Annotated in this window: 54 protein-coding genes (2 of these 54 only partly in view); 27 read left to right on the top strand and 27 right to left on the bottom strand. The window is 68.2% G+C overall.

Annotation, left to right across the window (positions count from 1 at the left end):
* A protein-coding gene (locus NMD1_RS07345; RefSeq protein WP_125954244.1) for a heparinase II/III family protein crosses the window boundary here: on the bottom strand, positions 1-1133 show its 5' portion. 727 nt of this gene lie to the left of the window's left edge; 1133 of the gene's 1860 nt are visible here — the first part of the coding sequence; its start codon is at positions 1131-1133; its stop codon lies off the left edge, out of view.
* A 205-nt stretch (positions 1134-1338) separates the two neighbouring features.
* A complete protein-coding gene (gene rpe, locus NMD1_RS07340) occupies positions 1339-2001 on the bottom strand; it encodes a ribulose-phosphate 3-epimerase (RefSeq protein ID WP_124810358.1) in 663 nt (220 codons plus the stop codon).
* A 374-nt stretch (positions 2002-2375) separates the two neighbouring features.
* On the opposite strand from rpe, the gene NMD1_RS07335 reads away from it, so the two are divergent.
* On the top strand, positions 2376-2864 hold the full coding sequence (locus tag NMD1_RS07335; RefSeq protein WP_124810357.1) for a DUF2141 domain-containing protein: 489 nt from the start codon (positions 2376-2378) through the stop codon (positions 2862-2864).
* An 18-nt stretch (positions 2865-2882) separates the two neighbouring features.
* On the opposite strand, the gene NMD1_RS07330 is transcribed toward NMD1_RS07335, so the two are convergent.
* From NMD1_RS07330 to NMD1_RS07320, 3 genes are all read right to left on the bottom strand, one after another.
* Complete coding sequence (locus tag NMD1_RS07330) at positions 2883-3629, bottom strand: NTP transferase domain-containing protein (RefSeq protein ID WP_125954243.1); 747 nt, start codon at positions 3627-3629, stop codon at positions 2883-2885.
* A gap of 94 nt (positions 3630-3723) precedes the next feature.
* Complete coding sequence (locus tag NMD1_RS07325) at positions 3724-4824, bottom strand: inositol-3-phosphate synthase (RefSeq protein WP_124810355.1); 1101 nt, start codon at positions 4822-4824, stop codon at positions 3724-3726.
* A gap of 96 nt (positions 4825-4920) precedes the next feature.
* Positions 4921-6048 (bottom strand): CDP-alcohol phosphatidyltransferase family protein, encoded by a 1128-nt coding sequence (locus NMD1_RS07320; RefSeq protein WP_125954242.1) that lies wholly within the window; start codon positions 6046-6048, stop codon positions 4921-4923.
* Between the two features lie 165 nt (positions 6049-6213).
* On the opposite strand from NMD1_RS07320, the gene NMD1_RS07315 reads away from it, so the two are divergent.
* Positions 6214-7083 (top strand): CDP-alcohol phosphatidyltransferase family protein, encoded by an 870-nt coding sequence (locus tag NMD1_RS07315; RefSeq protein WP_233497410.1) that lies wholly within the window; start codon positions 6214-6216, stop codon positions 7081-7083.
* A 14-nt stretch (positions 7084-7097) separates the two neighbouring features.
* On the opposite strand, the gene NMD1_RS07310 is transcribed toward NMD1_RS07315, so the two are convergent.
* Both NMD1_RS07310 and NMD1_RS07305 read right to left on the bottom strand, forming a co-directional pair.
* Positions 7098-8600, bottom strand: a complete 1503-nt coding sequence (locus NMD1_RS07310) for a lipopolysaccharide biosynthesis protein (protein WP_125954240.1) — start codon at positions 8598-8600, stop codon at positions 7098-7100.
* Between the two features lie 60 nt (positions 8601-8660).
* Positions 8661-9998 (bottom strand): MFS transporter, encoded by a 1338-nt coding sequence (locus NMD1_RS07305; protein ID WP_233497408.1) that lies wholly within the window; start codon positions 9996-9998, stop codon positions 8661-8663.
* Between the two features lie 213 nt (positions 9999-10211).
* On the opposite strand from NMD1_RS07305, the gene NMD1_RS07300 reads away from it, so the two are divergent.
* Positions 10212-10838: a class I SAM-dependent methyltransferase gene (locus NMD1_RS07300; protein ID WP_124810351.1), complete on the top strand. Its 627-nt coding sequence runs from the start codon at positions 10212-10214 to the stop codon at positions 10836-10838.
* Here NMD1_RS07300 and NMD1_RS07295 read toward each other — a convergent pair whose 3' ends face one another.
* The gene (locus NMD1_RS07295; RefSeq protein ID WP_124810350.1) at positions 10839-11657 is read right to left on the bottom strand and encodes a hypothetical protein; all 819 of its coding nucleotides are present in this window, start codon (positions 11655-11657) and stop codon (positions 10839-10841) included.
* 149 nt (positions 11658-11806) lie between these two features.
* Here NMD1_RS07295 and lipB point away from each other — a divergent pair, with 149 nt between their 5' ends.
* Together lipB and NMD1_RS07285 are read left to right on the top strand one after the other, a co-directional pair.
* Positions 11807-12493 carry a lipoyl(octanoyl) transferase LipB gene (gene lipB, locus NMD1_RS07290; protein ID WP_124810349.1) on the top strand — a complete coding sequence of 229 codons (687 nt, stop codon included), beginning with the start codon at positions 11807-11809 and terminating at the stop codon, positions 12491-12493.
* A complete protein-coding gene (locus tag NMD1_RS07285) occupies positions 12490-12927 on the top strand; it encodes a hypothetical protein (protein ID WP_125954239.1) in 438 nt (145 codons plus the stop codon). The genes lipB and NMD1_RS07285 overlap by 4 nt, the downstream gene beginning before the upstream one ends.
* A gap of 15 nt (positions 12928-12942) precedes the next feature.
* On the opposite strand, the gene NMD1_RS07280 is transcribed toward NMD1_RS07285, so the two are convergent.
* A complete protein-coding gene (locus tag NMD1_RS07280) occupies positions 12943-13830 on the bottom strand; it encodes a CoA ester lyase (protein ID WP_125954238.1) in 888 nt (295 codons plus the stop codon).
* 12 nt (positions 13831-13842) lie between these two features.
* Complete coding sequence (locus NMD1_RS07275) at positions 13843-14952, bottom strand: alkene reductase (RefSeq protein WP_125954237.1); 1110 nt, start codon at positions 14950-14952, stop codon at positions 13843-13845.
* Between the two features lie 85 nt (positions 14953-15037).
* Here NMD1_RS07275 and NMD1_RS07270 point away from each other — a divergent pair, with 85 nt between their 5' ends.
* The gene (locus NMD1_RS07270; protein ID WP_124810345.1) at positions 15038-15940 is read left to right on the top strand and encodes a DMT family transporter; all 903 of its coding nucleotides are present in this window, start codon (positions 15038-15040) and stop codon (positions 15938-15940) included.
* Between the two features lie 18 nt (positions 15941-15958).
* Here NMD1_RS07270 and nadA read toward each other — a convergent pair whose 3' ends face one another.
* From nadA to NMD1_RS07240, 6 genes are all read right to left on the bottom strand, one after another.
* On the bottom strand, positions 15959-16945 hold the full coding sequence (gene nadA, locus NMD1_RS07265; protein ID WP_125954236.1) for a quinolinate synthase NadA: 987 nt from the start codon (positions 16943-16945) through the stop codon (positions 15959-15961).
* 55 nt (positions 16946-17000) lie between these two features.
* The gene (locus NMD1_RS07260) at positions 17001-17750 is read right to left on the bottom strand and encodes an adenylate cyclase (RefSeq protein ID WP_125954235.1); all 750 of its coding nucleotides are present in this window, start codon (positions 17748-17750) and stop codon (positions 17001-17003) included.
* Between the two features lie 68 nt (positions 17751-17818).
* Positions 17819-18523 (bottom strand): DUF4230 domain-containing protein, encoded by a 705-nt coding sequence (locus NMD1_RS07255; protein ID WP_125954234.1) that lies wholly within the window; start codon positions 18521-18523, stop codon positions 17819-17821.
* Positions 18505-19455 carry an MBL fold metallo-hydrolase gene (locus tag NMD1_RS07250; RefSeq protein WP_125954233.1) on the bottom strand — a complete coding sequence of 317 codons (951 nt, stop codon included), beginning with the start codon at positions 19453-19455 and terminating at the stop codon, positions 18505-18507. The genes NMD1_RS07255 and NMD1_RS07250 overlap by 19 nt, the downstream gene beginning before the upstream one ends.
* A 50-nt stretch (positions 19456-19505) precedes the next feature.
* Positions 19506-20054, bottom strand: coding sequence for a DUF1465 family protein (locus NMD1_RS07245; protein ID WP_233497406.1), 549 nt, complete (start codon positions 20052-20054; stop codon positions 19506-19508).
* Between the two features lie 75 nt (positions 20055-20129).
* Complete coding sequence (locus NMD1_RS07240) at positions 20130-20327, bottom strand: YdcH family protein (protein ID WP_124810340.1); 198 nt, start codon at positions 20325-20327, stop codon at positions 20130-20132.
* Between the two features lie 245 nt (positions 20328-20572).
* On the opposite strand from NMD1_RS07240, the gene NMD1_RS07235 reads away from it, so the two are divergent.
* The 8 genes from NMD1_RS07235 to NMD1_RS07200 all read left to right on the top strand — a co-directional run bounded on the left by NMD1_RS07235 (position 20573) and on the right by NMD1_RS07200 (position 30698).
* Positions 20573-20731, top strand: a complete 159-nt coding sequence (locus NMD1_RS07235; RefSeq protein ID WP_124810339.1) for a YdcH family protein — start codon at positions 20573-20575, stop codon at positions 20729-20731.
* A gap of 141 nt (positions 20732-20872) precedes the next feature.
* The gene (ptsP, locus tag NMD1_RS07230) at positions 20873-23152 is read left to right on the top strand and encodes a phosphoenolpyruvate--protein phosphotransferase (RefSeq protein ID WP_124810338.1); all 2280 of its coding nucleotides are present in this window, start codon (positions 20873-20875) and stop codon (positions 23150-23152) included.
* Positions 23153-23275: 123 nt separating this feature from the next.
* Positions 23276-24292 (top strand): helix-turn-helix domain-containing protein, encoded by a 1017-nt coding sequence (locus tag NMD1_RS07225; RefSeq protein ID WP_233497404.1) that lies wholly within the window; start codon positions 23276-23278, stop codon positions 24290-24292.
* Between the two features lie 153 nt (positions 24293-24445).
* Positions 24446-25411, top strand: a complete 966-nt coding sequence (locus tag NMD1_RS07220) for a tol-pal system YbgF family protein (RefSeq protein WP_125954232.1) — start codon at positions 24446-24448, stop codon at positions 25409-25411.
* Complete coding sequence (gene tilS, locus NMD1_RS07215) at positions 25407-26357, top strand: tRNA lysidine(34) synthetase TilS (protein WP_125954231.1); 951 nt, start codon at positions 25407-25409, stop codon at positions 26355-26357. The genes NMD1_RS07220 and tilS overlap by 5 nt, the downstream gene beginning before the upstream one ends.
* Before the next feature lie 119 nt (positions 26358-26476).
* Positions 26477-27436 (top strand): SH3 domain-containing protein, encoded by a 960-nt coding sequence (locus tag NMD1_RS07210; protein WP_125954230.1) that lies wholly within the window; start codon positions 26477-26479, stop codon positions 27434-27436.
* Between the two features lie 129 nt (positions 27437-27565).
* Positions 27566-29509, top strand: a complete 1944-nt coding sequence (ftsH, locus tag NMD1_RS07205; protein ID WP_124809835.1) for an ATP-dependent zinc metalloprotease FtsH — start codon at positions 27566-27568, stop codon at positions 29507-29509.
* A gap of 208 nt (positions 29510-29717) precedes the next feature.
* Positions 29718-30698 carry a quinone oxidoreductase gene (locus NMD1_RS07200; RefSeq protein ID WP_125954229.1) on the top strand — a complete coding sequence of 327 codons (981 nt, stop codon included), beginning with the start codon at positions 29718-29720 and terminating at the stop codon, positions 30696-30698.
* 19 nt (positions 30699-30717) lie between these two features.
* Here NMD1_RS07200 and NMD1_RS07195 read toward each other — a convergent pair whose 3' ends face one another.
* Positions 30718-31560, bottom strand: a complete 843-nt coding sequence (locus NMD1_RS07195; RefSeq protein WP_125954228.1) for a DUF3667 domain-containing protein — start codon at positions 31558-31560, stop codon at positions 30718-30720.
* A gap of 116 nt (positions 31561-31676) precedes the next feature.
* Here NMD1_RS07195 and NMD1_RS07190 point away from each other — a divergent pair, with 116 nt between their 5' ends.
* The 7 genes from NMD1_RS07190 to NMD1_RS07160 all read left to right on the top strand — a co-directional run bounded on the left by NMD1_RS07190 (position 31677) and on the right by NMD1_RS07160 (position 38520).
* Positions 31677-32063, top strand: coding sequence for a hypothetical protein (locus NMD1_RS07190; RefSeq protein ID WP_125954227.1), 387 nt, complete (start codon positions 31677-31679; stop codon positions 32061-32063).
* Between the two features lie 120 nt (positions 32064-32183).
* Entirely contained in the window at positions 32184-33782 is a 1599-nt protein-coding gene (locus tag NMD1_RS07185) for a M23 family metallopeptidase (RefSeq protein ID WP_233497398.1), read from the top strand.
* An 84-nt stretch (positions 33783-33866) separates the two neighbouring features.
* Entirely contained in the window at positions 33867-34859 is a 993-nt protein-coding gene (gene hemB, locus NMD1_RS07180; protein WP_124809839.1) for a porphobilinogen synthase, read from the top strand.
* Complete coding sequence (locus tag NMD1_RS07175; RefSeq protein WP_125954226.1) at positions 34852-35409, top strand: GNAT family N-acetyltransferase; 558 nt, start codon at positions 34852-34854, stop codon at positions 35407-35409. Before hemB ends, NMD1_RS07175 begins: the two co-directional genes overlap by 8 nt.
* Positions 35410-35472: 63 nt before the next feature.
* Positions 35473-37668, top strand: a complete 2196-nt coding sequence (locus tag NMD1_RS07170) for a spermidine synthase (protein WP_125954225.1) — start codon at positions 35473-35475, stop codon at positions 37666-37668.
* Positions 37669-37673: 5 nt separating this feature from the next.
* A complete protein-coding gene (locus tag NMD1_RS07165) occupies positions 37674-38258 on the top strand; it encodes a gamma carbonic anhydrase family protein (RefSeq protein ID WP_125954224.1) in 585 nt (194 codons plus the stop codon).
* On the top strand, positions 38239-38520 hold the full coding sequence (locus NMD1_RS07160) for a DUF167 domain-containing protein (protein ID WP_125954223.1): 282 nt from the start codon (positions 38239-38241) through the stop codon (positions 38518-38520). Before NMD1_RS07165 ends, NMD1_RS07160 begins: the two co-directional genes overlap by 20 nt.
* Before the next feature lie 15 nt (positions 38521-38535).
* On the opposite strand, the gene NMD1_RS07155 is transcribed toward NMD1_RS07160, so the two are convergent.
* From NMD1_RS07155 to NMD1_RS07145, 3 genes are all read right to left on the bottom strand, one after another.
* Complete coding sequence (locus NMD1_RS07155) at positions 38536-39435, bottom strand: YdiY family protein (protein ID WP_125954222.1); 900 nt, start codon at positions 39433-39435, stop codon at positions 38536-38538.
* Positions 39436-39541: 106 nt separating this feature from the next.
* The gene (locus tag NMD1_RS07150; RefSeq protein ID WP_124809846.1) at positions 39542-40000 is read right to left on the bottom strand and encodes an Lrp/AsnC family transcriptional regulator; all 459 of its coding nucleotides are present in this window, start codon (positions 39998-40000) and stop codon (positions 39542-39544) included.
* 32 nt (positions 40001-40032) lie between these two features.
* Complete coding sequence (locus tag NMD1_RS07145) at positions 40033-41061, bottom strand: cyanophycinase (RefSeq protein ID WP_233497396.1); 1029 nt, start codon at positions 41059-41061, stop codon at positions 40033-40035.
* Between the two features lie 184 nt (positions 41062-41245).
* Between NMD1_RS07145 and NMD1_RS07140 the strand changes: the two genes are divergently transcribed.
* Complete coding sequence (locus NMD1_RS07140) at positions 41246-44053, top strand: TonB-dependent siderophore receptor (protein WP_125954221.1); 2808 nt, start codon at positions 41246-41248, stop codon at positions 44051-44053.
* A 54-nt stretch (positions 44054-44107) separates the two neighbouring features.
* Here NMD1_RS07140 and NMD1_RS07135 read toward each other — a convergent pair whose 3' ends face one another.
* The 5 genes from NMD1_RS07135 to NMD1_RS07115 all read right to left on the bottom strand — a co-directional run bounded on the left by NMD1_RS07135 (position 44108) and on the right by NMD1_RS07115 (position 48827).
* Complete coding sequence (locus NMD1_RS07135) at positions 44108-44746, bottom strand: YoaK family protein (protein ID WP_125954220.1); 639 nt, start codon at positions 44744-44746, stop codon at positions 44108-44110.
* Positions 44747-44771: 25 nt separating this feature from the next.
* Positions 44772-45542: a hypothetical protein gene (locus tag NMD1_RS07130; RefSeq protein ID WP_125954219.1), complete on the bottom strand. Its 771-nt coding sequence runs from the start codon at positions 45540-45542 to the stop codon at positions 44772-44774.
* An 89-nt stretch (positions 45543-45631) separates the two neighbouring features.
* Positions 45632-46048 (bottom strand): group II truncated hemoglobin, encoded by a 417-nt coding sequence (locus tag NMD1_RS07125; protein ID WP_124809850.1) that lies wholly within the window; start codon positions 46046-46048, stop codon positions 45632-45634.
* 109 nt (positions 46049-46157) lie between these two features.
* Entirely contained in the window at positions 46158-47807 is a 1650-nt protein-coding gene (locus NMD1_RS07120; RefSeq protein WP_125954218.1) for a cisplatin damage response ATP-dependent DNA ligase, read from the bottom strand.
* A 15-nt stretch (positions 47808-47822) separates the two neighbouring features.
* Entirely contained in the window at positions 47823-48827 is a 1005-nt protein-coding gene (locus tag NMD1_RS07115) for a ligase-associated DNA damage response exonuclease (RefSeq protein ID WP_125954217.1), read from the bottom strand.
* Between the two features lie 193 nt (positions 48828-49020).
* Between NMD1_RS07115 and NMD1_RS07110 the strand changes: the two genes are divergently transcribed.
* The gene (locus tag NMD1_RS07110) at positions 49021-49539 is read left to right on the top strand and encodes an EF-hand domain-containing protein (protein ID WP_158453923.1); all 519 of its coding nucleotides are present in this window, start codon (positions 49021-49023) and stop codon (positions 49537-49539) included.
* A gap of 164 nt (positions 49540-49703) precedes the next feature.
* On the opposite strand, the gene clpA is transcribed toward NMD1_RS07110, so the two are convergent.
* Positions 49704-52079: an ATP-dependent Clp protease ATP-binding subunit ClpA gene (gene clpA, locus NMD1_RS07105; protein ID WP_124809854.1), complete on the bottom strand. Its 2376-nt coding sequence runs from the start codon at positions 52077-52079 to the stop codon at positions 49704-49706.
* Positions 52080-52270: 191 nt separating this feature from the next.
* The gene (locus NMD1_RS07100; RefSeq protein WP_124809855.1) at positions 52271-52489 is read right to left on the bottom strand and encodes a DUF1192 domain-containing protein; all 219 of its coding nucleotides are present in this window, start codon (positions 52487-52489) and stop codon (positions 52271-52273) included.
* A gap of 100 nt (positions 52490-52589) precedes the next feature.
* Here NMD1_RS07100 and NMD1_RS07095 point away from each other — a divergent pair, with 100 nt between their 5' ends.
* The 4 genes from NMD1_RS07095 to NMD1_RS07080 all read left to right on the top strand — a co-directional run.
* Entirely contained in the window at positions 52590-53612 is a 1023-nt protein-coding gene (locus NMD1_RS07095; RefSeq protein WP_125954215.1) for an NAD(P)H-quinone oxidoreductase, read from the top strand.
* 173 nt (positions 53613-53785) lie between these two features.
* Complete coding sequence (locus NMD1_RS07090; protein WP_199558084.1) at positions 53786-54466, top strand: DUF1013 domain-containing protein; 681 nt, start codon at positions 53786-53788, stop codon at positions 54464-54466.
* Positions 54467-54645: 179 nt separating this feature from the next.
* Positions 54646-55443, top strand: coding sequence for a crotonase/enoyl-CoA hydratase family protein (locus tag NMD1_RS07085; protein ID WP_125954213.1), 798 nt, complete (start codon positions 54646-54648; stop codon positions 55441-55443).
* A 43-nt stretch (positions 55444-55486) separates the two neighbouring features.
* A protein-coding gene (locus NMD1_RS07080) for an RNB domain-containing ribonuclease (protein ID WP_125954212.1) crosses the window boundary here: on the top strand, positions 55487-56253 show its 5' portion. It continues 619 nt past the right edge of the window; the window shows 767 of its 1386 coding nt (coding positions 1-767); the start codon lies at positions 55487-55489; its stop codon lies beyond the right edge, outside the window.

Here is a 56253-nt window from a genome sequence, read left to right as displayed (position 1 = left end):
CGCTGATAGCCCCACTGGCGGGCATCGCGCAGCGGCCGGGTACGGACGCCGCTGGCCTTGACCAGCGCCTCGATCCGCGCGGCCGGGACGGCGCCGGCCCCCTGCCAGCTCCCCAACCCGCCATCGCCATGCAGCAGCGACAGCAGCGGCGGAACCAGCAGGTTGAGGATGGTATCGATCTGCGGCGGCGCATCACTGCGGACGGCGGCGTAGCAGGCCTTCAGCCGCACCAGCAGCTCGATCACCTCGATCTGGCCGAGCGGGCTGCGGGAAAGCACGCCGCCATCGTCGCCGATCAGATCGCCCACCGCGCGCATCAGGCCGGCTTCGCCGAACAGCCGGCGGGGATGGCCATCGGCCAGCAGCAGCCCGGCGGCGGTGATCGCGGTCCAGCCGGCGGTTTCGGCCAGCTTGTCGCCCGCCTTGCCGACGTTGCGATCCAGCCAGCGCGCGGTTTCCTCGATCACCAGCAACATGCGCCCACGCGCCTTCTTGTCCGGGCCGGACAGCAGCAGCGGCGCGTGGATCAGCCAGGACAGCAGGCGGTGGCCGACGTTGCCCACGTCCCACGCCGGGGTGGCGTTGGGCTTGGGGTTGGCCGCCATCCAGATCTGCAGCACCCGTTCGGCAACCTGGGTGCATTGCTGGCGCGGCGCGCAGGCTTCGAGGTCAGCCAGCCAGCCAAAGCCATGGATCAGCCGCTCGAACGGGGGCGACAGGCGCGGGCCGCTGAACTCGACATCCGCGATCGGCGCCTTCATCCCGTGGAGCAGGAAATGGCCGGCGCGCAACGCGGTGCCGGCGGCCGTGTCACCGGGCAGTGGATTGGCCACTGTTGCCGTCAGGCGCGGCCGCGCCCGCTTGCGGAACGGGTTGAGCGCGCCTGCCGGCAGCCCCATGCGATAGGCGAAGCGCACGAAGCGATCGCCCGCGCCCACTGCGGGAGGGGAGAAATCGGCGAGCGCCAGCGCGCGGCCGGGCTCGATCGTTTCGGGCGTGGGCGTCAGTTCGAGCTCGGCTTCGGCCAATGTCGCGCGCTCCGGCCCTGGCGCTTCCGTCAAAGGCGTTCCGATGGATGGCCCCGGAGAGGGGGTAGCGGCTGGCGTGGGTTCGGCCGGTGTTGTTCCGGGCATGGACAGCAGCGGTTCCTCTCCCGGACCCAGCGGAATGGCCGGGCCTTCGCCGTGGCGAGCACCGGGATGGAAGGAACCACGCTTGATCCGTCCGTTGCCTTCCGTTGCCGGCACAGCCTCACCCCGTCCAACGCGCGAACCGGCCTCATTGTTTCCGGCGGCGCCAAAGGCGCGGGCGAAGGAAAGGCCGTTTTCGTTCACGGCGTCAGCCCGCCCCCTTCAGCGCGGCGATATTGGCCGCATAATGGCTTGGCCCGCCCCGGAAGCTGGCGGTTCCGGCCACCAGCACGTCCGCGCCGGCACCGGTGCACAGCCTGGCGGTTTCGAGATCGACCCCGCCATCCACTTCGAGGTGAATCGGCCGGCCTGTCTTATCGATCATCTTGCGGACCGCCTCGATCTTGCGAAGCTGGCTGGAAATGAAACTTTGCCCGCCAAACCCGGGATTGACGCTCATGATCAGCACCAGATCGATCTCGTCGATCAGGTAATCGAGCATCTTGGCCGGCGTGGCGGGGTTCAGCGAGATGCCGGCCTTCTTGCCCAGCGCCCGGATCGCCTGCACCGTGCGGTGGACGTGCGGGCCGGCTTCGGGATGGACGGTGATGATGTCGGCGCCGGCGTCGGCAAAGGCCTGCAGGTAGCCATCGACGGGCGAGATCATCAGGTGAACGTCGAACGGTTTCGCCGTGTGCGGGCGCAGCGCCTTCACCACGCCGGGGCCGATGGTGATATTGGGCACGAAATGGCCGTCCATCACATCGACATGAATCCAGTCCGCGCCGGCGGCATCGATAGCGCGAACTTCCTCGCCCAGACGGGCGAAGTCCGCGGAAAGGATCGAGGGCGAAATCAGCGGAACAGCCATGGACGGGAACGATCTTCGCTGCCTGCGGTCTTGCGAACCTGTTTCGGGATACCGTGAACTGTGGATGGCGGGTCGGAAAAGCCTGGTCCGGCGGGACCGGGCGATTTCCTCGCGCCGCATTCGGGCTTACCGGTGGCGAATCGCCCGAACAAGCGTGAATCCGCCGTTTTCCACACGGATTAGGCATGGTTGCACACTTTGCCGGCTCCCGCCCGGATTAAGCGCGCGTTCACGGCCCGAATTGGATATGGCGGGGGCGCGAAACCCGCATTACAGGGACATCGCGATAAAGGTCAGGTGGTTTCGGTGGTCGGCCGGCAAGGGCGGGCACGGGAAGCGATGCTGACGGGAACAGCAACTGGGATTGAAGCGATATGACCTTGCCGAGACGTATCCGCGCCGCGGCCGCAGCCGTCCTTGCGCTTGCCGGATCGGGCCTTTTCGCCAGTTCCGCGCAGGCGGCCCCGAATTGTGCCGGCCCGGCGAGCGACACCTGGATCAACATCGTGGTGGATGGCGTGCGCAACGGCAACGGCCTGATCGCGGTGACGCTGTACGAAGACGATTCCCGCAAGTTCCTCGTCAAGCACGGATCGCTCTATGTCGGCCGGGTCGATGCCGCCGCGCCCGAAACGCGCATGTGCCTGTTTGTGCCGCGGCCCGGCGTCTATGCCATCGCGGTCTATCACGACGAGGATGCGTCGGGGAAGATCAACCGCAGCGGCGTGCTGGGCATCCCGACCGAAGGCTTCGGCTTTTCCAACAATCCGCCGACCATCGCCAGCCTGCCCGCGTTCCGTTCGGTGCGGATCAGCATTCCGCGCAGCAACCTGTCCACGCGGATTCACCTGAAATATCCCTGACGGCCGGCCGGGGTGGCTTCAGCCCGGCACGCCGTTGAACATCGGCGCGAGATGCCAGGGCGCCAGTTCTTCGGCCAGCGCGTGCGCACGCGGGTCGTCGACGTCCATCCACCAGGCATCGTCGATGTCCATCGTTGCCGCGCGGCCGCGATCGGCCAGCACCTGCATCCCGTCCGAAAGGCTTCCCGCCTTGCCGGCCGCGATCGCCTCGCGGATCGCCGTGGCCAGCTCCGGCGTGGCCAGGAACGCGCCGCAGTCTACCGCGTCGTAAGGTTCGATGGTCTTGCCGATGGCGGTGATGAAGCCGCGTTCGTCCAGCCGCACCCAGGTGGCGTCGTCGGGATCGACCAGCGGATTGTCGAGCCGGCGGTCGATCGCCAGGGTCACGCCCCGGTCGGGCGCGTCCTGCGCCAGCAGGCTGGCCAGGATATCGGCCTCGAACATGTGGTCGGCCATCATCAGCAGGTAGTTGCCTTCGCAGCGCGTGGCGCCGGCCATCACCGAATGGCCGTTGGGCGTTGACCAGTCCGCCAGGCGCACGGGCACGATTTCCACCGCCAGCCGCTGCGAAAGGTCGGCCAGAAACGCCTCGACCATCTCGGCGCGGTGGCCGGTAACCACCACCACGCGGGTAACCCCCCCGATCATCGCCTGGCGCACGCCGATCTCGATCAACGGCACGCCGGCGACCGGCGTCAGCGGCTTGGAAGGGGAAAGGTCGGCAAGCCGGCTGCCATAGCCGGCGGCGATGATGAGCGCGTCCATGATCTTCGGGATTCCTGCCGGGCTGAAAAAGCAGCGGGCCGGCCGAACGCCCAAACGTCCGGCCGGCCCGCCCTGTCCTGTCGCGTCGGTCCGCTTACTCGGCGGCAAGCGCCTGGTCGGAAACGTATTCCTCGACCATCTGCGCGGCGACGTCGTCGTTGAACTGCTGCGGCGGGTGCTTGCAGAAATAGGCCGACGGGCCGATCAGCGCACCGCCCTCGCCACGCTCCAGCGCGACCTTGCAGCAACGGATCGCGTCCATCACGCAGGCGGCCGAGTTCGGGCTGTCTTCCACCGAAAGGCGGAGTTCCAGGTTCATCGGCACGTTGCCCCACTGCGCGCCTTCCAGGCGCAGGAAGCACAGCTTGTTGTCCTTCTGCCAGGGAACATAGTCCGACGGGCCGACGTGGATGTTCTCGTCCTCAAGGCGCTGGGCCAGCATGGCCTGCACCGCCTCGGTCTTCGATTCCTTCTTGCTGCCCAGCCGCTGGCGGTCGAGCATGTTCATGAAATCGGTGTTGCCGCCGGTGTTGAGCTGGTAGGTGCGCTCCACGGTCACGCCGCGCGCGCCGAACAGGCTGGACAGCACGCGGTGGACGATCGTGGCGCCGACCTGCGCCTTGATGTCGTCACCCACGATCGGGATACGCTTGGCGCGGAACTTGGCTTCCCATTCGGGACGGCTGGCGATGAACACCGGCATGCAGTTGACCACCGCGACGCCGGCTTCGAGCGCGCATTCCATGTAGAATTCGGTGGCTTCCTGCGAACCGACCGGCAGGAAGTTCAGGAGAACCTCGGCGCCCGTTTCCTTGAGCGCGGCCACGATCGATTCCTTGGTGGCTTCGGGCGCGTCGGCCACGATGAAGCCCTTGTCGCCCATTCCGGTCATGTGATCGGCAACGCCATCGAGCTTCTTGCCCATGATGACCTTGGCGCCGGTGGCCGGAACGTCGGGGAAGAACACGGCGGTGCAGTTCGGACCGGCGAAGATGGCTTCGCTGATGTCCTTGCCTACCTTGCGCGCATCGACATCAATGCCGAGCACGAAATCAACGTCACCCGCGCCATAGCCACCGATCCGGTCATGGATGAGGCCCTGCGACGAGTTGTTGTTGCGGTAGTGATAGACCCCCTGGACCAGCGAGCTGGCGCAGTTGCCCACGCCGATCACGGCGACCTTGATTGGCTTCATGAATCTCGATCCCTTCACACAGGCGCCATACGGCGGCTGTAACTAATTTGCCTCATTTCCATTTCGCGCGGCAAATGCAAGCACATTTCCCTGACGTCATGCTTGCGTAGGCCGCAGGGCAAGGATGACAGCGACCAGCCATCCCCCGGCAGCAACCGCAAACAGGGCAAGCACCAGCGGAGCAAGCCCGAACGCAATGAGCAATGCGAAAGCCAGTGCGAAGAAATCCCGGCTAGTAAGGTAAGTGAGCCCCTGCATCAAGCGCGATGGCTCGCCGTTCGCACCTTGCCGACGGTAATGGTCCTTCACCACGTCAAAACTGAACGGCGCCTGACTGCGCGCGGCGGCCCGGCCGATCATCACCAGTCCGCTGGCCAGCAGGACAAGGCCGGCATAGCCGAACGTCGCATAGACCACTTCGCCGCGCATCTGCAGGTTGATGGCCACGCCCAGCAGGAAAGCCAGATTCGTCGCGGCATCGACCAGGCTGTCCATCTTCGCGCCCGCCGGCGAGCTGCGAAACGTGGCGCGCGAGATTTCCCCGTCAACCCCGTCGAAGATCGATGCGGCCTGGAACAGGATAGCCCCTACCACCAGGCCGGTCGCTCCCCAGAACAGCAGGCTGGCGAACATCGCGGCGGCGATCAGCCCGGTGCCGATAGTCGCGTGAACCGGGCGGATTCCCGGAAAATGCAGCAACAGCGCGGAAATCGCCTGCGAGATCGGCCGGTTGAGGTGGCGCGAGACGATTCCGTCGGTCGGCTTGGCCGTGGAGCGCACGACGGCGCGGGCGGCGGCGCCCAGCCGGCGCGGCGATTCCGCACCCTGGGCGGTCATCCGCCCGGCGACCTGGTTGGCTTCCTCCTGCGGCACGACCTGCACCAGATCGGCCTGTGTGATGCCGTCGGGTTCGGCAATCGCGCGCAGGATCGCATCGGCGGTCGGCTGCCGATCGCCGGGAATCATCGCCACCCGGTCAAACCCGCCTTCGACCGCGAGGGCCGATCCGTTACCGAAATGCACGTCCATGCCATCGGCGAGGCGGTCGATCTCGGCGCGCGTTGTCGCCGAAGGTTCCCATCCCGCGCCGGCGGTGACCCAGCATACAGAAAGGCCCGCGCGCCGCGCCTCGCGCACCGAACGCGCGGCGGCGGGAACGCCCGCGACCAGCCGCTCGGCATCGCGTCCCGATGCGAAAACGATGACTCCCAGCGGCAATTTCATCTATTCGATCCCCAGGGCAGGCCCAATGAACGCATCCACCCTGTTCAGTAAGTGGCGCGGCTTATATAGCCGCCATCGGCGGTCGCCAAGGTGGCGAAACGTCGGGAGGTATTTCGGATGATTACGCGCGCAGTGGAACCTCGTCGGCCGCAACGGCCGCGCGAAATGCAGGATCCGCTGAACCTGTACCTCTATCATCCGCTTTCCTGGCAGCTGGCGCGCCGGCTCGCGCATACGCCGGTAACGCCCAACATGGTTTCGGTGGCCGGGGGCCTGTTCGTGGTGGCGGCGGGCTTCTGCTACTGGGGCGTGCCCTGGCCGCTCGGCGCGGCGCTGGGCATGGCGCTGCACATGACCTGGCATATCGTCGATGGCGCGGACGGCGATCTGGCGCGGGTTACCGGCAAGTCCAGCCCGCTCGGCGAAATGGTCGACGGCATCTGCGACTATACCAGCCACATCGTGCTCTACGTGCTGCTGGCCTTCGTGCTCACGCGCACGATGGGGGCGGGCTGGGCCTGGTTCTGGACGCTAGCGGCCGGCGCCAGCCACATTGTGCAGTCGAACCACGTCGAAGTGCAGCGGCGCTTTTACCAGTACTGGATGTACGGCGTGCCCTGGCTGCACAACGCCAAGGGCGATCAGCCGGGCCTGTTCGAGGAGAAGCGCGGGGCCTGGCGCATCTTCCTGCAGACCATCGTGCGGCTTTATCTGCGGCTGGCGGCGGGCATGTCGCCCCATGCGCTGGTGATAGACGGCGCGGTCAAGGCGGCGCGCGATGATCCCGCGCGGCTGGGGGCGATCCGGGCCGAAGTGCGGCGCGAACAGCAGCCGCTGCTGCGCGTGCTCAAGCTGCTTGGCCCGAATCCGCGCGCGATCGTGCTGGGCCTGGCGATGTTTGCCGGCAGCCCCCTTTACTATTTCCTGTACCAGACGGTGGTGCTGAACCTGCTGATGGCGGTTTCCGTCAAGCTGCACAACGCGGCGGCGATGCGGACCGCGCAGCGGCTGGAGGCCGAAGGGCTGACGGCGTAAGGGCCTGACTCCGGTTACAACACCCGGAAGCGCGCCATCGAGAGCACGCCGGGGCGCAGCTTCGTCCACAGGTGGATCGTCAGGCCATAGACGGCGAGCGCCAGCAGCGGCGTGGCGATCGCATCGACCCGCGCCGGCGCCCGGAACACATCGGCCAGCGCTTCATAGAGCAGCAGCCCCGCCGCGCCGCCGGCCAGCGCGCCGATCACGGGGGCGGCGGCGTGGAGCGGCGGTTGCTGTACTCCCAGTTGCTTGAGCCAGTGCCGGCGCAGCAGCGTGGCTACGATCGCCGCCAACAGCATCGCGGCCGACGCGCCGAGGATCCCGAACGCCGGCGCCAGCACGGGCACCAGGATGGCGGCGATCGCGATCAGCACCACGTTGATCAGCAGCGCCAGCGCGGGCCGGCGATAGTAGAGGATCAGTTCCCCCACGCCGAACGCGCCGTTGACGGTTTCGGCCAGCACCATGACGATCAGCGCGTGATAGCCGACGACGTAATGCGGTCCGAACAGGGCCAGCAGCGGTTCGCCGGCCGCGGCCATCAGCAACACGATCGCCAGCTGGATCGTCAGGATCAGGCGCGTCGCGGCGGCGGTGGCTTCGCCGGTCACGATATCGCCGGCGGCGCGCATCGTGCGCGCGATCAGCGGGGTCAGGATGCCGTCGAACGATTGGCGCACTTGGGTGATCGGCGTGCGCAGCTGGCGCAGCACGCCATAGACGCCGGCCGGCGCGTCCCCCAGCAGGAAGCCCACGAGATAGAGGTCGATGCGCTGCGCCAGCGAGGTCAGCAGGTCGCTGCCGCTGGCTGGCAGCAGCGAACGGGCGCGCTGCGTCAGCGCGCCGGCATGGGGGCGCCACCGGGCAAGACGCAACGGACCCAGCGAATGGCGCGCGCTCCACAGCGCGGTGCCCGCCAGCGCCAGGCTGCCGGCCCAGTAGCCGAACAGCAGGCCGGTTTCGGTAAAGCCGGCATACCAGGCGGCGAACGTCACTGCCGTGGCGACATAGGGTTCGATCACGCCGCGCGCCATGACTTCATAGCGCATCATATGGGTCCAGCGCGTGGCGGCCAGGGCGACATCGCCCGCGGCCTGTCCCAGCACCGCCGGCGCCAGCACGGCCAGTGCGAAGCGAAGATGGTCGGACACCATGGCCGCGGGCAGCACTTGCGCGCCGAGTGCCACCACGCCCGCGATGCCAAGGCCGGACAGAACGGTCAGCAGCAGCGCATCGAGCAGGACATGCGTGGCCGGCCGCGCATCGGCGGCGCCGGTATTGGCTTCCTCCTCAAGCCACGGGAAGATCATCCGCTTCAGCCCGAGGCTGGCGACCGGGACCATCAGTTCGACCACCGCCACCGCCAGGCTGAACACGCCATAGGCCGCCGCGCCATAGAGCCGCGCCCCGATATAGAGGAACGAGGCCCGTGCCGCGAAACGGATGATGAAGCTGAAGGCATTGGAGCCCACGCCCCTGGCAATAACCTTCTGGGGCGTCCCTTCTGCCGTCATGACGGCGCGATAGGACGGCCCATCGGCACTGGCAAGCTCCCCCGTGAGTATGGGGTGGGGTCAGGCGTGGTGCGAAGGCGTGCGCAGCGGCGTGCGCATCAGCAGGACGCACAGCACCACGGCCCCGATCGCCAGCGCTTCCACCACGATCCACGCCAGCCAGTGCGAATGGTTGTAGAGCCACACCCCGATCGCCGGCGCGACGATATAGGCCGAACCGTTGACCGCCGCGACGATCCCCGCCGCCTGCCCCTGTTCGGCGCGGCCAACGGCCAGGCTCGCGCCCGAGGTGAAGCCGGGCCGGAACAGGCCGAATCCCAGCGAGCAGATCGCGAAGCCGACGGTGATGGTGTGCAGGTCCAGCCCGGTCGCCAGCGGCACGGTGCCGATGCAGCACAGCCCCATGCCCCACAGCGTGGAGGCGCGCGGCCCCAGGCGCAGCATCGGGATCAGCCCCCATTGCGCCAGCAGCGTGGCGATCGCGCCGCACATGAGCACCAGCCCGATCGATCCGGCGGCGGCGTCCGGCTGGTGGCGCAGGCCCAGCCGGTCGAGCAGGAGAAAGCCGATCACGCCGAGCAGGATCGACTGCGCGTGGCCGCCCAGTACGCCGGCGGCAAGCCAGCCGCGCAGGCGCGGGTCGCTCCAGCGCAGCCGGTCGCCGCCCGCGTGCTGCGGCTCGGCCTCGGGCAGTTCATCGGGCGAACCGTCGGGATGATCTTCCACCAAGCGGGGATTGGACGAGGCGCTGAACGGCGCCGCCATGACTTCACCGCGCCCAGCGAAGCGCGGATCGTCATCGGGCAGGCGCAGGCGCAGCGTGACCAGCACGAGCAGGGCGAACACCGAAAAGGCCGCGAAAGGACCGATCAGGCCCAGGCCGGGAACGATCAGCAGCGGCGCCAGCGCCGGCCCCAGCACCGTGCCCAGGCCGAAGCTCGATGCCACCAGCGACAGCGCCTGCGTGCGCTCTTCCGGGCCGGTGCGGCTGGCGACGTAGGCCTGCACCGCCGGCGGGGAGGCCGATCCGAACATGCCATAGAGCGAACGGGCGGCGGCGAAGATCAGGATGGTGGCGGTGCCGCCGAACACGCCGTGCAGGCCGGCGAACAGCGTCAGCCCGCACAGCGAGAACGACAGCGCGAAGGCCGCCATGCCCAGCGCCATCATCGCCTTGCGGCCGCGCCGGTCCGAGCGGCGCGCCCAGTAGGGCGCCATCAGCATCCACAGCAGCGCGGACCAGGAATAGGCGAGGCTGACCCACACGTCGGCGATGCCCAGGTGCGTGCCGATCGACGGCATCACCGATTGCATCGCGGTGTTGCCCGCCGCGGTGACCAGCATGACCGCGAACAGCAGCGCCATGCGTTCCGGCGGCAAGTGGTCTTTCTCGTGCATCGCGTTTCCGCTCCCTCGCCCTCTCGGCCTCCGACCCGGCCCCAGGCCCGATTCCGGCCATTATTGCGCCCCAGCGACCGGTGTTTTCCCCCGATCTCGCCGTATCTGGTTCGTTCGTTTGCGGTAAGGTGCTTGTCGCGCCCTTGCAATGACAAGACAAATTTGCGACGCGCGGCTTACAGGCCAGTTCAGGAAAAGGGACCCCGCCTCAATATGACTTCCACGCAGGCAGCGCGCGAGCCCCTGTTGCAGAGGGCGAAGCGCAAGGCGGAACGGTTGCTCGGCCCCTTCGGCATCTTCTTCAAGGGCTTTCTCAAGCATCCCGTGATGGTGGGCGCGATCGTGCCGTCGTCGGGGCGCACGATCAGCCGTGTGCTATCGAAGGTCGACTGGGACGAATGCCGCCTGTTCGTGGAATATGGCCCCGGCGTGGGCACGTTCTGCCGCCCGGTGCTGGAGCGGCTGCGCCGTGACGGGCGCCTGATCGTGATCGACACGAATCCCGATTTCATCGAATACCTGTCGAAGACCATCGGCGACAGCCGGTTCATCGCGATCAACGGCTCGGCTGCCGATGTGGAGGATATCGTCCGCGCCCACGGTTTCGAAAATGCCGATTACGTGCTTTCGGGCCTGCCGTTCTCGACGCTGCCCGAAGGCGTCGGACCCGCGATCATGGCCGCGACGCAGCGGGTGCTGCGCCCCGGCGGCGCATTCCTGGTCTATCAGTACACGGCGCGCGCGCGGGATCTGATGGGGCGCTATTTCCGCCGTATCGACAAGGGCTTTGAGCTGTGGAACGTGCCGCCCTGCGTGATTTCGTGGGGCTGGAAGGAATAACTACTCGAACGTCGCGATGATTTCCGGTCCGGTCGGGCCGGATAGCAGATGATGCATCGCGGCCAGCATCGCTGTCAGATAGACCATCGCCCCCGACGTGATCGCGCTGGATACGGCCGCGCCCAGCGCGCGCTGCAGCTCGCCGCCCGTGGTCAGCACCAGCACCACGCCCACCAGCATCATGATCAGGCCATAGATCACGAAGAACACCAGCCCCGCCAGCGTCAGGAACACCCCGATGCGCGCGGTGTTGCCGCGCGTGAGCGCCCAGCTCCGGCGAATCGCGGCCACGGGATTGCGCAGGTTCTCGGTGGCGATGACGGGCGCGATCAGCATCACCCGCAGTCCGCAATAGACCATGACCGCGAAGATCATCAGCACGGCGGCGGCGGCCAGAGCCTGGATGCCGGTAAGCGACATCAGCGAAACGAACAGCACGAACGCCCCGCCCAGAGTCAGCCCGATCAGGAGCTGGGCCAGGAGATAGGGACCGGTCATGACGAAGCCGCGCCGGATCGCCTGCGCCACGGTCGGCCGGTCGTGCGCGGTCATCACCACCAGCACGGTCAGCGTGCCGGTGATCTGCAGCACGGACACCAGCAGCAGGAAGGGCATGGCCCGGCCATAGGCATCGCCCAGCAGCGTCATCATCTCGCGCGGGGGGAGTCCTGCGGGAATCTGCGGTTCGGGCACCAGGATGGCGAAGGCCAGCGTCGGCAGCAGGAAGAACACTCCGGCGATGGCGGCAAGCACGTCGCGGTTGGCGGAGACCAGCCGGGTGGCCAATGCCCACGCGGCGCTGCTGTCCAGTCTGATCACGATGCGTCCCTTTCGATGGACGCTCTCCGTAAGCCGCGCGGACAAATTCCACAATGCCGCGGTTTCCCTGCAAACAGGTCCGGCGCGTATGCCCGCTCGAAGGCGTTTGGCACTTGCCAGAGCGCCCTGCCGGGGCCACCTGACGCACCATGAACGGCTTGCAGGATATCGAAGTGCGCGTGGAGAGCGCGCCCGTGCCCTATCGCGTGGCGCTGGAGGCAATGGCGGCGCGCAACGCCGCGATCGCCGAAGGCACGGCGTCGGAACTGATCTGGCTGCTGGAGCATCCGCCGGTCTATACCGCCGGCACCAGCGCCGATCCTGCGGAACTGCTCGATCCGCGGTTCGAAGTGGTCGAGGCCGGGCGGGGCGGGCGCTATACCTACCACGGGCCGGGGCAGCGCGTAGGCTATATTCTGCTCGACCTGCGCAAGCGCGCGCGCGACGTGCGCGGGTTCGTCCATGCCGTCGAAGGCTGGGTGATCGATACGCTGGCCGATTTCGGCGTGGCCGGCCGCCGCGCCGAAGGGCGCATCGGCATATGGGTGGACGGGCCGGAGCGGAATGGCCTGCCCGGCGGCGAAGCCAAGATCGGCGCGATTGGCGTGCGCATCCGCCGCTGGGTGACGATGCATGGCTTTTCCGTCAATCTATCCCCCGATCTCGCGCATTTCGGCGGCATCGTGCCTTGCGGGATCGAGGAATTCGGCGTCACCAGCATGAAGGATCTGGGGCTGGAGGTTGCGCCGGAGGCATGGGATCGGGCATTGCTCGCCCGCGCCGGAGATTTCCTTGCCCGGCTTGACGTGCCATGCCCGCCGGAGACCGCCCGATGAAGCGCAGAGTACCGACCATTTCCGTAGCCCTGGCACTGGTTGCCTGCGCCACGCTGGCGGGGTGCGGCAAGAAGGCGGGGAACGACAACGGCAAGGCCCAGGCCGCGGGGGGCGAAGTGCTGCCCGGCACGGTCAGCGACGCGATGATCGATCTCGACCGGTCGCAGGCCGAAGCGCCGCTTCAGGCCCCGAAGCCCGGCGAGGCGGCCAAGGCCGGCGCTGCCGCGCCGGTGGCGGATGCGAGCGCGGCTGCGGATCAGTCTGCCCCCGATGCGACACCGGGCGTGCCGGCTCCTGCGGCCGGGGCCGCGGCACCCGAGCCAAAGCCTGCCACCTCCGCCACGCCCAAGCCGGCCAGTACGGCGAAACCGGCGGTCAAGCCGACCCCGAAGCCTTTGCCCAAGCCGTCACCCACCCGCTCCGGCGGAAACTGACCGGAAACGCAACGGTCAGGCAATGCCCAGCAGCTGCCGCGCCTGTTTGAGGTGCGGCTGGTCGATCATCCGCCCGTCGATCTGCAGCGTTCCCGCACCGGGATTGGCGGCGAAGGCGTCGACGATGGCGCGGGCGTGGGCCAGTTCCGCGTCGGTGGGCGCGAAGGCGGCGTTGATCACCGGCACCTGCGCCGGATGAATCGCCAGCATTCCCGCAAAGCCGTCTGCCCGCGCGGTTTCGGCGGCGGTGCGCAGGCCGGCTTCGTCGCGGAAATCGGCATGCAGCGTATCGACCGGCCAGACCTCCAGCGCATGCGCGGCAAGTAGCGTCTGCGCCCGCACGAAGCGGAAGGTATCGGTCCAGCGGCCGGCGGCATCGCGCTTGCGCGTGGCGCCGAGCACCGCGGAAAGGTCTTCCGCGCCCCAGGTCAACCCGGCGAGGCGCGGCAGCGATTGCCCGACATAGGCGGGGATGGTCAGCGCGGCGCCGGCGGTTTCGCTCACCAGCGGCAGCAGGCGCGTGGAACCGGGGGCAAGGCCGTGGCGCTGCTCCAGCGCATCGAGTTCGGCGGAAACCAGCCGGACCTGGTCCGGTCCTTCGGTCTTGGGCAGCACGATGCCATCGGGCGCGCCGGCCATGATCGCGGCCAGGTCTTCGCGCCACAGGCCGGTATCGATGGCGTTGATCCGCAGCCACCGCGCCTGGCGGGTGCCGGCATGCCCGGGGTCGGCGGCGCGGCGCGCTTCCAGCCAGCCGCGCGCTACCTCGCGCGCGGCGGCCTTGGCGGCGGGCGCGACCGCGTCCTCCAGATCGACGATGATCGCGTGCGCCCCCGTTTCAGGCGCCTTGGACAGCTTTTTCTCGCTGTCGCCGGGCACGAACAGCCAGGAACGGGGGGGCATCGCTTTCTCCTGTCAGACGGTTTCCCGCGCCGTCTGCTGCGCCAGCGTGGGGTAGTCAATATAACCTTCGGGACCGGGGAAGTACCAGCTACGCGGCGCGTTGACGTTGGGCGCCAGTTCCGCGCCGATGCGGAAGCGTTCGACCAGATCGGGGTTGGAGATGAACGGCCGGCCAAAGCTGACCGCGTCACACCGGCCCGAAGCGATGTCGGCGGCGGCCTGCTCGGCGGTATAGTCGCTGTTCAGCACCAGCGGGCCGGTGAACAGGCCGCGGATCAGCGCGTCCTGCTGGGGCACGTCGGTGGAGCCGAACGTGCCGTTCGGGCCGGGCTGGCGCAGTTCGAGGAAGCCAAGGCCCAGCGCCTCGATCGTGCGCGCCGCCTCGCTGAAGATCGCGGCCGGATTGCTGTCGTCCACGCCCTGCGTATCGCCGTTGGGCGAAAGCCGGATCGACACGCGGCCCTTGCCCCAGACCGCGATCAGCCGTTCCAGCACTTCGCGCATCAGCCGCACGCGGTTTTCGGGCGAACCGCCGTAATCGTCGTCGCGCAGGTTGGCCTTGTCGCGCAGGAACTGGTCGATCAGGTAGCCGTTGGCGCCGTGAAGCTGCACGCCGTCAAAGCCGGCGCGCTTCGCGTTTTCCGCGGCGTGGCCGTAATCGTCGACGATGCGCGGCAGTTCGTCCAGCCGCAGCGGGCGGGCGACCACGAAATCCTTGGTGCCGGAGGGCGTGTGGGCGTGGCCCGGTGCGCGCGTGGCGGAGGAGGACACCGGCAGTTCGCCGTCGAGGAAATCGGGATGGACGATGCGGCCCATGTGCCAGAGCTGGCAGACGATGCGGCCGCCGACGGCGTGGACCGCTTCGGTCACCGGCTTCCAGCCTTCGACCTGCGCGTCGGTCCAGATGCCCGGTGCGCTGGGCCAGCCCAGTCCCTCGCGGCTGATCCCGGTCGCCTCGCTGATGATCAGCCCGGCGCCTGCGCGCTGGCGGTAGTATTCGGCCATCATCGCGTTGGGCACAAAGCCCGGATCGGCGCGGCCGCGTGTCAGCGGGGCCATCAGGATGCGGTTCGGCGCCTCGATGGCACCGAGGTTGATCGGCTGGAACAGGGAATCAGGCATGGACAGGACATCTCCGGAATGGGAAGGAAACCAATAAAGGGGCCTCCGTTTCCTTTTGCAACTTAATTGGGCTTTAACGACCCCCATGAAAACTTCCCGGCCCCGCAATCACCGGCCCGAAGCCGGGGAGCAGACCAGCCCCAAGCCGCTGCACTATGCCGCGCTCCTGCTGGGCAACGTCGCCCTGGCGCTGGGGCCGCTGTTCGTGCGCGTGGCGGATTCGGGGGCGGTTTCGGCCGGCTTCTGGCGCCTGTTCCTGGCGTTGCCGCTGCTGGCCCTGTTCGCGCGGTGGAATCGCCAGCCGCTGTTCGGCTACAGCCGCCGCGAACTGGGACTGGTGACGATCGCGGGCGTCTTCTTCGCGCTCGATCTGGCCAGCTGGCACATCGGGATCGAGCGCACGCGATTGGGCAATGCCACGCTGTTCGGCAATTCGGGCAGCGTGATTCTGATGATCTGGGGCCTTGTGGCGATCCGCCGGCGCCCCCGCGTGATCGAGGTGCTGGCCGTGGTCATGGCCACGGTGGGCGCGGTGGTGCTGCTGGGCCGGTCGCTGGAGATTGGCGCGCGCACGCTGGCGGGCGACCTGTTCTGCATCGTCGCCGGCCTGCTCTATGTGGTCTATATCCTGGTGATCCAGCAAGCGCGGGGCCGGTTCGGCAGCTGGTCGCTGCTGTTCCTGTCGAGCCTTGCCGGAAGCCCGGTGGTGGCGGGCATCGCCCTGGCGATGGGCGAACCGTTCTGGCCGCACGACTGGGGACCGCTGATCGGCCTGATGCTGGCCAGCCAGATCGTGGGGCAGGGCCTGCTCGTCTATGCGCTGCGCCATTTCCCGCCGCTGGTGGTGGGGCTGGCGCTGCTGACGCAGCCGATCGTTTCGGTGCTGGTCGGCTGGCTGGCGTTCCACGAAGTGCTGTCTGGACCGGACGCGCTGGGCATGGCGCTGGTCGGCGCCGCGCTGGTGCTGGCCCGGCTGGCGGATCGCTAGGCCCGCCGCCTCAGGCGCTCAGGCCCGGCCCAGATCGCCCTTGCCCACCGTCCCCGCCGCCATGTCGAGCATCGCGTCGAGGCTCTTCTTGGCGGCAAGGCGCAGGTCTTCCTCGATCTCGATGCGCGGCGTCAGGTCGCGCAGCGCGAGGTAGAGCTTCTCCAGCGTGTTGAGCGCCATGTAGGGGCAGATGTTGCAGTTGCAGTTGCCGTCCGCCCCGGGCGCGCCGATGAAGGTCTTGCCCGGCATCGCCAGTTCCATCTGGTGGATGATGTGCGGCTCGGTCGCCACGATCAGCGTGTCGCCGGTCATCGCCTTGGCGTAATTCAGGATGCCGCTGGTCGATCCGACATAGTCGGCATGGTCCACGATGTGCGGCGGGCATTCCGGATGCGCGGCGATCGGCGCGCCGGGGTGCTGCGCCTTCAGCTTGAGCAGCTCGGTCTCGCTGAACGCCTCGTGGACGATGCACACCCCCGGCCACAGCAGCATGTCGCGCCCGAACTTGCGGTTGAGATAGCCGCCCAGGTGCCGGTCCGGGCCGAAGATGATCTTCTGTTCGGGCGGGATCTTCGACAGGATCGTTTCCGCGCTGGACGAGGTGACGATCACGTCCGACAGCGCCTTCACCTCGGTCGAACAGTTGATGTAGGTCAGCGCGATGTGATCGGGATGCGCCTCGCGGAACGCCTTGAACTTGTCGGGCGGGCACGAATCCTCAAGGCTGCACCCGGCGTCGAGATCGGGCAGGACCACGATCTTTTGGGGCGAGAGAATCTTCGCCGTATCGGCCATGAACTTTACGCCGCAGAACGCGATCACGTCCGCGTCGGTTGCCGCCGCCTTGCGCGAAAGCTCCAGCGAATCGCCGACGAAATCGGCCAGATCCTGGATTTCCGGCCGCTGGTAATAGTGCGCGAGGATGACGGCGTTGCGCTCCTTGCGCAGGCGGTCGATCTCGGCGCGCAGGTCGAGGCCGGACAGGTTGGTGGGCTGGGCGGTCATCGGCGTGGGTTCCCTTTCGCGGCCGGTGGAAAGGCGCCCGGCCCGCGAGGGGGACTTAGGCGGCGTACCCGCCCGCCGCAATACCCTCTGCCCAGCCGACGAACGGCGCGAAGCCCGCCAGCGCCATGATCGCCAGGTGGACCGCGACCAGCGCGGCGGCGCTCCACCACGTTGCCGGATGGACCTTGCCCAGAACCTTGCGGTCATGCCGGGCGAGAATGGCCAGCACGCCCAGTTGCACGGAAAGTTCGGCCCAGGGGGCGAAACCGCCGAGCAGCGGCATCGGCAGGATGCGGCCGATCCCCGGCTCCATCACGATCACCGTGGCGCCCAGCATCAGCCGCCGGTGCCAGTCCGTGCGCCGGCGCAGCGCGATCGCCGCCGCGAACAGGCTCACGAACGTGAAGACTTCGCCGAGGCTGAGTGCCAGCATGTAGGCATTGGTGAAGAACGGCGGAACGCGGTGCAGTTCCACCGCCTTGACCACGGTGAGCGGCCCTAGCACCGCGATCGCGCCGACCAGCAGCAGGCTGGACCAGCCCAGGCGGCGATGCAGCGCGGCGTTGCCGCCCGCCGCCAGCAGGTTCTGCGTGACCATCAGGCCCAGCCAGCCGACCATGGCCGCGCCGTGCAGGTGGACCCAGAGCGGCACGCGCGCCGGCTGCACGAAGCCGCGCGCGAACCATTGCAGGAAGCCGAACACGACCAGCGCGGCGATGCCTGCCGCCATGCGGACGAAGAACGCCTGATCGGCGCGATAGGGAAGGGGGCGGGATTCAGAAAGAGACGGAAACGCGGTAGCCATCGGGGGATCTCCGATCAGTCCAGGCGCGTCCCGATATTATAAGGGTGCGCGCGGACCAATGACGCCCGTCACCCCGGATTCGGTTCTCCGTCGAAAAGTACCACGACCTTGACTTCGCCGTAACCGGCAACCTGCAACGGAATAGCCAGATTCTGCCGGATGGCTTCTTTCGCCGCACCCCGCGCCAGGTTCATCAGCACCGGGTTGCCGGCCTGTTCCACCGCGATCTGTTCGGCCAGCCGGGTGTTGTTGCGCGTCAGCTTGTCCTGCGCGTCGCGCGTGATCCACACTCCTTCGCGCAGGTATTGCGCGCGCGCCTCGTCGAGGTTGGGGCGGCTGACAGTGAGCGGCGGCAGGCGCACCGACAGCGTCTTGTTCGCGGCGTCCCACTTCATCCGGTCGCGCCCCACCTGATCCAGCGCGATCGTATAGTCGACGCGCGCCGGAATCACCGCGACCTGTTTCGATTTCACCAGCCCGAACAGCCGCGCGTCGTCGCTCGATACCACGGGCGCGAGCTGCGCGCTGAACACGGTAAGCTTGTCCTGCTTCTCGAACGCGATCAGCGAGGTGGCGAGCGGATCGCCGATGTCCGCCGGGCGGAACTGCCGCCACGCCAGCCAGGCCGCGATTACCGTGACCACCAGAAACAGCAGCCATGGCAGGGCGGAAACACGCGCCAGCGCCGGTGCGCGCGGCGAAGACGCAGTCAGGGGCGGTGCGCCGCTTCCGGAGGCGGTCGGTCGGTGGGTGGTCAGGAAAGGCTCGTCCATACGTCCCCCGAACGCGCGACACGGCCTTGCCGTTCCAGATCGATCAGATGCGCCAGCACCGAACGGCCGGCGGCGCCGTGCAGCCGCGGGTCGAGCCCCTTGTACATCGCGGCGACCATGCCCTCGATCGTCCTCGGCGCGCTTTCCAGCAGGGTCACGATCTGGCGTTCGCGCTGGCGGCGATGCCCCAGCATGCCGCGCACGAACTGGCGCGGGTTGGGGATGGCCGGGCCATGCGCGGGATAATAGACCCGGTCTTCGCGGTCGTGCAGCTTCTGCAGGCTGGCCATGTAGGCGGCCATGTCGCCATCGGGCGGCGAGACGACCGAGGTCGACCAGCCCATCACGTGATCGCCGGTGAACAGCGCGCCGCTTTCGCGCAGGGCATAGCACAGGTGGTTGCTGGTGTGCCCTGGCGTAGCGACCGCTTGCAGCGTCCAGCCCGCGCCGGACAGCGTTTCGCCGTCCTCCAGCACCCGGTCGGGGCGATAGGTCGGATCGAAGGCCGCGTCCGCGCGCGGCCCCGTGTCCTCGATTACCAGCGGCGCGCAGCCGATCACCGGCGCGCCGGTCGCGGCGCGCAGGGGATGGGCGGCCGGGCTGTGATCGCGATGGGTGTGCGTGCACAGGATCGCGACAAGGCGCGCGTCGCCGATCGCGGACAGAATGGCCTCGACATGGCCATCGCCCTTCGTGTCGGCATGGCCTGCGACGCCGGTGCCGTTCGGACCCGGATCGATCACCGCCACCTCATCGCCGGCGCCGATGATGTAGGTCCCGGTGCCGGTGAAGGTGTAGGGGGAGGGATTGGGCGCCAGCACGCGCCGCACCAGTGGTTCAAGCGTTTCGGCCACGCCCGTGTTCCACGTGGAACTGTCGGCCAGATCGACGGCCGGATTGGCGGGCGCGCCCTGCTTTTCGGTACTGTTCATCCCCAAGCTATGGGGATTGCCGGACGGGGGCGCAACCTTTCGCGCGGGCGTCAGCCGGCGGTTCCGGCGAACCGTTCGTCCAGGCGTTCCCGAAGGCGGTCGATGACGCTGACGTTCTGCCCGCCCCCATTCCGCCCGTCCTCGCTCCGCCATGCCCGTTCGAGCCGGGTAATCCGCTCGTACAGCCGCTCGCTTTCATGGACCAGCAGGCGCGCGTCGGCGGGCAGCATGTCCAGCGCGGCCGGATCGCTGGCGGGATAGTTGGCGATCAGCCGGCCGTGGCGGCGCAGTTGCAGCTCGGAAAGCTCGCCCGCGAAATAGGCGCGATGGTTGAGCAGCCAGGCCAGGCAATGCATCACGCGCGTGGTCGTGCGCAGCGCCTCGCAGGAAAACTGCACGCGCAGCAACTCGTCCTCGGTGGCCGAGGCATCGTTGCGCAGCCTTTCGAAGCGTTCGCGCAGCACGTCGGCGAGGACGAGGGCCTCGCTGTAGAGCGCTTCGACGATGCGCGGGTGAATGCTGGGCATGAGCGGCATGAAGCCCGCATAATCCGCCGCGCCGGCACTCGCCAACAGGGCCTTGGCGAAGGACCTGTTCAAAGATGGTTCTGTGTCGTTCCGGTACAGGCGCGCGAACGGGAGCGGCACCGCTCCCCCGGCGCAGGGCATTGTTTTTCAGGCTATAATGTCGGGGATCAGGTAGTCTTCGAGAATTGCGATCTGATCGCGCAGCAACAATTTGCGCTTCTTCAGCCGGGCGATCTGCAACTGGTCGCGCACGCCGGCGTTGGTCAGCGCATCGATCGCCGCGTCAAGATCGCGGTGTTCCAGACGCAACGCTTCCAGCCGCTTGCGCATTTCCTCTTCGGTCACGCCCTAACACTCCGTGGCGCGGCGGGTGGTTCCTTTCCCGCGACGTACGGTCGATCCCGTATTCGCAGCATCCCGGCGCGGATTAACTTGCAAGATACGGGGAATGTGAAAGCATGACAACGCAGCCGCCGCAGAGTCGGCGATTGTATCACCGGCGGGGTGTCCCGCGGGACACGACAAAAGCGGGAAACGCCCGCCAGCAGGAAGCCACGTGCGGGGATAGGCCCCGCAAGGAGGACAAACGCATGGAAACGTCGCATATCAGCGCATTGCGGACGAAACACGCCGGTCTGGAACGCCAGATCGAGCAGGAAATGGCCCGTCCGGTGCCTGACGATACCCTCCTGCAGGACCTCAAGAGGCGAAAGTTGCGGATCAAGGAAGAGATCGCGCAAATCCACTGACGCCAAGCGCCGGCCGCCCTCGAAAGGGGCGGCCTTTCGCTTGGAGGAGCGGCAGACGCCCGCTCCCTTTTCCCGTCGCATACGAATTATGCTAAACCGGCGGCGGTCGGCGTTTCCAAACCGGCCGTGCTGCGCTAGGCCATGGCCATGCAGTCCGCCGTTGCCGCCGCCCGCGCTATCCTGACATCGCTTCACGAGGTCATGGCCTCGCGCGCCGGCGCGCAGGCCAAACTCAACCAGGTTGTCGAAGTCATCGGCGAAAGCCTGAACAGCGAGGTCTGTTCGATCTACCTCCTGCGCGAAGGGATGCTCGAACTGTTCGCCACGCGCGGGCTGAACCAGTCGGCCGTCCACGTCACCCGGCTGGCGGTGGGCGAAGGTCTGGTCGGCACGATCGCGGAACGGTCGGAAACGCTGAACCTTGCCGAGGCGGCATCCCATCCGGACTTCGCCTTCCGCCCCGAAACGGGCGAGGAAAAGTTCCATTCCTTCGCCGGCGTGCCGATCGTGCGGCGCGAACGGGCGGTGGGGGTGCTGGGCGTCCAGCACGTCGACCCGCGCCGGTACGAGGAAGTCGAGATCGAGGCCTTGCAGACCGTGGCCATGGTGCTGTCGGAACTGATCGCCAATGCCGAACTGATCGACGAGGAGGAAACGCTGGGCGTGCCCGCGCACCTCACCGGTCCGGAACGGCTCAAGGGGCTGACGCTGGTCAAGGGGCTGGGCGCGGGCATGGCGGTGTTCCACCAGCCGCGCGTCACCATCGAACATATCGTCGCCGAGGATATCGAGGCCGAGCGCCAGCGCGTCTATCTGGCGTTCGACAAGATGCGCGAACAGATCGAGCGCATGGCCCAGCAGGCCGAATTCGGCGTGGGCGGAGAGCACGAGGAAGTGCTCGAGACCTACAAGATGTTCGCCTACGACGAAGGCTGGAGCCGCCGCATCAACGAGGCGATCGATTCCGGCCTGACCGCCGAAGCCGCGATCGAGCGCGTGCAGCAGCGCACGCGGATGCGGATGCGCCAGATCGACGACGCGCTGCTGGCGGACCGGATGCACGATCTGGAGGATCTGTCCAACCGGTTGCTGCGCATCGTGTCGGGCCAGCTGGGCACGGCGGCGTCGCACGGGTTGCGCGGGGACACGATCCTGATCGCGCGCAATCTCGGCCCCGCCGAACTGCTGGAATACGACCGGCGGCGCCTGAAGGGCGTGATCCTGGAGGAAGGCTCGCTCACCGCGCACGTGGTGATCGTGGCGCGGGCGATGGGCGTTCCGGTGATCGGCCGGGTGCGGGGCATGCGCGGCATGGTGCGCGAAGGCGATCCGCTGCTGCTCGATGCCGACCAGGGCGTGATCGACGTGCGGCCCACGCCGGCGATGGTCGAGGCGTTCGAGGGGCGCTTCGCCCGCAACCGCGAGCGCCAGCAGGCCTACGCCGCGATGCGCGATCTGGAGCCGGTGACGCGCGATGGCCGGCGGATCACGGTGATGATCAACGCCGGCCTGCGCGATGACACGCCGATGCTCAGCCTGACCGGGGCGGACGGCATCGGTCTGTTCCGCACCGAATTCCAGTTCCTCGTTTCCGCCACGCTGCCCGCGCGCGAACGGCAGACGCGGCTCTACCGCGATGTGCTGGACGCGGCCGGCGATCGCCCGGTGGTGTTCCGCACGGTCGATATCGGCGGTGACAAGGTGCTGCCCTATCTGCGCCACAACGATGGCGAGAGCGAGGAAAACCCGGCGATGGGCTGGCGCGCGCTGCGCGTCGCGCTGGAGCGGGACGGGCTGCTCAAGGTGCAGGCGCGCGCGCTGCTGGAAGCGGCGGCGGGGCGCACGCTCAACGTCATGTTCCCGATGGTCACCGAACCGTGGGAGTTCGACGCGGCCAAGGCGGTGTTCGATGGCCAGATCGCCTTCCTGCGCCGGCAGAAGAAGGTGGTTCCCGAAGCGGTGCGCTATGGCGCGATGCTGGAAGTGCCGGCGCTGGCCGAATGCCTGGACGTGCTGGCGCCGCGGCTGGCGTTCCTGTCGATCGGCACCAACGATCTCACGCAGTTCCTGTTCGCCGCGGACCGCGCCAATCCCAAGCTGGCCGAACGCTATGACTGGCTGAGCCCGGCGATCCTGCGCTTCCTGCGCCGCGTGGTCACCACCGTCGCGCCGCATGGCACGCTGGTGACCGTGTGCGGCGAAATGGGCGGCCGGCGGCTGGAAGCGCTGGCCCTCCTGGGCCTTGGCATCGACCGGCTCTCGATCACGCCGGCGGCGGTCGGCCCGATCAAGGAACTGGTCCGCCAGATCGATACCAGCGAGATCCGCGCCGCGATGGACGGCTGGCTGGCCGCGCCGCCGCCGTCGATGCGCGCCGCGCTGCAGGAATGGGCCGCCGCGCGGGGAATCGATTGCGAATAGAACTGGACCGGAGGGATTCGTCTCCAGAACCGCCGCAATGTGGCGCAAAACCGTTGACTTTCGCGCAATTGCAACGAAGCCCTGCGCATTGGGATAACCCTGCATAAATTTGGGAGTCGCACCGTGGCCGAAGCCGACGGTAACGAATTTGTCGCCACGGATGCCGAAGCGAATGCCGCCTCCTCGAGGGCGGGGGAAACCGTGGCCGGCGGCATGGCGGGCAATTTGCCTGGCAACATGGCTGTCGGCGCTCGGCTGCGCGCGGCGCGCGAGGCCGCCGGGCTGAGCGTCGCCGATCTTTCCACGCGCACGCGGATTACCACGCGCCATATCGAATCGCTGGAAGCCGGCGATTACGCGGCCCTGTCAGGCCGTCCCTATGCCCTGGGCTTCGCGCGCAGCTACGCCCGCGCCGTGGGGCTGGACGACAAGACGATCCTGGCCGACCTGCGCGCCGAACTGGACCGGCAGGAACCGGCCGCTCCCCCGCGCGAAATTCACCAGTTCGAGGTGGGCGATCCGGCCAAGACGCCGTCGCGCCTGCTGAGCTGGCTGGCCGGCGTTCTGGTGCTGATCGTGATCGCGCTGGGGCTGGTGTTCTGGCGCAGTTCGTACTGGCCCGCGGCGGAACTGCCGCCGCTGGTCGGGCCGTCTCCCGAAGCTTCGGCGGTTGCGCCGGCGCCGACCGCCCCGGCGGCGGCCGCGCCCGCGGCCTCCGGGCCGGTCGTGTTCACCGCGCTGGACGATGGCATCTGGGTCAAGTTCTACGATGGTGCGGGCGTGCAGCTCCTGCAGAAGCAGCTGGCCAAGGGCGAAAGCTGGACCATTCCTGCCGGAGTGCAGGAGCCCAGACTGTGGACCGCTCGGCCCGACGCGCTGGCGATTACGGTGGGCGGGAAACCGGTGCCCCGCATCGCCGATACGCAACGCATCGTGAAGGACGTGCCGGTTTCCGCCGCCGCGCTGCTGGCCCGCGCCGCGTCGCCGCCGCCGGCCGCGCAACAGGCCCAGCCCTCAGCATCGCCGCCGCGCCCTGCGGCGGGCAATGGCCGGACGGAGCGCGCGGCGCCCTCCGCGATCGTGCCGGCCGAAACGCCGGCCGCCGCTGCCGCTTCTCCGGCGGCGTTACCCACCCCTTGATTGCGCGGACCCGCTCGACTTCGAGAGCGGCCTGAGGCAACACGCGATAACGGCGGGCCGCGTTCTGGCGGCGTGACGCCATCCGCAGGGGGTTGTTGCGCGTGACGCGCGCGTTTTCCCGGCATGTGGCCGGGCGGACAGACGGGAGTGACGATGAAGACGAAGTTCCGCAGCCGTGGTTCGCTGGTGGCGCTGGCCTTGCTCGCGATGGCCACCGTGGCGCCAAGCCTCGCCGTCGCGCAGGCGCAGGAAACCGTCGAGAACCGCCTGAAGCGCGTCGAGACGGAATTGCGCGCGGTGCAGCGCAAGGTGTTCCCCGATGGCGCGGGCAAGACCTTCGCGCCTGAAATCACCGCCGCCACCACGCCCGCCCCCGCTGCCGTCGGCACGCCCGCCGCCGGCGCGGTGACGGACCTGCTCAGCCGCATGGACGCGGTGGAGCAGCAGTTGCAGCGCCTGACCGCCCAGACCGAGGAAAACCAGAACCGGATGGGCAAGCTGGAAGCGCGCCTGACCGCGCTGGAGCCGGCCCCCGCACCCAGCCCGGCACCGGAAGCGGCCGCATCGACGCCGGCAACGCCGGCAGGCGCGGTTACCCTCCCGCCGGTGACGACAAAGCCCGCTGCCAAACCCGCCACCGTGCCCGCTCCTGCGGCCACCCCGACGCCGGCGACTCCGTCGGCCGATCGCGTCGCGGCGGTGCGGGCGATCGAAAAGCCCAAGTCCAACGATGCGGGCGAGGACGAATACCTTTACGGCTATCGCCTGTGGGAAGCGAAGTTCTATCCGGAAGCGGCGCAGCAGCTGCAGAAGGTGGTGGACCAGTATCCGCGTCACAAGCGGATCAGCTATGCCCGCAATCTGCTCGGCCGCGCGTGGCTGGACGATGGCAAGCCGGGCACGGCGGCGCAGTTCTTCCTGCAGAACTACCTGGCCGACAAGAAGGGCGATCGCGCTTCCGACAGCCTGCTCTACCTGGGCGTGGCGATGACGCGGATCAAGGATACCAAGCGGGCCTGCGGCGCGTTCCAGGAATTCCGCGCGACCTATCCGCAGGATGTCGAAGGCCGGCTCAAGACGCAGTACGAGGCCGCCACGCGGGGGGTGAAGTGCGATTGACGCGGCGCTGACCCGCTTTTCGGGCGTCTGGGAGCGGCTCTGGCCCGAAGCGACGCCCGTCGGGCTCGCGGTTTCGGGCGGACCGGACAGCGTTGCCCTGATGCTGCTGGCCAGCGCGGTGCTGCCGGGGCGTTTCGCGGTCGCCACCGTCGATCACGGCCTGCGCGCCGAAAGCGCGGGCGAAGCCGGGATGGTCGCACGGCTGTGCCGGGAACGCGGCGTCGCCCATCGCACGATCACCCTGGCGCTGCCGGGCGGCGCGGGGGTGCAGGCGCGGGCGCGGACGGCGCGCTATGCCGCGCTGGGGGACTGGCTGCGGGCCGAGGGGCTGGGCGCGCTGGTCACCGCGCACCACGCCGACGATCAGGCCGAAACCTTCTTCATGCGGCTCAACCGGGGGGCGGGCGTGCGTGGCCTGGCCGGAATGCGCGCGCGCGCCGCGGTGCCGGGCCATCCGGACGTGCCCCTGCTGCGGCCCCTGCTCGGCTGGCGCCGGGCGGAGCTTGCCACGCTGGTCGCTGCCGCCGGAATCACGCCCGCCGATGATCCCTCGAACCGCGACCCCCGCTTCGAACGGGTGCGCGTGCGCGCTGCCCTGGCCTCGGGCGGCGGGCTGGACGTCGACGGGCTGATCGACAGCATGGCGCATCTGGCTGATGCCGACGCCGCGATCGAATGGATGGCGGAGCGCGCCTTCGCCACCGCGCGGCGGGATACGGACGGTCTGGTCTGGGCGATGGCGGTCCCGCGCGCGGTGGCCCTGCGCGTGCTGGAACGGATCGTCGCGGAACTGGGCGCGGGGCAGCCGCGCGGACCGGAACTGGCCCGCTGGCACGATGCGCTGGAAGCAGGGGGAATCGCCACGCTGGCCGGCGTGCGCGGTGAAGGCCGGGGCGCGGAGTGGCGCTTCACCCGCGCCGCGCCCCATCGCGGCGGGGATAAATGACTCTCCCGCAAGGAGAATTGCCTTTCCGATGCGTCGGAGAGTAATCTGCGTCACAGCATCGGCTGGTCCGCTTCGTCCATGAACCGGCCATGTTGCGATTTCCGATTCGGGGGCCTTCGATGAACAAGTTTATTCCGTCCGTTGTCCTGCTGTCGTTGCTGACAACGCCCGCCTACGCCGAGCCGAAGCAGGCCAAGCCGTCCAATGCCGAGCAGCTTCAGCGGCAGGCGGCGAACGACGTGCCGCATTGCGCGCGCAAGCTGGGCACGATCTCGATCGTCGATGGCGATGATCCCTATGGCTGGACGCAGTACAACCTGGCGCCGCCGCAGAAGCTGCTGAAAGTGATCGTGCAGCGTTCGGGCTGCTTCAACCTGGTCGATCGCGGCACCGGGTTGAGCGCGGCGCAGCGCGAGCGCGACATCGGCGCCAACCTTGGCCACCAGCGCGGATCGAACGTCGGCCAGAACCAGATCCGCGCGGCGGATTACGTGCTGGTCGCCGAAGTGCAGGGCGCCAACCGCAATTCGCAGGGCAGCGGCGCGGCAGGCGCGGTCGGCGGCCTGTTTGGCGGGGCGGTCGGCGGCTTGCTGGGCGGCATCAAGAGCCGGAAGCTGGAAGCCAATACGGTGCTGTCGGTCACCAATGTCCGCACCACCGAAACCATCGCCACGGTCGAAGGCTATGCGGCCAAGAACGACATCAGCTTCGGCGCCGGCGGTGGCTTCTTCGGCGGCGTGGGCGCGGGCGTGGTCGGCGGCGGGTACGACAACACCGACATCGGCCGGATCGTCACGCTGGCGTTCATCGATGCCTACAGCAAGCTGGTGACCGAACTGGGCGGCGTCCAGGCCGGGTCAGCGGGAACGGCCGAGGCCGCGCCGACGCGCAGCTTCACCGCGTTTGCTCCGGTCACGATGCGGCGCACGCCGGCGGCGGCGGGCGCGGTCGTCCGCACGCTTCCCCCCGGCTCGATCGTGTTCCCCACCGGCAACAAGCAGGGCCTGTGGTGGGAAGTGGCCGACGAGAACGACAACGTGGGCTGGGTGCTGAACACCAAGCTGCAGCCTTCGCAGTAAGCCGGGCGACGAAGGGCGGGCAGGCGACTACCGGAAATTCGGACCTTCGGTTATATTGCTATTCACCCTCGCGCTCCTACATTGACGGGAGCGCAGGCGGGACGAGTCCGCCCATTCGAAGGCATTGCGATGAACGACGACCAGCCGCAGGGTAATCCGTGGATCAAGAGCCTCCTTGTCTGGGGCGGCATTTTCCTGGCGCTCCTGCTCGTGGTGTCGATGTTCGGCGCGCGGACCGACAGCGGCGGCACGCTGATCCGCTATTCCGATTTCCGCGCGCGTGTGGCCGAAGGCGCGGTGCGCGAGGTGCAGATCGGGCAGGACCGCATCACCGGCACGCTCAAGAACGACCAGCAGTTCGCGACCATCCCGGTTCCGGGCGACAACGACCTGCCCAAGCTGCTGCAGGACAACGGCGTGCAATACGCCGGCAAGGCGCAGGAAGAACCCAACCTGCTGCTCTATATCCTGGCCCAGTCGCTGCCGTTCCTGCTGATCCTGGGCGTCGCGTTCTTCGCGCTGCGCCAGGTGCAGAAGGGCGGCGGATCGGGCGCGATGGGCTTCGGCAAGTCCAAGGCCAAGATGCTGACCGAGCGTTCGGGCCGGGTCACCTTCGATGACGTGGCCGGCATCGACGAGGCGCGCGAGGAATTGCAGGAAATCGTCGAATTCCTGCGCGATCCCAGCCGCTTTTCCAAGCTCGGTGGCCAGATTCCCAAGGGCGCGCTGCTGGTCGGCTCGCCCGGCACCGGCAAGACCCTGCTGGCCCGCGCGATCGCGGGCGAGGCGGGCGTGCCGTTCTTCACCATTTCCGGTTCGGACTTCGTCGAGATGTTCGTCGGCGTCGGCGCCAGCCGCGTGCGCGACATGTTCGAACAGGCCAAGAAGAACGCGCCGTGCATCGTCTTCATCGACGAAATCGACGCGGTCGGCCGCCATCGCGGCCATGGCCTCGGCAATTCGAACGACGAGCGCGAACAGACGCTGAACCAGCTTCTGGTCGAGATGGACGGGTTCGAGGCCAACGAGGGCATCATCATCATCGCCGCCACCAACCGGCCCGACGTGCTCGATCCGGCGCTGCTGCGCCCCGGCCGTTTCGACCGGCAGGTTGTGGTGCCGATCCCCGATATCGAAGGCCGCGAGAAGATTCTCTCGGTTCACATGAAGAAGGTGCCGCTGGCGCCCGACGTCAACGCCCGCGTGATCGCGCGCGGCACGCCCGGTTTCTCGGGCGCGGACCTCGCCAACCTCGTCAACGAGGCGGCGTTGCTGGCCGCGCGGCGCAACAAGCGCCTGGTCGCCATGCAGGAATTCGAGGACGCCAAGGACAAGGTCATGATGGGCGCCGAGCGCCGCAGCATGGTCATGACCGACGACGAGAAGAAGATGACCGCCTATCACGAGGCCGGCCACGCCATCGTCTCGGTCAACGAGCCGGCCAGCGACCCGATCCACAAGGCCACGATCATCCCGCGCGGCCGTGCGCTGGGCATGGTCATGCGCCTGCCCGAGCGCGATTCGTACTCGTACCACCGCGACAAGATGCACGCGAACCTCTCGGTCTCGATGGGCGGCCGCGTGGCCGAAGAGATCATCTTCGGCTACGACAAGGTTTCCTCGGGTGCCTCTTCGGACATCCAGTACGCCACGTCGCTGGCGCGCAGCATGGTCACCAAGTGGGGCATGTCGGACAAGCTGGGACCGCTGCAGTACGAAGACAGCCAGGAAGGCTATCTCGGCATGGGCGGCACCCAGCGCACGATGATGTCGGACGAGACCAACAAGCTGATCGACAGCGAAATTCGGGGTCTGGTCGATGGCGCACATGCCCGCGCGGTCGATATTCTCAAGACCAACGAGGAAAAGCTCCACCTGCTCGCCAACGCGCTGCTCGAATACGAGACGCTGACCGGCGACGAGATCAAGGTGCTGCTCGAAACCGGCAAGATCGACCGGCCCGATGCGCCCGCCGGCAGCTATCGCCCGGTCGCCTCGCAAGGGTCGGCCGTGCCGCGCGCGGGCCGCCGCTTCTCGGGCGGCGGTGCGGGGGCGCAGCCGCAGGGGGCGTAAAGGCGGATACGCCGTCCCGTTCTCGCGGCCTTGGGCCCGACGACCAGCCCTCCGTTCGTCCTGAGCCTGTCGAAGGACGCGCGCGGCGTTTGCCCGGCGCACGGTAAACCGCGTCAAGATCGAACCGTATCGCGCGTCCTTCGACAAGCTCAGGATGAGCGGGATCTGCTCAATCCAGTCCTTCCCTTCCCATGGTGAGGCCCGTTCCATGACCCAGACCACCCAAGCGATCGTGATCCGCGCCTATGGCGGCCCCGAGGCCCTGGTGCTGGAGGAGGTGCCGCTGGCGGCCCCCGGTCCGGGCGAGCTGCTGGTCCGGCAGACCGCCGCCGGCGTGAACTTCCACGATATCTACGTCCGTTCGGGATCGTACCGCACGCTGGCGCTGCCCGGCGTTCCGGGGCTGGAAGGCGTGGGCGTGGTCGAGGCCCTGGGCGAGGGCGTGACCGGTTTCGCGCCCGGCGACCGCGTGGCCTATATCGAGCGCAAGTACGGCGGCTATGCCCGCGCCCGCGTGGTCGATGCCGCGCTGGCGGTGCCCGTGCCCGATGGCGTGGACGATGCCGTGGCGGCGGCGTGGTATCTCAAAGGGCTGACCGCGCAGGCGCTGGTCACCGATGTCCATCCCGTGTCGCCCGGCGCGAACGTGCTGGTGCAGGCGGCGGGCGGCGGCGTGGGCCAGCTGGTCGCGCGCATGGCGAAGTTGCGCGGCGCAACTGTGATCGGCACCGCGGGTTCGCCGGAGAAGGTCGCGCTGGCGCAGGCCGCCGGCTGCGACGCGGTGATCCGCTATCGCGAGGAGGACGTGGTCGCCCGCGTGATGGACCTGACCGGCGGTGCGGGCGTGGAAGTGGCCTATGACGCGGTGGGCAAGGATACGTTCGACGGATCGCTGGCGGTGCTGGCGACGCGCGGGCACCTGGTCAATTACGGGCAGGCCTCGGGCACTATCCCGCCGCTCGACATTTCCCGGCTTGGCGCGAAGTCGCTCTCGCTGACGCGGCCGTTCCTCTGGGCCTATGTCGGCACGCGCGAGAAGCTGGTCGCGGCATCGGCCGCGCTGTTCGATGCCATGGCTTCGGGCGCGCTGCCGCTGGCGATCGGCGGGCGCTTCCCGCTGGCGCGCGCCGCCGATGCCCATGCCGCGCTGGAAGCGCGCGGGATCGGGCCTTACGTGCTGGATTGCTGACGCCGCGCTTCGGAAAGGCTCAGGCGCCGGTTTCGGCCAGAACGAACAGGGCGAACAGCGCCAGCGCGGCAAAGGCGACGATGCCGAGCGCCAGCGTGCGCCACAGCGCGCCGAACCGCGAAACGCCATAGGCTCCGCGCACCTGCCGGTAGAGGTGGAGCGGCGGCACCAATAGCGCCACGATTGCCAGCCCCGGCAGATGCGCCAGACTGGCCAGCATCAGCACCGTGGCCAGAATGGTCATGAAACTGATCGAATAAGTCACGAACACGGTGTGATCGTACAGATGGAAGCGCCGGCTGAACGGAAACAGCAGCCACACGAACGGCACCGAGATCGGGATCAGCAGCCAGCTGTACTTGTAGGCGTACGTCTGTACCTTGTAGAGCGCGAGGCCGGGGTTGGCCTTGAACTTCTGCAGAGCGTGATCGATCACCGGCACGTCGCTGGAAACGGAGTTGATCTCGCCGTTGCCGACGACCTGCGCCTTGCCGTCGGCGTCGATCTTCGTCTGTGGCGTGATTTCTCCGGCGGTCTGCTTCATCACAGCGAACATCAGGAACACGGCGAACAGGAACAGCGCCAGCGGGGAGACGAAGCGCGCGCGCTCGCCCGCGACATAGCGGCGGGTGAGATCGCCCGGCCGCCACGCCAGCATCGGCAGCGTGCGCCAGATCCTGCCCTCGAAATGGAACACGCCGTGCAGCAGATCGTGAAAGAACGCGCCCAGCGTGCGGTGGACGTGCGCCGCCTGCCCGCAGGCGTGGCAATGGCTGCCGACCAGCGTCGTTCCGCAGTTCAGGCACGCGGTTTCGTGGGTATGGCCATCGTCCGCCGCGCTTGCCGGCACTTTCTCGTTCATGCTGCCCCCGTCGTTGCGTGAAGGAATAGCCAAGTCCCGCGCGAGTGACTACCGTCCGCGCCGTCGATTTGCGCCGAACCCGATAAGGCGGCCGCACAAGGAAAGGGACGGGAGCCATGAAGCCTATCGCCATTGCCGCCGCAGCGGGCCTGCTGAGCCTTGCCATGCCCGCGGCGTCCGCGCCGGGCGACATGACCGTGGCCACGTTTCTGGCCAAGGCCGATGCGCTGCGCTCCAGGGGGCCGCTGGCGCTGATGTCGTCGGACTATTCGCTGCTCAAGGGCGAAGTGACCGGGGCCGCGCAGGCCTATCGCTCGCGCCTGCGCGGGGAACAGGCCGCCGGCCGCCCCAGCAGTTGCCCGCCCGCCGGCCGCGCGCCGTTCAACAGCGATGACGTGATCGGCCAGATGCGGACCTACCCTGTCGGCGCGCGCGGCCAGACCACGGTGGCGACGGCGGTGGCTGACCTGTTCCGCAACCGGTATCCCTGCCCTGCCAGATAATCCGCCGCCGGTGATCCGCGCCCGACGAGAGTTTAACGCGGTATTTACCTTGAGGGTGCAGGGCTGAGGCGAGCTTCCCGGCGGATCATCGCGGCCGGGCGCAGGAAAGGAGCAGCCGGAGTGTTCGGTCCGCGCGAGGGACTGGCCGGATCGGGGAGCGTGGTGTTCGGCCGCGCGCGCCCGCTTGCGCCTGCCACGCCCGCGCCGGTTTCCGCCCCGGGCACACCCTCCGGGCAAGCGCGCGCGCCGGTTCGGCCGATGTCCTCCCGCCCGCCGTCGCCGCCGCGCTTTCCGGGCCTTGCCCGGCGCTGGGCCGATCTGTGCCGGCGCGTGGAGCACTGGAGCCGCGCGCACGACCTGACGCCGGATCTGGCCGAGGATATCGGCAGCGCCCGCTGGTTTCGCGGGCTGGGCACGATGCTGGGGCTGGCTTGCGCCGCGCTGCTGTTCTGGCCGAGCTTCGCGCCGCTGTCGGCCGCGCCGCTGGTCCCGCTTGACGATACCGCGCGCGCCGAATTCCGCGCGCAGGCGGTCCGTCCGTTCGCCGCCGGCGCGGGCAATGGCCGCCATTTCGCCGCGACCGACGCGGTCATTCGCCTCGATTCCGCACCCGAACGCCCGGTGATCCAGCTTGCCGCGACTCTGGGCGAAAGCGACACGCTGGGCCGGATGCTGCAGCGCGCAGGCGTGGCCACGGGCGACGCCGACCGCGTCGCCGCGCTGGTGGCCGACGTTGCCGGAACGGCGGCGATCGCCCCGGGCACGCGCTTCGACATCACGCTGGGGCCGCGCGCCGGCCCGTCCGAGCCGCGCCCGCTGCAGGCGATCGGCTTCCGTCCGCGCTTCGATCTGGCGCTGGCCATCCGCCGCGAAGGCGCCGGGCTGGTGCTGGCGAAAATGCCGATCGCGGTGGACAGCAGCCCCTTGCGCATCCGCGGGATCGTGGGGACCAGCCTCTACCGTTCGGCCCGCGCCGCCGGCGCGCCGCCCAGCACGGTGCAGGACTATCTGCGCACGATCGACCAGTATCTTGCGTTCGAGGATATCGCGCCCACCGACGAATTCGACCTTGTCTTCACCGACCGGCGCACCGCCGACGGGCAAAGCCAGCCGGGCGACCTGATCTATGCCGGGGTGACGCGCGACGGCAAGCCGCGCGTGCAATTGCTGCGCTGGGGGCCGGACGGCGGTTTTCTCTCGCTCGATGGCATGACCGGCGGGGAATCCAGCGATTCCGCCATGCTCGGCGCGCCGGTCGCGGGGCGGATCACTTCGGGCTATGGCCTGCGCCGCCATCCGATCCTGGGCTTTACCCGGATGCATGCCGGCATCGACTTCGGCGCCGCCTGGGGATCGCCGGTCTATGCCGTGACCGACGGCACGGTGAGCTATGCCGGCTGGCACGGCGGCCACGGCAATTACGTGCGGCTGGAACATGGCGGCGGCATCGGCACCGGCTATGGCCACATGAGCCGCATCGCGGTTTCGCCGGGGATGCAGGTCCGGCGCGGGCAGGTGATCGGCTATGTCGGCTCCAGCGGCCTTTCGACCGGCCCGCACCTGCACTACGAACTCTATCGCAACGGCCAGACGGTCGATCCGATGTCGGTCCGCTTCGTGGTCCGTCGCCAGGCGGTCGATGCCGGCCAGCTCGCCGCCTACAAGGCCCGGCTGCGGCAGGTTCTGGCGCTGAAGCCGGGTCTCTCCCGCGCCCACTAGAGCCGGTGGGGAGCGGGTAGGGCAATTCGTCCCGGCCTGTCGCTACCCATTGCGCCGGCGCGCGAAAGTCCTAGGAAGGCTGGCATGACCAGCTATCCCCTGACCCGCCTGCGCCGCACCCGCGCCACCGCCTGGAGCCGCGCGTTGCACCGTGAAGTGCTCGTGACGCCGGCCGACCTGATCTGGCCGCTGTTCGTGGCCGAAGGCACGGGCGTGGAAGACCCGATCGGCGCGCTGCCCGGCGTTTCGCGCTGGTCGGTGGACGGCATCGTCGCGCGGGCGAAGGAAGCGGTGGCGCTGGGCATTCCCTGCCTGGCGCTGTTTCCCTACACCCAGCCCGAACGCCGCAGCGCGGACGGGGGCGAGGCGCTCAATCCCGACAACCTGATGTGCCGCGCCACGCGCGCGATCAAGGATGCCTGCGGCGATGCGATCGGCGTGCTCACCGATGTCGCGCTCGATCCCTATACCAGCCACGGGCAGGACGGGCTGATCGACGGCGAGGGTTATGTCCTCAACGACGCCACGGTCGAGGTGCTGGTGGGGCAGAGCCTGAACCAGGCGGCGGCCGGGGCGGACATCATCGCCCCGTCCGACATGATGGACGGGCGCATCGGCGCGATCCGGCAGGCGCTGGAGGATGCCGGGCACATCAACGTGCAGATCATGTCCTACGCCGCCAAATATGCCTCGGCCTTCTATGGCCCGTTCCGCGACGCGGTCGGATCGCGCGGTCTGCTCAAGGGCGACAAGAAGACCTACCAGATGGACCCCGGCAACGCCGAGGAAGCGCTGCGCGAGGTGGAGATGGATCTGGCCGAGGGTGCGGACACGGTGATGGTCAAGCCGGGTCTGCCCTATCTCGATATCGCCGTGCGCGTGAAGGAAGCCTTCGGCGTGCCGGTCTTCGCCTACCAGGTCTCGGGCGAATACGCGATGATCGAGGCGGCGGTGGCGGCCGGCGCGGCGGACCGTGACGCCATGGTGCTGGAGACCCTGCTGTCCTTCAAGCGCGCGGGCTGTTCGGGCGTGCTGACCTACCACGCCGCTCATGCCGCGCGGCTGCTGAATGGCTGAATTCCGGATCGAAACGCCCCGGCTTGTCCTGCGCGACTGGCGCGGGGAAGACTGGCCGCCGTTCTTCGCGGGAACCAACACGCCAGCGGTCATGCGATGGCTGGGCGGCGTGATGGATCAGGCGGCCGAGGATGGGGCGCGGGAGCGGCTGGAAGGTTACGCGCGCACGCACGGCCACACGTTCTGGGCGGTGGAGCGCAAGGCCGACGGCGCCATCCTGGGGTTCTGCGGGTTGAAGAAGTGCAACCAGGCGGGCGGGCCGCTGGGGGACTTTGAAATCGGCTGGCGCCTGCGCGAGGATGCCTGGGGGCAAGGCTTTGCGCGTGAAGCGGCCGAGGCTGCCATGGCAGCCGGGTTCGAGCATTTCGGCGCGCCGCATATCGTTGCCCTGACGGTCGACGGCAATGCCGCAAGCTGGGGCCTGATGCGCCGGCTGGGCATGGAGCGCCGCGCCGACCTGGATTTCGCCAATGCCGATTTCGATCCGGTGAGCGGGCGAATCATCGTTTATTCGATCACGCGCGCGCAATGGCAGGCGGGCCGCGCGTGATTGCCCCCTTGCGCGGTCACGTTCTCTACCGCATCCAGCGCCCCTGATCGCGCGGGAGGGACCATGACGGATCGAGCCAGCCGGACGCGCTTCGTCATCACCATTCTGGTCGGCAGCTTCCTGCTGTTCCTGGTGCAGCCGATGGTGGCGCGCGCCGCGTTGCCGCGCCTGGGCGGCGCGCCGAACGTGTGGAACAGCGCGATGCTGGTCTATCAGGCGCTGCTGCTGGGCGGCTATGCCTATGCCCACTGGCTGGGGCGGTTCCCGATCCGCCGGCAGGCCGCGATCCACCTCGCGCTGCTGGCGCTGGCCGCGATGACGCTGCCGGTGCGGCTGGCCGATCTGCCGCCGCCCGCGCGGGGGTGGGAGCCGCTGTGGGTGCCCGCCCTGTTCGCGGTCTCGATCGGGCCGGTGTTCTTCCTCGTGTCCGCGCAAGCGCCGCTGATGCAGCGCTGGTTCGCCGCCGATCCCGCCGCCGGCAACCCTTACGCGCTCTACGCCGCGTCCAATCTCGGCAGCTTCGCCGGGCTGATCTGCTATCCGCTGCTGGTGGAGCCGCTGCTGCCGCTGAAGGCGCAGGGCTGGGGCTGGAGCGCGGGCTACCTGCTGCTGATCGCGCTGGTCGCGGCTTGCGCCGCCGTGCGACGGGGCGCGGCCGGTGCGCCGGGCGTGGCCGTACTGGTGGGCGATTCGGTGCCGGCGGGACGCGTGGCGCTATGGCTGGCGCTGGCCGCCGTGCCTTCGGGGCTGATGCTCTCGACCACCACCTTCCTCACCACCGACATCTTCGCGATGCCGCTGCTGTGGGTGATCCCGCTGGGGCTGTACCTGCTGAGCTTCAGCATCGCGTTCGCGGAGAGCCGCGCGCTGGCCGGCGCGATCCTGCGCGCCGCACCGCTGGTGGTGGTGCTGGCGGGCGGGATGGCGGTCAGCTCGCGCTCTTCGGGCACCATGGCGCAGGCCGGCGCGGCCGTGGCGCTGCTGTTCGTGGTGGCGGTCGCGCTCCACACCCGGCTCTATGCGCTGCGCCCCGCGTCGGAACGCCTGACCTTCTTCTATCTGGTCATGAGCGCGGGCGGCGCGCTGGGCGGCGTGTTCTGCGCGCTGATCGCGCCGCTCGTGTTCGATTGGGTGTGGGAGCATCCGCTGCTGGTGTTGGCCGCCGCCGCGCTGCTGCCCCGGGTGACGCTGCTCGACTGGTCCGGCATTGAGGACATTCCGCCGCGCGTGCGGCAGGGCGGGGTGCTGGTGGTGGTGATCGTGGCCTTCGCGCTGGGCTGGTCGATGAGCGGCCTCGATCCCCGGCGCGATGCCCTGCTGGTGCTGATGGCCGCGCTGGCGATCGCCGCCTGCGGGGTGATCGTGTTCGCGCGGCGCTGGGCTTTCGTGCTGGTGCTGCTGGCGATGATGCTGGGGCGCGGGGCGGAGGAAACGCTCGACCGCAGCCTGTCGGGCAACCGCACGCGCAGCTATTTCGGCATCTACACGATCACCGAAAGCGCGCGCCGGCACGAACGCTATCTCACCCACGGCACCACGCTGCACGGCACGCAATATACCGACGCCGCGCGCCGGCTGCGCCCGACGTCGTACTACGGGCCAACCTCGGGCGTCGCATTGGCGCTCACCGCCGCCGGCGATCATGCGCGCGTGGGCGTGGTCGGCCTGGGGACGGCGACGCTCGCCTGCTACAAGCGGCCGGGGCAGCGCTGGACCTTCTTCGAGATCGATCCGGCGGTGGTGGCGCTGTCACGGCCGCAGCACCGCTTCACCTTCCTCGATTCCTGCGCGCCCGATGCCGCGATCCGGATCGGCGATGCCCGCCTGGAACTGGCGAAGATGCCGCCGGGCAGCTTCGACGTGCTGGTGGTGGACGCGTTCTCGTCGGATTCGATCCCGCTCCACCTGCTCACGCGCGAGGCGCTGGCGGTCTATGGCCGCGTGCTCGCGCCCGATGGCGTGCTGATCCTGCATATTTCCAACCGCTATCTCGATCTGCGGCCCGTCGTGGCGGGCATCGCCCGCGCGCAGGGCTGGACGGCGTGGCTGCGCGATGACAGCGGCCGGCATAGCGACGGATTCACCCCGTCGTACTGGGTCGCGCTCGCGCCCGATCGCGCGCGGCTGGAGCGGCTGGCCGTGCGCCGGCCGGACCTGCCGTGGACGCCGCTGCACGCGCCGCCGGGCGACGAACCGTGGCAGGATGACTATGCCTCGATCCTGCCGCATATCCGCTGGGACAATCTGCTGGGAGTGTGATGGAAATGACTGCCGATCCGCGCGCGCGTTACCCCGATGCGACGATCCTTCCGCTCGACGGGAAGGTGCCACGCATCCACGAAACCGCCTTCGTCGCGCCCGGGTGCCGGATCATCGGCGATGTCGAGATCGGGCCGGAAGCGTCGATCTGGTACAATTGCGTGCTGCGCGGCGATGTGAACGCCATCCGTATCGGCGCGCGCAGCAATATCCAGGACGGCACCGTGATCCACTGCGACAGCCCCGATCCGCGCCATCCCGCCGGCTTTCCGACGATCATCGGCGAAGACGTGCTGGTGGGCCACATGGCTATGATCCACGGCTGCGTGCTGGAAGACCGCGCCTTCGTGGGGCTGGGGGCGATCGTGATGAACGGCGCGCACGTCGAAAGCGATGGGATGCTTGCCGCCGGCGCCATGCTCACGCCGGGCAAGCGCATCGGCGCGCGCCAGCTCTGGGGCGGCCGCCCCGCCGCGTTCATGCGCGATCTGACCGAACCGGCGCTGGCGGAGATGCAGCTGGGCGTGGCGCACTATGTCCGCAACGGCCAGCGCCACAAGGCGGCGCTCGATGGCGCGGCCGAAGGTTGACTTGCCGCCGTCGGCGGCCTTGCGCGCGCTGACCGATGCCGACGGCCGGCTGGCAGTGCGCGTCACGCCGGGGGCGAAGAGCGAAGGTATCGAGATCGCGGACGGGCGCGTGCTGGTGAAAGTGCGCGCCAAGCCGGAGGACGGCAAGGCGACCGGCGCGGTGATCGATCTGGTCGCGGCGGCGCTGGGCGTCGCCGCTTCCAAAGTTGTGCTGTTGCGCGGCGCAACTTCGCGCGAGAAACTGCTGCGGATCGCGGAATGACCCGGCGCTGCGCCGTCAGAAGCCGTAAACCAGCGTGAAGCGGGTGATCGTGTCCAGCGTCTTGTAGGTATCGGGCGGATTGCTGTTGTAAGTCACCTGATAGGACGTGCGCGCGGAAAGGGCGCCGTTCAGCCGGGCGCTGAGCGAGGTGAGCGAGGTGACGTTGGTATTCTGCGCGCCGGTCAACGCGCTGGCGTCCTCGGTCAGCGAGACCGCGCGCGAAAGCTTCCATTTGGCGTTGACCGCGCCCAGCCCGGTGACGACGCTTTCGAGCGGCTGGCTGATATAGCGGGTCTTGCGCCAGGCAGGGCCGGCCTTCACGTCCACGGTGAAACCGGAATCCGCGATCAGGCGATAGCCGATGCCCCCCGAAACGGCGGTGCGCGTGGAAAAGCCGGCGAACCGGTCGCGTTCGTACTGGGTCAGGCCGAACAGGAACAGGCGGTCGTTGAAGCGGTAGTCGGGCTCGAACGCCAGCAACAGCTGGTTGCGGCTGGTCTGCCCGTTGGTGCGCTGGTAATCGACCTGGCTGCGCAGGCCCAGCCGCCAGTGCAGGCCTTCCCGCTTCAGCGCCAGCCCGGCGCTGATGCCCACCGTCTCGGCATTGCCGGAGGATTGCGAGGCGCCGAACTGGCCTTCGCCCTTCCAGCCCTGGAACATCGCCATCTGCGCCAGCCGTTCCTTCTGCGCTTCGGCCGTGCGCGCGCGGTGGGCATCCACCGCCGCCTCCACTTCGCCCGCGCCGGCCGGATCGGTCTTTTTCAGGAACTTGGCGATGGTATCGATCTCGGCATCGCTGCCCGATTCGATCGTCTTGTCCAGCAGCGCGCGGTATTGCGGCGCCAGCTGCGCGTGGGCCGTGCCTGCCGTCAGGGCCAGGATGCCCGCCAACGGAAGAAACGGTACGCGCGTCATCGGAACACCTCGGGAATGCAGGGCAGGCTGGTGGTCGTGATACAGAAGGATCGCGGCCCGACCAAGCCCGCTTCCGGCCTGGCAGCCGTCTTTCCGCCGCGCGCGATCATCGTTCCAGCTTGGTCGCCAGGATCACCGATGTGGTCGTGCGCTCCACGCCTTCGAGCAGGCCGATATCGTCGATCAGTTCGTTGAGCTGGGCGTTGTCCTCGGTCTCCAGCATGGCGATCACGTCGTATTCGCCGCTGATGGCGTGGATCGCCTGCACGCTGGCCAGCCGGCCGAGCGCCTGCTCCACCTCGCGGTGGAAGCGGGGCATCGTCTTGATCATGATGTGCGCGCGTACGCGCCGGCCGACGAAGGCCGCGCCGAGCCGTACGGTATAACCCGCCACGATCCCGGCATCCTCCAGCCGCGACAGCCGCGAATAGATCTGCCCGCGCGAGATGCCCAGCGCCTTGGCCAGATGCGCGATGCTCTGGCGGGCATCCTCGCGCAGCAGCGCCAGCAGCCGCTCGTCGATGTCATCGAGCGAAAGGGAATGGCCGGGCAAGGTCAGCGACATGGCCGAAATGGTCCTCCACCGCTGCCGGGCTATCAGGGCGCCGCAGTTTCGCCCGTGATCTTCCCGTCGGCAACGGCATAATTCCGGATGAACGAGGGGCGGTCAACCGTGCCCGCCGGCAGGTGCAGCACCGACTGGTGATCGATGCCTGTCACGCGGATGCGTGGCGCGTTGAGCGGGCCTTGTCGGGGCAGGCCGCGCAGCGTCGATCCATCGACCAGCCAGGCGCCGCCATCGGGCGCGGTGGCATAGATGCGCGCGGTGCCGTCGGGCTCCACCGCCAGCGAGGCGCTTTCGTCAACGCCGACGCCGATCATGGCCGGCGCATCGGCGGGGCGGTCCGCCTGCGCCTTGGCCAGGAAGGCGAACAGCCGGCCCAGCCGGTCGCGCTCCTTGAAATGGGTATCGGTGACCACGCCTTTCAGCAGCGCCAGGTGCAGGAAATCGCTTTCGATGGTGTTGGCGGGGCCGAACGGATCGGCCATCGCCTCGGGGCTGGTGATGCTGCCGCCGTCCATTGCGCCATAGAGCTTCTCGCCCAGCATGGCGAGGCCGGCGCTGGTGCCGGCCAGCGGCTTGCCCGCGGCGACATGCGCGTCGAGCAGCTCGCCCACGGGCGTCCCGCGCCAGTAGCGCACGTAGTTGGACTGATCGCCGCCCGCGATGAAGATGCCGTCCGCCCGCTTCAGCGCGGCAAGCACCCGGGGATCGCTGGAGGCCGCCCGATCCGTGAAGACGAACGTCTCGGCCGACTGGATGCCGCCGATATCCTTGTAGAATTCCTTGCCGACCTGCCCGGCCTGCGAGGCGCGCAGGATCACGATGTGCCCGTGCCCGGCCTTGGCGAAGAACCAGTGCATCGCGTCGTGGTTGCGGTCGCCCCCGCCCATCAGCAGCAGCCCGCCGGACACCGGATCGGGCGTGGCGCTGGTGAGCGTGCCGATCTGGTAGTGGCGGTAGCCCTGCGCCTTCGCCAGCGCGGGGGCGGAAGGCGCGATGACGGCCAGGGACAGGCTCGACAGCGCGAGCGCGAACATTCGCGACAGGAAGGATAGACGCACCGGAAACTCCTGAAAACAACCGGACTGGGGCATTCTTGTTACATTTTGGCCGCAATGGCTGACAATATGATGTGCCAGAAAGGCAATGTGATTGCCATTTCTTTTCAATTCTGTTCGGAACGTATCGAACGGCAGGTGCGGGGGCACCGGAAGTTTATGCCGTTGCGCATGGAAGGGGTGACGCATGAAACAGACTGGACGCCGCGTATTCCGCAACCTGCTGGGGTTGGGATGCTCGCTCACCGTTCTCGCCGGGCCGGCCTTTGGACAGACGGCGGCGGGCGGTGAAGGCACGGACGATGCCGCGCCGGAGATCACCGTCACCGGATCGCGCATCCCGCGGCTGGATACTGAAGGCCCGGCGCCGATCACCGTGGTCGATTCGAATACGATCCGCGCCAACGGCTATGCCAGCGTGCCGGACATCCTGCGCGCGCTGACCCAGAACGGGGGCGAAACGCAGAGCCAGCAATCGTTCAGCGGCGCCAGCTTCACCCCCGGCGCGCAGCAGGTGGACTTGCGCGGGCTGGGTCCGAATCACACGCTGGTGCTGGTCAACGGCCGCCGCATCGCCGACTTTCCGCTGCCATTCCAGGGCCGCAGCAACTTCACCGACGTGTCCAACATCCCGGTCAGCATGATCGACCGGATCGAAGTGCTCAGCGGCAGCGCTTCGGCGATCTACGGGTCGGATGCCATTGCCGGCGTCATCAACTTCACGCTCAAGAAGAAGCTCGACGGCCTGACGCTCGATTACCGGCGCGGCGTGACCGAGCACGGCGGCGGGGATTCGCACCGCATCACCGCCAGCGGCGGCTGGTCGAGCGGGCGGTTCCATATCGTCGGCGGCATCGAATACCTGTTGCAACGCCCGCTCTGGCAGTATCAGCGCGGCATTCAGGACAGCACGGCCGACAACCCGACGACCGCGCAGCCGCTCGCCCGGCGCACCTTCCTGCGCTACGATCCGGACGCGGACGAATATGTCGATCCCGGCGCGGCGACCTGCGCGTCGCTCGGCCGTCTCAACCAGGGTTCGACCTATTACGCATCGCGGCCGCGCTATGGCGCCTATGACGATGCGCTGGGAGATTACGGCCCCGGCTATTTCTGCGGCAGCAACACCTCGGTCGCCTACGGCACGATCATTTCCCGGCGCGAAGGGTTCAACAGCTACGCTTCGGCCGGTTACGAGCTGTCGGACAATGCCGAGCTGTTCGTCGACGCGCAGTTCGGCATCAGCAAGGTTTCGCTGGTGCGCGACGTGCTGCAATGGTCGTTCCAGCCCAGCTCGGGCAGCAGCGACACCACCTTCTACAACAGCTTCGACAACCGGCTGGATGACTGGTCGCGCCAGTTCACCCCCGAGGAATCGGGCGGCCTGAACCGCGTGGAGACGCGCAATCGCCAGCAGACCTTCAGCATTACGCCGGGCATCAAGGGCAAGTTCGGCAAGTGGACCTACGAAGCCGCGTTCAACCACAGCGAATACAAGGCGCGCGTCGAATTCCCGCAGGTGATCGCGGCAAAGGCCAATGCCCTGTTCCTGGGGCAGCAGCAGGGCGTCGACGAAGACAGCGGCTATCCGGTCTTCAATGCCGATCCAGCCCGGCTCTACACACCGCTGACGCAGTCCGAATACGACAGCATCACGGCCTACAGCGTCTATCATCCGAAAAGCTGGACCAACAATTTCTCGGCGACGATCAACACCACGGAGCTGTTCCGGTTGCCGGCCGGGCCGGTGGGTTTCGCCGCCGTGGCCGAGGCGGGCAAGCAGGGCTACGATCTGAAGCCCGATCCGCTGGCGCTGACCGACTACTATTACGCGCTCAAGGACAGCGACGGGAAGGGCAGCCGCACGCACTGGGCGCTGGGCGGCGAATTGCGCGTGCCGGTCACCCACTTCCTCGAACTCTCGGGCGCGGGTCGCTACGATCACTTCGCTTTCGCGGGCAACGGCATCGGCAAGTTCACCTATAACGCCGGCGCGGAACTGCGGCCGATGCGCTCGCTGCTGCTGCGCGCTTCGTATGGCACGGGCTTCCGCGCGCCCGATCTGCACTATGTCTTCACCGGGCCGGGCAATACCCATCCGAGCGCCACGGATTACTATCTGTGCCGCACCGAGGAGCCGGACGAGGCCATCGGCGATTGCTCCTATGCGGACGAGGGGATCGTCACGCAACGCAGCGGCAACCGGCGGCTCAAGCCGGAAACCAGCAAGTCGCTGGATCTGGGCATCGTCTGGGCGCCTTCGCGCCGGTTCGATGTCTCGGTCAGCTATTTCCGCGTCTCGATGGCCAACCAGGTGCAGGACCTGAGCACCGACCAGTTGCTGCGCGACGAGGCGGATTGCCGCATCGGACAGACGACATCGGGCAAGGCGGTCGACGTCAATTCGCCGACCTGCCTCGATGCGATCGCGCGCGTGCAGCGCTTCACCAGCGGCGTGCGTGCCGGCGAACTCGACGCGGTGGCGGTCAACCCGATCAACATCGCGCACGAGAAGACCACCGGCATCGACGTCGCGGTCCACGGCAACCTGCCCACCAGCTTCGGCACCTTCTCGCTGTCGCTGGCGCATACCCATGTGTTCGATCACACGTTCCGCCAGTATCCGGGCGATCCCACGATCAACAAGCTGGCCTTCGACAGCGGCTACGACATTCCGCGCGACAAGAGCACGGCGAGCCTGACCTGGTCGATCCAGAAGCTGAAGTGGACGGTCGAAGGGCGCCGCCTGGGCAAGCTGCCCAATTACGATCAGGACGCCTTCATCAAGGCGAGCTACCTGTTCAACACCACGCTGCAGTATGATTTCACCGATCACCTGCGCGGGTCGCTGAGCGTGGTGAACCTGTTCGACACGAACCCGGTTCGCGATCCGACTTACGCCAGCTATCCCTATTACGACATCAGCTGGTTCGACAGCACCGGCCGCAGCGCTTTCCTCCAGCTTACCTGGAAGATCGGCGGCGCGGGGCTCTGACGGCATTCATCCCGGTGACGCCGCGCGGACTTCGGTTCGCGCGGCGTTTTCGCGTCAGCTTTCCGCCGGCAATCGCAGCGCCACGCCGACCATCGCGGCGGCCCAGCAACCCGCGATCCACAGGCAGGCCATCGGCATCCGGTCCTGCGCCATCGCGCCCAGCACCGCGCCGCTCAGCAGGCCGCCCCACAGCGCCGCCCAGGAGAGCCAGCCCGTATCCTTGCGGCCGGCCAGCCATCCGGCCAGCCCCTGTCCCAGCTTGACCAGCGCGCCGGTCATGTAGGTAAGCCCGATCGCCACCTCGCCATCGCGCTGGAAGGTGTTGTTGATCGCGCCCATCGCCATCACCAGCGCGGCCAGCATCGCCACGGGCACGCCCAGCGCGCGCGCCGAAGCGCCGGCGAGCAGCAGCGCGGCGACAAACGTCAGCACGGCGGGCTTGCGATAGCGCCCCGCGCGGATCGAGAGCAGCGCGCCGCCGGTCACGCCGGCCACGAAGCCGGCGATCAGGAACGCGGGCGTGACCGCGCGCACCACGTCGGTGCCGAGATCGACGCCGAGCCGCGTGGTGTTGCCCGACATGAAGGAGACGAAATAGCCGTCGGCCGACAGAAAGCCCACGGCATCGACGAACCCCGCCATCGCGGCCAGCGCGATGGCGAAACGGCGGCGGGAACGGTCGTAGCGGATCATGCGCCGAACGTTAGGCGATAATGGCCTAGATCGGTACGCCGATAATGAACTTCACGATCACGCTGTCGGCATTGGCGCCGTATCCCTTGCCCACGGCGGCGTTGAGGTCCCATTTGCCGATCTGTGCATCCACGGCGGCATAAGTGGAATGCTCGGTGTTCCCGAAGTGGCCGGGATCGCGCAGGGGGCCGACCTCGTTGTAGCTTTCCACGCCCACGGTAAGCGTGGGGGTCAGGCGGTATCCGGCCTTGGTGTCGATATCGAGCGTGATCGGGCCAGGGTTCGGCCCCGCGATCACGAAATCGAAGTTGCCGTTGGCGGCCAGCACCCAGTGATCGTTGCGCCAGCCGCCGATCAGCTTCAATTCGCCGTTCCAGGGATTCTGGTCAAGCCGGTGGCCGACTTTCCCCACTTCCAGATTCGCGCCCCAGAAGGCCCCGGTCGGCCCGTGCGGCGCGAGCCACTTGAGCCGCAGCTTCACGCCCTGCACGCGCGCCACGCCATCGGGCGCCACGGTGGCGAGCGGCAGATAGGCGCCCAGCTCGAACTGGTCGGTCAGGCCCAGCGAGAATTCGGGCGTGATGCGCCAGCGGTGCAGCGGGGTTTCCGCGCCGGGATAGTCGGGCGTGCCGTTGCCGCGCACCACGTCGTTGACGTGAACGTCCAGCCCCACCGCGCCGGGCTGGTTCATCTCGTCCATGTAGACCTGGATTTCCTCGGGTGCGGCAAAGGCAGGCGTGGCCGGCAGCAGCAGCGCGGGCGCGAGAACATACTTCAGGATAGACCGGAACGGCATGGCGTAGCTTTCGTCAGGGTCCCACGCGCCTCATAAGCGCGCGTCCCCTCACGAGGCAAGCAGACGTGGGTATAGGCCGGGAACGGCGTTCAGGCGCGCGCCATGCCCATCGCCATGCGCGTCAGCACGCCGATAAAGGCCTCGGCGATTTCGGTGTCCTGCGGCGCTGCGTCCTCCACGGCGCGGCGCATCGCCTCCGCCCACTGGCCCGCCGTTTGCCGGTCGATCGGGAAGGGTGCGTGCATCGACATCATGCACTTGCCGGGGTGGGCCTCGAACCAGTCGCGCGGGCCTCCCGCCCACCCGGCCAGGAACCCGGGCAGCGATTCGCGCATCGGCGCCAGGTCCGCCGCGTGCATCGCGCGCAGTTCGGCATAGGCGGGGTCCTGTTCCATCAGATCGTAGAACCGGTCGGTGATCCGACGCAGCACGGCATGGCCGCCGATCCGTTCGAACGGCGTGGCGGGTTGGGAATGTTCCTGCGGCTGTTCGACGGCGGTGGCCAAGGCGTGAAACTCCGGACAGGGGTGTAGGTTCAAAATCCTGGAGCCTTGTCGCTACCAGCACGGCAGGCAAGGCGGTTTGATTCCGGTCAATTTCGCGCGGGAAACGTCTCTACCGCACCGGGTCCACGATCATTGCCTTCAGCGTGTCCAGCCGGTCGGCCTCGTGCGCGGGCTTGTCGGCGCGGATGCGGCTGATGCGCGGGAAGCGCATGGCGACGCCCGACTTGTGGCGCTTGGAAGCGTGGACGGAATCGAACGCCACTTCCAGCACCAGCGACCGGTCGGTTTCGCGTACCGGGCCGAAACGGTTGACCGTGTGCTGGCGGACGTGGCTGTCGAGCCATTTCAGCTCGGCATCGGTGAAGCCGAAATAGGCCTTGCCCACCGGCAGCAGATCGGCCCCCGCGTCGGGATCGCCGTCCCAGCAGCCGAACGTGAAGTCCGAATAGAACGAGGAGCGTTTGCCCGAACCGCGCTGGGCATACATCAGCACGCAATCGATCCGCAGCGGATCGCGCTTCCACTTGTACCACAGCCCCGTGCGCCGCCCCGCGACATAGGGTGAATCACGCCGCTTGAGCATGACGCCCTCGATCGCGTCCTCGCGCGCGCGGGCGCGCACGTCGGCAAGTTCCGCAAAGTCGCGGACCGCGATCAGCGTGGAAATGTCGAAGCGCGCCGGATCGAGCCGGGGCAGGAACGCTTCCAGCCGGGCGCGGCGGTCCGTCCAGGGCAGGTCGCGCAAGTCCTCGCCGCCGATCACCAGCGCGTCGTACAGCCGGACGAAGGCGGGGAAATCCTCCAGCATCCGCTTCGACACGGTCTTGCGTCCCAGCCGTTGCTGCAGGGCGTTGAAGCTGGCCGCGCCGCCGGTCTCGCCGCCCTGGTGCGCGCCGCGCACCAGCAGTTCGCCGTCCAGCACCGCCGGTTCACCCAGCGCGCCGGCCACTTCGGGAAAGGTGGAGGAAATGTCGTCACCGCCGCGCGAATAGACGCGCGTCTCGCCGCCCTGGTCGGTGGCGGCATGGACGATCTGCACGCGGATGCCGTCCCACTTCCATTCGGCGGCGAAGCTTTCAAGGTCGATGGCGACCCCGTCCTCCAGCGGATGCGCCAGCATGAACGGGCGGAACAGCGGCCGGTCGTCGGTGCGCGGCGGTGGCGCGCCGTCCGCCGCCCAGGCGAAGAGCGGGCGGTAGGGCGGTTCCTGCCCGTGCCAGTATTCCTCCACCAGATCGACCGGCACGCCGAAGGCATCGGCGAAGGCGACCTTGGCGAGCCGTGCGGAAATGCCGATCCGCATCGCGCCGGTGGCCAGCTTGAGCAGGGCGTAGCGGCCGTTGGCGTCAAGGCGGTCGAGCAGGCCGGCCAGCGCGGCCGGCGCGGTGGAGCGGCTGGTTGCCCGAAGGATTTCAACAGCTTCCGAGACGCCGGGCGCGGGCATGACGTCATGATCGGGGCCAGAATGATCGGGGGCAGAATGATCGGGGGCAGGCCACAGCAGGCTGGCGGCTTCCGCGGTATCGCCCACGTAATCGCGCGACAGCGTCCACAGCACGGGATCGACGCGCTCCGCCATCAGCGCGCGGATCGTGCCGGCCTTGACCGCGGGGAAATCCAGGCCGTCGGTCAGCGCGGCCAGCGCCCAGCCGCGATCGGGATCGGGCGTTTCGCGCAGGTAGCGCGCGATCAGCGCCAGCTTGGCGTTGCGCGACCGGGTGAACACCAGCGCGTCGAGCAGGGCGGCGAAGCGCTCCACTAGGAGGTGGTCCTCTCAGTCATCCTCGTCCTCGTACCCCACCAGGGCCAGCGCGCGGGCCTTGCGCTGGTGCAGTTCGCACCAGCGCAGCAGTGCTTCCTCGCGGCCGTGGGTGATCCAGGTTTCGGCCGGGTTCACCTGCGCGATCGTGGCGGTAAGTTCGTCCCAGTCGGCATGGTCGGAAATGATCAGCGGCAGTTCCACGTTGCGCTGGCGGGCGCGCTGGCGCACGCGCATCCAGCCCGATGCCATGGCGGTCAGCGGATCGGGCAGGCGCCGGCTCCAGCGGTCGTTCAGCGCCGAGGGCGGGCAGAGCACGATCGCGCCGGCCAGCGCGCCCTTGGGCGCATCGGACACCAGCCGCAGATCGCCCAGTGGGACGCCCTGTTCCTCGTACAGGCGGCATATCCGCTCCATCGCGCCGTGCAGCCAGAGCGGATCGTGAAAGCCCGCCGCGCGCAGTTCCGCGATCACCCGCTGCGCCTTGCCCAGGGCATAGGCGCCCACCAGCACGCAGCGATCGGGCTGCGCGGCGCGCGCGGCCAGCAGCCGGGCGATTTCCTGGCCGATCGGCGGATGGCGGAACACCGGCAGGCCGAACGTCGCCTCGGTGATGAACAGGTCGCAGGGCGTGACCGCGAAAGGCGGGCAGGTCGGATCGGGCCGGCGCTTGTAATCGCCGGTCACCACCACGCGTTCGCCGGCATGTTCGAGCAGGATCTGCGCCGAGCCAAGGACGTGGCCCGCCGGCACGAACGTGGCGGTCACGCCGCCGGGCAGGGTGATCGGCGCGTGCAGCGGCGCGGGGAAAGCGCCCTCTGTCACGCCATAGCGCAGCGCCATGATCGCCAGCGTTTCGGGCGTGGCGATGGTGCGGCCATGCCCGCCCCGCGCGTGATCGGCATGGCCATGCGTGACCAGCGCGGTGCCCACGGCGCGCGCGGGATCGATCCAGACGTCGGCCGGAACGATCCGCAGCCCGGCCGGCTCCGGGCGGATCCAGGAAAAATCTTCGGCCATTGATGCACGTCATGGCGCGTGCGGGCGATTCGGGCCAGCCGCCTGTTCGGGCAGCGCCGGCCGATGCGGGGCCATGCAGGTCCCGGACAGGACCCGTTCAGACTCGTCCGCTAGGGTGCGCGCCGTCCATCCCCCCGGTCTGGCCACCCCGGTCTGGCCGTCCTTGTCCGGCCGAACCCGAGGAGCCCCGACGATGACTCGCACCATTGCCAGGATCGCGTTGCTGGCGGGGCTGATCGCGCTGGCCGGGTGCGAGCACAAGGAAACGGGACCCGAGGAACAGGATACGCGCACCACCGCGCCGGTTGTGGCTGCCCCCGCCCCGGCGGTGACGGCGGTGCCGCCCACGGTCCACCCGCTGTCCGATTTCGCCACGCTCGACGCCAACCACGATGGCCGGATATCGTCCGCCGAATATGCGCGGGCGGCGCAATCGCTGTTCGAGATGATCGACATGGAGCACGACGGCACCGTGACGCTGCAGGAACTGGAGGCGGCGCGCGGCGTGCTGGGCGATCTGGACGGACTGGACCCGAAGCGCATCCTCGCGCTCGCCGATGCCGATCAGGACGGCAAGCTGACGCTGGGCGAATGGATGGCGTTCAACAACGCGCGGTTTGACCGGATCGACGCCAACGACGATGGCTTCATCGATCGCGCCGAATGGAACGCGCCCCATCCCGCGCCGCCGGAGCCTTCGGCGATTCCCTGAGTATTGAAGGCGTTCCCACCCCCGACCCCTCCCGCTTGCGGGAGGGGAGCGAGACTTGCGCCGCCGGAGGCGGCGATAGTTGCAGCGGGGCGGGCTTTCGCCAACAAGAAGGGGCGCGCCCCGCAGGACGCGCCCCTTCTGTTTCATCGAGGCTTTGGCCCGCCTTATTCGGCTTCGTCGGCGCTCGGTTCGGGCGCGGTGCCCGCCGATTTGCCGCCCTTGCGTTCCTTCTTCTTGACCAGCTTCGGCGCGGCCGGGGTCAGTTCGAAGGACAGCGCGCCGTCGGTGCCGGCTTCGTCCTTCAGGCTGACGTGGACCTCGCCGCCGTTGGCCAGCTTGCCGAACAGCAGTTCCTCGGCCAGCGGCTTCTTGACCCGTTCCTGGATGAGCCGGGCCATCGGCCGCGCGCCATAGAGCCGGTCGTAGCCCTTCTTCGCCAGCCAGGCGCGGGCGTCGTTGTCGAACTGGATGTGGACGTTCTGTTCCGCCAGCTGGAGTTCGAGCTGGAGGATGAACTTGTCCACCACCCGGCTGACGACTTCGGCCGGCAGGTAGGCGAAGGGCACGATCGCATCGAGGCGGTTGCGGAATTCGGGGGTGAACAGGTTCTTCACCGCCTCGTCGCCCGCGTCGGCCTTGGACACGTCACCGAAGCCGATGCCCTGCTTGGCCATGTCCGACGCGCCCGCGTTGGTGGTCATGATCAGCACCACGTTGCGGAAATCCACGGTCTTGCCGTGATGATCGGTCAGGCGGCCGTTGTCCATCACCTGCAGCAGGATGTTGAACAGGTCGGGGTGCGCCTTCTCGATCTCGTCGAGCAGCAGGACGCAGTGCGGCTGCTGGTCGATCGCGTCGGTCAGCAGACCGCCCTGGTCGAAGCCGACATAGCCCGGAGGCGCGCCGATCAGCCGGCTGACCGAATGGCGCTCCATGTATTCGGACATGTCGAAGCGCTGCAGCGGGATGCCCATGATCTGGGCCAGGCTGCGCGCCACTTCGGTCTTGCCGACGCCGGTCGGGCCGCTGAACAGGAACGAGCCGATCGGCTTGTCCGGATCGCGCAGGCCGGCACGGCTGAGCTTCATCGCGCTCGACAGCACCTCGATCGCCTTGTCCTGCCCGAACACGAGCCGCTTGAGATCGCGTTCGAGGTGTTCGAGCACCTTCTTGTCGTCGCTCGAAACCGACTTGGGCGGGATGCGTGCCATCGTGGCGATCACGGCCTCGATCTCGCGCGCGGTGATCGTCTTCTTGCGCTTGCTCGGCGGCACCAGCATCTGCATCGCGCCCACTTCGTCGATCACGTCGATCGCCTTGTCGGGCAGCTTGCGGTCGTTGATGTAGCGGGCCGAAAGCTCCACCGCGGTCTTGATCGCGTCGGCCGTGTACTTGACCTTGTGGTGATCCTCGAAGGCCGTGCGCAGGCCCTTGAGGATCTTGATCGTGTCCTCCACCGAGGGTTCGTTCACGTCGATCTTCTGGAACCGGCGCAGCAGCGCGCGGTCCTTTTCGAAGTGGTTGCGGAACTCCTTGTAGGTGGTGGAGCCGATGCAGCGGATCGTCCCGCCCGACAGCGCGGGCTTGAGCAGGTTGGAAGCGTCCATCGCCCCGCCGCTGGTCGCGCCGGCGCCGATCACGGTGTGGATCTCGTCGATGAACAGGATCGCGTGCGGCATCTTCTCCAGTTCGGAGACGACCTGCTTCAGCCGTTCCTCGAAATCACCGCGATAGCGGGTGCCGGCCAGCAGGCTGCCCATGTCGAGCGAATAGATCACCGCGTTGGCCAGCACCTCGGGTACTTCGCCTTCGACGATCTTGCGCGCGAGGCCTTCGGCGATGGCGGTCTTGCCGACGCCCGGATCGCCCACGTAGAGCGGGTTGTTCTTGGACCGGCGGCACAGGATCTGGATGGTGCGGTCCACTTCGGGGCCGCGCCCGATCAGCGGATCGACCTTTCCGCCCAGCGCCTTCTCGTTGAGGTTGACGCAGAACTGGTCGAGCGCGGAATCCTTCTTCTGCCCCTTGGCGTCGGCCTTTTCCTCCGGCTTGGGCTGGTCCTCGTCCGTGCCCTTGGGGTTGCGGCCTTCCACCTGCCGGCCGCCCTTGCCGATGCCGTGGCTGATGTAGCTGACCGCGTCGAGCCGGCTCATGTCCTGCTGCTGCAGGAAATAGACCGCGTAGGAATCACGTTCGGAGAACAGCGCCACCAGCACGTTGGCGCCGGTCACGGTATCCTTGCCGGACGACTGGACGTGCAGGATGGCGCGCTGGATCACGCGCTGGAACCCGGCCGTGGGCTGTGGATCGGCCTTTTCCTGCGTTTTCAGCGACTGGTATTCCTGATCGAGGTACTGGCGCACCACGTCGCCCAGGTCACCCAGGTCGACTCCGCACGCCTGCATTACCTGCGACGCATCGGGATCGTCGATCAGGGCCAGCAGGAGGTGCTCGAGAGTCGCGTATTCGTGGCTGCGCTCCGAGGCGTTGGCGAGCGCGGCGTGCAGCGTTTTCTCAAGGCTCTGTGCGAAACTGGGCATAGGCTCTTACTTTCTGGCTTGCGCCGGGTTGTCCCCGTTCTTCAAAAATGCACGGACATGGTTAACAGGGGCCAAACCAGCCGCGGAAAGGACACCGGAAAAGTGCCTTGAAAATGCACCGAAGCGGATCGCTGCGGTGACCATACGGGATATATGGGTATGCCGCCCGGAAAGAGGAAGGGCGGCCCGGTTCATCGCGGAGTGCCGTCCGGCGGAGAGCTTCGGAACAGCGCCTCGGCCGCGGCGCGGTGGGCCGAAGCCCGTTCCCGGTGCGCGGTAACCCGTTCGATTTCCTGCTTCAGCAACGCGATGCGCGCGTCGAGTTCGGCGCGCGAATAGGTGTCGAGCACTTCCCCGGCCAGTTGGCTGGCCAGATCGCCTTTGCGACGGGGGCGGTCTTCTTCATCCATTGCAGTGCACAATCTTGGACGGCAAGTGCTTGCTGTCAACGGGGTGCGTGGCTAGTCCTTGCAATTGACGGGGGTTTCGTCGCGAAAAGGGGGCTGGACCATGGCGACAACGGTGTCGGAAACGATGACGGCGGTGGGCTTCGATGCCCCGGGCGGTCCCGAAGTGCTTCGCCCCGAAACCGTGCCCGTGCCCCGACCCGGCCCCGGGCAGGTCCTGCTGCGAGTCGCCTATGCCGGAGTCAACCGGCCCGACGTGATTCAGCGCCAGGGTTTCTACCCCCCGCCGCCGGGCGCGTCGCCGCTGCCGGGGCTGGAAGTCTCCGGGCAGGTCGCGGCCATCGGCGAGGGCGTGGTTACGCTGCTGCCGGGCCAGAAGGTCTGCGCGCTCGTCGCCGGGGGCGGCTATGCCGAATATTGCCTGGCCGAAGCCGGCCAGTGCCTGCCCGTGCCAGAAGCCCTGTCGATGGCGGAGGCCGCGGCGATTCCGGAAACCCTGTTCACCGTGTGGCACAACGTGTTCGAGCGCGGCTGGGCCAGGGAGGGCGAGACGCTGCTGGTCCATGGCGGCACCAGCGGGATCGGCTCGATGGCGATCATGCTGGGCAAGCTGTTCGACCTGACGGTGATCGTCACCTGCGGCGGGGCGGACAAGTGCGCGGCGGCGCTGGCCATCGGCGCGGACCACGCTATCGACTACAAGGAGAGCGACTTCGTAGCGGAAGTGGCGCGGATCACCGATGGCGCCGGCGTCCACATCGTGCTCGACATGGTGGCGGGCGACTATGTCCAGCGCAACCTCAAGTGCCTGCGCGACGATGGCCGGCATGTCACCATCGCGGTGCAGGGGGGCGTCCGGGCCGAGATCAACATGGCCGAAGTGATGCGCCGGCGCCTGACGCTGACCGGATCGACGCTGCGGCCGCGCTCGAACGAGTTCAAGGCGCTGCTGGCCAGCGAGATCATGGAGCTGGTGTGGCCGCTGGTAGCCGATGGCGCGCTGCGTCCGGTAATGGACCGCGTGTTTCCGCTCGCCGATGCCGCCGCCGCGCACGCGCGGATGGAATCGGGCGGCCATATCGGCAAGATCGTGCTGGCGGTGGGTGCCGCCGCGGATATCGGGTGACCCCTTCGCGCGGCGGATTTCCGGCGATATTTCCGAAGGTTGCTGGATAGAGCTTGCCGTTTTCGGGCGCGTGGCCTACATCGTCACTCTGCACGGCCGCTCCGCAAGGGGCGGCCCTTATTGTATCCGCATTCGGAGACTTTCCCGTGAGCAACCAGCCCGCGTATCCGCTGATGCCGCACGCGACGGCGTCCTGGCTTGTCGACAACACCGCGCTCACTTTCGAGCAGATTGCTGAATTCTGCGGCCTGCACCTCCTTGAAGTGCAGGCGATGGCGGACGATCTGGCTGGCGCGAAGTACACCGGCCGCGATCCCGTGCGCTCGGGCGAACTGACCCAGATCGAGATCGAGCGCGGCCAGGCGAACGCCGAATATCGCCTGCGCATGCAGAAGGCCCCGCTGTCGGTCAACCGCACCAAGGGGCCGCGCTACACCCCGGTGTCGAAGCGCCAGGACAAGCCCGATGGCATCGCCTGGATCCTGCGTCACCACCCGGAAATCTCGGACGCGCAGATCGGCAAGCTGATCGGCACCACGCGCAACACCATCGCCGCGATCCGCGATCGCAGCCACTGGAACATCCAGAACATCAACCCGAAGGACCCGGTCACGCTGGGCCTCTGTTCGCAGCGCGAACTGGACGGGCTGGTCGCCAAGGCGGCCAAGCGTGCGGGCATTACCGAAGAGGACGCCGGCGGCGACAACCGCCTGGGTTCGGATCGCGATGCGCTGATCGAGGAACTGCGTGCCGAGCGCGAGGCCCAGCACAAGGCCGCCGTGGAAGCCGCGCAGGAGGCCGAGGCCCGTGCCTGGCTCGAAGCGCGCCGCGCCGAAGGCGTGTCGGACAGCTAAGCCGCGTTCGAGGGATTGCACCAGAAGGGCCGCCGGGAGCGATTCCGGCGGCCCTTTCGCGTCTCCATCCGCGCCGTGGCATGGAGCGCGAAATGGTCCGGTCTTCGTCAATGCTCTGGACCGTCCGCGCCATTTGCGCGAACAAGGACGCCGGAAGAGGATAACAGCCGGATCACGCCATGAATTTTGCCGATCGCGTCACCATCACTGTCGAGAACCATGTCGCCCACGTCCTGCTGGACCGGGCGGACAAGCTGAACGCGCTCGATGACGCCATGTTCGGCGCCATCGTCGATGCGGGCCACGCCCTGTTCGACCTTGGCGGCGTGCGCGCCGTCGTCCTGTCCGGCGCGGGGCGGGCGTTCTGCGCCGGGCTGGACCTGGCGAGCATGGGCAACACCGATCGCTGGAAGGAGGGATCGCTGGTCGATCGCACCCACGGCAACGCCAACCGCGCGCAGGAGGCTGCGATGGTCTGGCGCAAGCTGCCGATGCCGGTGATCGCGGCGGTGCACGGGGTGTGCTTCGGCGGCGGGTTGCAGGTGGCGAGCGGGGCCGACATCCGCATCGTCGCGCCCGATGCGCGGCTGGCAGTGATGGAAGTGAAGTGGGGGCTGGTGCCCGACATGGCGGGCTACGCCCTGTGGCGCGGCAACGTGCGCGACGATGTGCTGCGCGAACTGAGCTATACCCACCGCGAATTCGGCGGTGAGGAAGCGGTCCGGCTGGGCTTCGCCACGCATGCCGCTGCCGATCCTCTGGGCTCCGCCCTGGCGCTCGCGCACACCATTGCCGGCAAGAGCCCGCACGCGGTGCGCGCCGCCAAGCAGCTCAGCAACCGCGTTCCCGATCTGCCGGAGTCGGACGTGCTGCTGGCCGAAAGCGTGGCCCAGCAGGAACTGATGTACAGTCCGAACCAGCGCGAGGCGGTGCTGGCTGGGTTACAGAAGCGCGCCGCGGACTTCATCGACCCCTGATGGCGGCGAACACGGCACGCACGGCCAGGGCTGACTCCACACGATGAAGGCATTGCACGACCCGCAGGGCATCCTGTCGCAGGGCCTCGCAGCGATACGCGACCGCTTCCAGGTGCCGCAGGGTTTTCCCCCACCGGTGCTGGCGGCGGCCGAACAGGCGGCGAAGCGCGTGCCATCGCTTCACGTCGACCGGACGGCCGAGCCCTTCGTCACGCTCGATCCCGCCTCGTCCACCGATCTCGATCAGGCGTTCACCATTGCCCGGTCGGGCGCGGACCTCGTGCTGCGCTATGCCATCGCCGATGTCGCGTGGTTCGTGGAGGATGGCGATCCCGTTGATGAAGAGGCATGGCGGCGCGGCGAAACGCTCTACCTGCCCGATGGCAAGGCCGGGCTCTATCCCCCGGTGCTGGCCGAAGCGGCGGCCAGCCTGCTGCCGGCGGGGCCACGCCCGGCCGTGGTCTTTACCGTCCGCGTCGCGCCGCATGGCGAGGCACGGCTGGACGGGGTGGAGCGCGCGCTGATCCGGAGCCGGGCCAAGCTGGCCTATGCTACCGTGCGTGATGGCGATCTGCCGCCTGATTTCACCGAGCTGGCTGCGCGGGTCGCTGCCGCCGAAGCGCGGCGCGGGGCGGCGCGCGTCGATCCGCCCGAACAGGAAGTGGTCGCGCTGGGGCAGGGGCGCTATGCGCTGGCCTACCGCCCGCTGCTGCTGTCCGAACGGCGCAACGCGGCCCTCTCGCTGGCGACCAACCTGGCCGTGGCGCAAGCCCTGCTGGCGCACGGCACGGGCCTGTTCCGCGTGATGGC

Source organism: Novosphingobium sp. MD-1, from assembly GCF_001014975.1.
Classification (GTDB): domain Bacteria; phylum Pseudomonadota; class Alphaproteobacteria; order Sphingomonadales; family Sphingomonadaceae; genus Novosphingobium.
This window is presented reverse-complemented; position numbering and strand designations above follow the sequence as displayed.

Excerpts from the sequence above, each read along its gene's own strand:
- NMD1_RS07305 (WP_233497408.1), bottom strand. The coding sequence starts at position 9,998 with ATGCACGAGAAAGACCACTTGCCGCCGGAACGCATGGCGCTGCTGTTC.
- NMD1_RS07110 (WP_158453923.1), top strand. The coding sequence starts at position 49,021 with ATGACTCGCACCATTGCCAGGATCGCGTTGCTGGCGGGGCTGATCGCG.
- NMD1_RS07200 (WP_125954229.1), top strand. The coding sequence starts at position 29,718 with ATGACCCAGACCACCCAAGCGATCGTGATCCGCGCCTATGGCGGCCCC.
- NMD1_RS07085 (WP_125954213.1), top strand. The coding sequence starts at position 54,646 with ATGAATTTTGCCGATCGCGTCACCATCACTGTCGAGAACCATGTCGCC.
- NMD1_RS07135 (WP_125954220.1), bottom strand. The coding sequence starts at position 44,746 with ATGATCCGCTACGACCGTTCCCGCCGCCGTTTCGCCATCGCGCTGGCC.
- rpe (WP_124810358.1), bottom strand. The coding sequence starts at position 2,001 with ATGGCTGTTCCGCTGATTTCGCCCTCGATCCTTTCCGCGGACTTCGCC.
- NMD1_RS07115 (WP_125954217.1), bottom strand. The coding sequence starts at position 48,827 with ATGGCCGAAGATTTTTCCTGGATCCGCCCGGAGCCGGCCGGGCTGCGG.
- NMD1_RS07090 (WP_199558084.1), top strand. The coding sequence starts at position 53,786 with ATGCCGCACGCGACGGCGTCCTGGCTTGTCGACAACACCGCGCTCACT.
- NMD1_RS07275 (WP_125954237.1), bottom strand. The coding sequence starts at position 14,952 with ATGCCTGATTCCCTGTTCCAGCCGATCAACCTCGGTGCCATCGAGGCG.
- lipB (WP_124810349.1), top strand. The coding sequence starts at position 11,807 with ATGAACGGCTTGCAGGATATCGAAGTGCGCGTGGAGAGCGCGCCCGTG.
- NMD1_RS07325 (WP_124810355.1), bottom strand. The coding sequence starts at position 4,824 with ATGAAGCCAATCAAGGTCGCCGTGATCGGCGTGGGCAACTGCGCCAGC.
- NMD1_RS07140 (WP_125954221.1), top strand. The coding sequence starts at position 41,246 with ATGAAACAGACTGGACGCCGCGTATTCCGCAACCTGCTGGGGTTGGGA.
- NMD1_RS07255 (WP_125954234.1), bottom strand. The coding sequence starts at position 18,523 with ATGGACGAGCCTTTCCTGACCACCCACCGACCGACCGCCTCCGGAAGC.
- ftsH (WP_124809835.1), top strand. The coding sequence starts at position 27,566 with ATGAACGACGACCAGCCGCAGGGTAATCCGTGGATCAAGAGCCTCCTT.
- NMD1_RS07150 (WP_124809846.1), bottom strand. The coding sequence starts at position 40,000 with ATGTCGCTGACCTTGCCCGGCCATTCCCTTTCGCTCGATGACATCGAC.
- NMD1_RS07320 (WP_125954242.1), bottom strand. The coding sequence starts at position 6,048 with ATGAAATTGCCGCTGGGAGTCATCGTTTTCGCATCGGGACGCGATGCC.
- NMD1_RS07095 (WP_125954215.1), top strand. The coding sequence starts at position 52,590 with ATGGCGACAACGGTGTCGGAAACGATGACGGCGGTGGGCTTCGATGCC.
- NMD1_RS07165 (WP_125954224.1), top strand. The coding sequence starts at position 37,674 with ATGACTGCCGATCCGCGCGCGCGTTACCCCGATGCGACGATCCTTCCG.
- NMD1_RS07210 (WP_125954230.1), top strand. The coding sequence starts at position 26,477 with ATGAACAAGTTTATTCCGTCCGTTGTCCTGCTGTCGTTGCTGACAACG.
- nadA (WP_125954236.1), bottom strand. The coding sequence starts at position 16,945 with ATGACCGCCCAGCCCACCAACCTGTCCGGCCTCGACCTGCGCGCCGAG.
- NMD1_RS07220 (WP_125954232.1), top strand. The coding sequence starts at position 24,446 with ATGAAGACGAAGTTCCGCAGCCGTGGTTCGCTGGTGGCGCTGGCCTTG.
- NMD1_RS07280 (WP_125954238.1), bottom strand. The coding sequence starts at position 13,830 with ATGCCCCCCCGTTCCTGGCTGTTCGTGCCCGGCGACAGCGAGAAAAAG.
- hemB (WP_124809839.1), top strand. The coding sequence starts at position 33,867 with ATGACCAGCTATCCCCTGACCCGCCTGCGCCGCACCCGCGCCACCGCC.
- NMD1_RS07300 (WP_124810351.1), top strand. The coding sequence starts at position 10,212 with ATGACTTCCACGCAGGCAGCGCGCGAGCCCCTGTTGCAGAGGGCGAAG.
- NMD1_RS07160 (WP_125954223.1), top strand. The coding sequence starts at position 38,239 with ATGGCGCGGCCGAAGGTTGACTTGCCGCCGTCGGCGGCCTTGCGCGCG.
- NMD1_RS07310 (WP_125954240.1), bottom strand. The coding sequence starts at position 8,600 with ATGACGGCAGAAGGGACGCCCCAGAAGGTTATTGCCAGGGGCGTGGGC.
- clpA (WP_124809854.1), bottom strand. The coding sequence starts at position 52,079 with ATGCCCAGTTTCGCACAGAGCCTTGAGAAAACGCTGCACGCCGCGCTC.
- NMD1_RS07315 (WP_233497410.1), top strand. The coding sequence starts at position 6,214 with ATGCAGGATCCGCTGAACCTGTACCTCTATCATCCGCTTTCCTGGCAG.
- ptsP (WP_124810338.1), top strand. The coding sequence starts at position 20,873 with ATGGCCATGCAGTCCGCCGTTGCCGCCGCCCGCGCTATCCTGACATCG.
- NMD1_RS07100 (WP_124809855.1), bottom strand. The coding sequence starts at position 52,489 with ATGGATGAAGAAGACCGCCCCCGTCGCAAAGGCGATCTGGCCAGCCAA.
- NMD1_RS07170 (WP_125954225.1), top strand. The coding sequence starts at position 35,473 with ATGACGGATCGAGCCAGCCGGACGCGCTTCGTCATCACCATTCTGGTC.
- NMD1_RS07195 (WP_125954228.1), bottom strand. The coding sequence starts at position 31,560 with ATGAACGAGAAAGTGCCGGCAAGCGCGGCGGACGATGGCCATACCCAC.
- NMD1_RS07330 (WP_125954243.1), bottom strand. The coding sequence starts at position 3,629 with ATGGACGCGCTCATCATCGCCGCCGGCTATGGCAGCCGGCTTGCCGAC.
- NMD1_RS07250 (WP_125954233.1), bottom strand. The coding sequence starts at position 19,455 with ATGAACAGTACCGAAAAGCAGGGCGCGCCCGCCAATCCGGCCGTCGAT.
- NMD1_RS07235 (WP_124810339.1), top strand. The coding sequence starts at position 20,573 with ATGGAAACGTCGCATATCAGCGCATTGCGGACGAAACACGCCGGTCTG.
- NMD1_RS07260 (WP_125954235.1), bottom strand. The coding sequence starts at position 17,750 with ATGGCTACCGCGTTTCCGTCTCTTTCTGAATCCCGCCCCCTTCCCTAT.
- NMD1_RS07335 (WP_124810357.1), top strand. The coding sequence starts at position 2,376 with ATGACCTTGCCGAGACGTATCCGCGCCGCGGCCGCAGCCGTCCTTGCG.
- NMD1_RS07190 (WP_125954227.1), top strand. The coding sequence starts at position 31,677 with ATGAAGCCTATCGCCATTGCCGCCGCAGCGGGCCTGCTGAGCCTTGCC.
- NMD1_RS07270 (WP_124810345.1), top strand. The coding sequence starts at position 15,038 with ATGAAAACTTCCCGGCCCCGCAATCACCGGCCCGAAGCCGGGGAGCAG.
- NMD1_RS07130 (WP_125954219.1), bottom strand. The coding sequence starts at position 45,542 with ATGCCGTTCCGGTCTATCCTGAAGTATGTTCTCGCGCCCGCGCTGCTG.
- NMD1_RS07155 (WP_125954222.1), bottom strand. The coding sequence starts at position 39,435 with ATGACGCGCGTACCGTTTCTTCCGTTGGCGGGCATCCTGGCCCTGACG.
- NMD1_RS07285 (WP_125954239.1), top strand. The coding sequence starts at position 12,490 with ATGAAGCGCAGAGTACCGACCATTTCCGTAGCCCTGGCACTGGTTGCC.
- NMD1_RS07175 (WP_125954226.1), top strand. The coding sequence starts at position 34,852 with ATGGCTGAATTCCGGATCGAAACGCCCCGGCTTGTCCTGCGCGACTGG.